Genomic DNA, 57,671 nt, shown 5'->3' with positions numbered 1-57,671 from the left:
AGCTTTGGACATCATACATAACTATATACTTCGCAAACCAATAGTTTGCAATACTTAATATTAGTGAAGCTAATAATTAGTTTTTCATGAGATTGTGATTGCCAACACATCTTTTTTTGTAGCGATCGTGTAGGCTCATATCTGCTGGGTAAAATTACTAAATAAATTTATGGTAATTCGAGCGCCAAGCAGCAGCATCCTTAATTCTGCTGTGCTTTTAAACTTGCTTACAATTCGGTTATTTGATTTTTGAGCAATTATTAAATAACTGAACGATAAGCTTGGTTGCTAGAGAGCATTCCATGATTACATTCAGTGTGTAGCAAGGGGTGAATGCCTGAATGACTGACACGAATACCTCAAAGTTTTATGGGGAAAAGATTTTGTCGATATGCTATCCGAGTATTTTTGGGACTTATATCAGCGATTTAAACCCTAATGCTGTCATCTTGTCATCAGTCAATTGCCATGTAGGCATCTAGATTTGATCGAGATGTGTCAGGCATTTGAGCAGTTAGGAATTAGCCAAACTATCGTAGCGGCAGTTAAATCATGACTGACGTAGCTATATACAAATCAGCGATACCAACCATAGAGCTACTGCTAAGGCAATTTTAAGAAAAGAAAAAAGCATGAGTACAACACGCAAAATTCGTTTAGGTGCATTCATTCAAGCTACCGGACACCATGTCTCTGCTTGGCGACATCCCGATACACAAGCAGATGCTGGACTGAATTTTGAGCATTATAAAGAAATTACCCAAACTGCTGAACGCGGCTTATTCGATGCAGTTTTCTTGGCAGATAGTCCAGGAGTCTGGGGCGGCGCTCCAGAAACTCAGCATCGCAATGGTAAAATTGCCCATTTTGAGCCTGTCACCCTCTTCTCGGCCTTATCCTCTGTAACCCAAAACATCGGCTTCATTTCCACCGCTTCGACCACTTATGAAGAACCCTACACCCTGGCACGTAAGTTTGCTTCCCTAGACTACTTGAGTAAAGGCCGGGCCGGGTGGAACGTAGTTACAACAGGCAATGAGAATGCTGCACTTAATTTCGGACTTGAGCATCATCCAGAACACAGCCAGCGTTATGAACGCGCTGAAGAGTTTGTGGAAGTGGTGAAAGGTCTATGGGATAGTTGGGAAGACGATGCTTTCATCCGTGACAAAGAATCTGGTGTCTATTTCGACCCTGATAAACTGCATACATTGAACCACAAGGGTAAATATTTTTCTGTAAAAGGCCCTTTAAACGTTGGTCGTCCGCCGCAAGGTTATCCGGTGATTGTTCAGGCTGGAGCCTCCGAATCAGGACGCGACTTGGCTGCACAGACTGCCGAAGTGATTTTCACGGCCAATCAAACCCTAGCTGATGCCCAAGAATTTTATGCTGATGTCAAAGGTAGGCTAGCACAATATGGGCGATCGCCAGACGATCTAAAAATTATGCCTGGTGCTTTCCCAATCATTGGCCGTACTGAATCAGAAGCTCAAGAGAAGTACGAATTTCTGCAATCGTTAATCCATCCCGATGTCGCTTGGGGGATTTTAAATAACTATTACAAGGGTGTGGATTTGTCGAAATATTCTTTAGATGATGTGGCTCCCGAACTACCCAGCGACACCAACACTAACAAAAGTCGTCTCAAACTAGTCAAAGATTTAGCGACTCGTGGCAGTCTTACGCTGCGTCAGTTGTATCTCTCTCTTGCTACTGCACGAGGTCATCGCACCATACTTGGTACTCCCGAAACCATTGCTGACCAACTAGAAGAATGGTTCAACAACGGTGCAGCAGATGGCTTTAATATCATGCCGCCAATCCTTCCCACAGGATTAGATGAATTCGTTAACCTAGTCGTTCCCGTCCTCCAAAAACGCGGACTCTTCCGTACTGAATACGAAGGCAGTACTTTGCGCGAAAATCTGGGATTGCGTCGTCCGACGAATCGTTTTGTCGCTAAACAACTAGATGAAAGATTGGTGTTGGCGTAAATGACTTTTCATATCTGCACTGTGTTTATAGTGCTGTAGGATAAATGAATTTTTCACGGATGCTTAAGCCATACCTTTTAAAGCGTACCTTCTGTAGATCGCCGCCTTACAGAAAATCGTAGAGAGACGCGATTGTGGAGTGGAGAGTGGAGACGCGATAAATCGCCGTCTCTACAAGAAATGTATTTGTCAATAGCAGCATTGGATGCTGAAAAACTTTGTAATTTTTGTGCCGTAGGTAAGGAAAAAAACATGACTGAATATAGCCGATTGAAGACCTCACGCTCTGCTGCAATCAGAGCAACCCTTGATTATCCAGTAATCGACACCGACGTTCATACCAATGATTTCACGCCAGCTTTTGAGGATTACATCGCTAAGTACGGCGGTGTGAAACTTGTAGATGAGTTACGCAAGACTGAAGCCTCCCGTCTTAACTCTAAGAGCAACGGTAAAGACTGGTATCAACAAACTCCTGAAGAACGTCAATATAACCGCACAATCCGATCGCCTTGGTGGGCTAGAGTTACTAAAAACACATTGGATCTCGCTACTTACACCCTTCCCGGATTGCTCTATGAGCGTCAGGCGGAACAAGGATCGGACTATTCGGTGCTGTTTCCCAACAATGTTTTGGCACCGGCTGGAGCGAGTGCAGAGAATCGTCAAGCACTGCAACGCGCGGTCAATCACTATCATGCTGATATCTACCGGAAATATAGCGATCGCCTGACACCGGTAGCTGGTATTCCCTTAACTACTCCCCAAGAAGGCATTGAGGAGCTAGAGTTTGCAGTAAAAACACTTGGTTTAAAAGTGATTAATATCACTGGCGGGGTGAAACGGCCGATTAAAGCGATCGCTGATAAATATCCAGCCGATAAATTCCCCGAAATCGCCAAGTATGCTTCTTATATCGACTTCTACGGACTAGATAGTGAATACGACTACGATCCTTTCTGGGCAAAGGTCGTGGAACTGGGCGTACCTGTCACCACCCATTACGGCAGTCAGGGTTGGACTGGCCGCTCTTCCATCAGTAATTACATGAACAACCATATCGGTCACTTCGCCGATGGTTCGGAAGCATTTGCGAAGGCGTTGTTCTTCGGCGGTGTTACTAAGCGTTTTCCACAGTTGCGTGTAGCGATGCTGGAAGGTGGTGCAGATTGGGGTGCGCGTGTCTACATTCATTTGGTAGATCGGTTCTCGAAGCGCAATATCAAGGCACTGGAAAACTACAATCCAGCGTTGACAAATGCCGATGAGTTGTTTGAAATATTTGAGCGCTACGGTGCAGAAGTTACTCAAGGGCATTCCCTCGATAAGGATGAATTGACCAAGACTGTACTAGGAGCTTCATTCAGCCGTCATAGCCGTGCGCCAATTGGTAGCGAATTGGATGATTTTGCAGCAGCAGGCATTGAAACAATTGAAGACATCCGCGATCGCTGGGTGAACAGTTTCTTCTTTGGTTCCGAGTCCGACGATCGCACGATCGCTACGGCATTCAACGACAAAGCCAATCCCTTGGGAGTCAAAATCAACGCCATCTATTCCTCCGATGTTGGTCACTGGGATGTGCCAGACTTAACTTCCCCCTTGGCTGAAAGCTGGGATCTCGTACAAGAAGGCGTTATTTCCGAAGCCGACTTCAAATCCTATGTATTCGCTAATCCCTACAAGTTTTACACCCAAGCTAACCCCGATTTCTTCAAGGGTACAGCGATCGAATCCAAGGTGAATAACACCGAATTTAAACAAGTGGACAAGAGCCTAGTAGTGGCATAAAGAGTGCTGAGTTTCGAGTGCTGAGTACTTCTTAATTCACTCAGGACTTAGCACTGAGTAGTGTAAAAGGCGAGATGAGGGAGCAGAAGAGAAGTCGCAGTAATGTTTTTCTCCTCTGCACCTCGGTCACTGAGCGTAGCCGAAGTGCTGCCTCTTATACCCAATCCCCAAATCAAATTAGGAGTCAACAATGCCTGTCGAACAACGCTCTCACGACACCAACAATGGTTCCTTGCCTTATCTTTTCTCGCCTGTTTCTGACAATGCCAAGCAACCTGCACCCTTAGTAATTTTTCTGCACGGAGGACGCGATCGCGGGACGGATTTGAATGTGCTACTGAAATGGGGTCTACCTCGTTTCGTGGATTTATCCAACTCGTTACCTTATATCTTTGCTGCACCCCAAATTCCGGCTGAACAGACTTGGGCAGATCGAGCAGATGATGTGCTTACTTTGCTTGATGAACTGATTGTTTCTCAGCCTGTCGATCCAGCGCGGGTGATATTGGCTGGATTCAGCTTAGGCTCGGCGGGTATCTGGCATATCGCTGCTTTACATCCCGATCGCTTCGCAGGTTTAGTACCTGTTTCTGGACGTGTACCAAAAACATTAGCAGAAAGCGAACTAGCTGCACTCAAAGACATTCCCGTTCAGATATTCCAAGGTGGACAGGACAAAAATCTGCCGATTGAGGATACAGAGAATTTTGTTGAGCGCTTACGCAAAGTCGGGGGGAAAGTTGATTTGACAGTGCTACCGGAAGGCGATCATTTTATTGCAGATGAAGTATACGGCGATCCGAAGTTACAACAATGGCTAATTTCCCAGAACCGTCGTGAAATTTCTGTAGTCGCTTGAAGTAAAATGTTCAAAAACTAACTTGCAATATTCTGTGAGGTAGGCAGCGTCCTGCCTGCCTAACATAACAATATATTAATATCTTCTAGAATCATGAACATAATGCTTCTTCTCAAGTCAAAACCGAACTTTTTCGGCAAAATTCAGTTGACTTATGTCAGATTCTCGCAAAGAAATCAGAATTTGTTTTATCGGTGAATCCTTTGTCAATGGCACAGGCGATCCAGAGTTTTTGGGTTGGACAGGTAGAGTGTGCCGCAATGCTGAGTTAAGAGGATACGCTATCACCCATTACAACTTGGGGGTGCGGGCAGAGACAAGTCGGTATCTCAAACAACGTTGGTACTCAGAAGTCTCCTATCGTCTCCCCAGAGAATCCGATGGTCGAGTAGTGTTTTCTTTTGGGGCAAACGATTCAGGATGGGCGGGTAAACAGCAAGGAATCGAACTTTCTGAATCGATCGCAAATGCTCGCACTATCTTAAGCCAAGCAAAGCAACTCTATCCGATCTTGATGGTTAGTCCGCCACCTTGTGGTGATGTCGATCAAGAAAAAAGAAATCAAATTCTTGCAAATCTCTCAGAGGAATTCGCATTGGTTTGCGATCAACTAGATGTTCCGTATCTCGATGTGTTTTCTAGTTTGGTGAAGTCACCAATCTGGCTAGCAGAAGCAAAAGCTAATGATGGCGCTCACCCAAAAGCAGATGGTTATGCAGAATTTGCTGCGATCGTCCAAAACTGGGAAGGTTGGTTAAATTGGTTCACGCCTTAAAAATACCGACTATCCTATTGGCTAATTATGGCTTAGTCGATGTGTCAGGGTTTTAGTTTTGCGTTAGCGTACCCCTCCGGGGAAGCAAGCTACGCGTAGCGTCTCGTAGAGAATCGGGGCGGAACGCACGTCGCATTCTATTTAAAAATTTTCACATTTTCTCAATCAACAACATTTTTATGACCTTATCAACTACTAATCTCGGTAAAACTGGATTGACCGTTTCGCGTCTTTGTCTCGGCACTATGACCTTTGGTTTGCAGACCGACGAAGAAACTTCCAGGCAGATCCTCGACACCGCCGCCGATGGTGGTATCAACTTTTTAGATACAGCCGACGTTTATCCCCTCGGCGGCGGGCTTGCTACTGCTGGACGCACTGAAGAAATCGTTGGGCGCTGGCTGAAAGGCAAACGCGAACATTTTATCTTAGCTACCAAGTGCGTTGGTCGAGTTGGTCCTGCACCTTGGGATCAAGGGGCTTCCCGGAAACATATTTTGGATGCGATCGATGCTTCCCTGCGACGCTTGGGAACCGATTATATCGACCTGTATCAGTTGCACTCCGACGATGCTTCAACTCCCCTTGATGAGACTTTGGAAGCGCTCGATGCAGTGGTTCGTGCTGGCAAAGTGCGCTACATCGGGGTTTCCAACTTCTTAGCCTACCGACTAGCCCGCGCCTTGGGTCGTGCTGAGACGCGCAATTTAACCAAGTTCATCTCAATTCAGCCCCGTTACAACCTGTTATTCCGCGAAATTGAGCGAGAACTATTGCCCCTGGCGAAAGAAGAAGGATTGGGTGTAATTTCCTACAATCCTTTGGCAGGTGGTCTACTTACAGGTAAACACAATTTTACTCAAGGCCCCACATCAGGTACGCGTTTCACGCTAGGTGCTGCCGCAGAACGTTATCAAGAGCGTTACTGGCGCGATCGCGAGTTCAATACTGTCGAAGATTTACGCACAGTAGCGGATCTCGCTGGATTTTCTCTCACCACTCTAGCAGTGGCTTGGGTTTTGTCTAATCCCATTATCACTGCCCCCATCATTGGCGCTAGCCGTCCAGAACAACTTGCTGACAACCTCAAGGCGCTAGAACTAAAACTTGACGACAATTTGAAACAAAAGTTAGACGACCTAACCGCCGAATACCGGAGGGGAGATTCTCTTCGTTAGTTTCTATTGATAAAAAATGATTTTCATGATTATGAATTACGTTAGCGCAGCACTAGCGATGTAGGAGCATCATTACGAATTGGTATTAGAGGTTTGCAAACCGGAACTTTCATGACAAAAAAGACCAGACAATCCAAATCCTTTCAACGTGCTCCTGATGCACCAGATTTGCCATCAACTCCATTCAGGTTCATTTGCTATTTTGTTAACCAGTTTCGCTGGTGGTATGTGTTAATGGTGATCCTGGAGGTAATACACGCAACCTGTGGCATCATGCTGCCTTATGCTATTGGTGAGATCATTCGGGGCGTGACGCGATCGACGGGCGACAGTAAGCCCATTTTTGATGCCATGAAGCAACCCTTGATGTTGTTCATCGGCTTGAGTGTGGGTGAAGTGGTATTTGGGCGCTCGGCTGGACTCTTGCAGACGATTCTCCATCCCATCCACCGACAGCACATTGTGCGATCGCTATATGCCTACTTACAACACCATTCACATCGCTACCTGAGCAGCAGTTTTTCCGGGGCATTGGCACATCGGATTAGCGAAACTTCTCTGGGTGTTACCCAGACAATGCAAATGATGATTACTGAATTTATGCCAGTAATTGTTGTGTATTCCGTCGCCACGACGATACTGTATCGCGCCTATCCTCCACTAGCTGCACTCGTGGGAATATGGGCAGTTCTCTTCATCAGTATTTCGTTCTGGCTGGCAACTCGCTGCCGATTTTACTCCCGGAAAGCCGCAGCCGCCAGAAGTGAGACAACTGGGATCATCGTAGATACAGTCACAAATCTCACTAGTAGCCGACTATTTGCTCGCTTTGGTTTTGAACGACGCTATTTGAATGAGCAATTAAGGCACGAACTCAAACACGTGAGAGAGTCCAACTGGTACTCGGAGCGCATTCGCTGGTTTCAGTTCATCTCAGCAGCCATTCTGAAAATCAGCACCCTGTATTACTCGCTCTCTCTTTGGAGTCAAGGAAAGATCGCCACTGCTGACTTTGTTGTAGCAACTAGCTTATCACTGTTGATCATCAGTGAAGCCCGGAATTTGAGCCGCCGCTTTCTGGAATTTTTTGAACATGTGGGGAATGTCGCCAATGGTGTTTTCACCATCGTTCAACCGCACGAGTTGGTTGATCGCGAGAAAGCGATCGCTCACTCAATCACCCAAGGTAAGATTGAGTTTCGGCGGGTGAATTTCAACTACACAGATGAGAAGAAAGTTTTCAACAACCTTTCTGTCACCATCCAAGCGGGACAGCGTGTCGGATTGGTGGGCTTATCTGGCTCTGGAAAATCCACCTTTGTCAATCTGATTCTGCGTTTGTTCGACCCACAATCTGGACAGATTATCATTGATGGGGTCGATATTCGAGACATGACTCAGGATGCGCTACACGCTCAGATCAGCTTAATTCCCCAAGATCCGTCTCTGTTTCATCGCACTTTGCTAGAAAATATTCGTTATGGTCGCTTGGATGCAACCGATGAAGAAGTAATAGAGGCTTCGCGAAAGGCTCATGCTCACGATTTCATCGTCCAAAGCAAGGATGGTTATAATTCTCTGGTGGGCGAACGTGGTGTCAAGTTGTCTGGAGGGCAGAGACAGCGCATTGTAATCGCGCGGGTAATCCTCAAAGATGCGCCGATCCTGATTTTAGATGAAGCCACCTCTAGCCTCGATTCAATTACCGAAAAAGCAATCCAGGATACCCTCGACTTAGCAATGAATGGGAAAACGGTCATCGTGGTAGCTCATCGATTATCTACCATCGTCCATTTAGACCGGATTTTGGTGTTCGACAAAGGTCGGATTATCGAAGATGGTTCCCACGCCAAACTGCTGGCACTCGGCGGCGCTTACTACAGATTATGGAAAATGCAAGCAGGTGGATTTCTACCGGAAAATCTGGACGAGATTCGCACTGGCACAGATAACATCGAAGAGGAAATGATCGCTTGACATTTGCCGCTACTTGAGGTTTATTTGCAAATTCAATTCAAGAATTGTCCGGCAAAGAGTCCAGAAAACTAAAGTAATGTAATTGAAGTAGGGTGTGTTATCGCATAGCGTAACGCACCCTACGTATATTTAAAAAATTAAATATGAGTTCTATATCATAAGTGCTGCATCGATCGCTACTATTGTTATTCTCTACATCCTCAAAATCGGCTTGAATGTCTATTGTAAGTATACCGATGCAGGTGACGGGGGAACTTTTCCACCAGGGAAATAAAATACAGATGCGATCGCTTCCTTAAGAGGAGCAACGCGAAAAAGTGAGATTATCGTGAAATGAGCAGGGGAGCAAAGAGAAATTTTGAGTAATTTTTACGACTGGTATAGGCATCAATACACTTATTTATTTCTCTCCCCATCTCAAAACCCCAAAACGCGATCGCTTTATAATTGAATTACTGTCTTAGTCACAGCCTCAGTTGAGAGTAAGAAAGACAAATTCTAAACATACAGTATTTTGCATCTAAATGAAGTACATTCTTACCCCCCTTAATCCCCCCTTTACAAGGGGGGAAAAATCTAGTTCCCTCCCCTTGGAAAGGGGAGGGTTAGGGAGGGGTATTTTTGTACTTCATTAAATTGCAATCTAATCTGCTCTATATTTGCAATAAAAGAGGTCTAAAAATGAAAAGTGAACAGGAACGCGAACAATTAATTAAAGAGATTAACATCCTGTTAAATCAAGCTTATGATAGTACTTTAGATGAGATTTACGCACTACTTCAAACAATCGAAGAAGAAGAAGAAGAAGAAGATTTAAAGGCCTACGATAAAGCGAAAAAAGAAGCTGATATTGATAATTCATTGTCATGGGAAGAAGCTAAAAAAGAACTAAAAACAGGAATCCAAAAGGAAGTTGCGTGAGTTATAAAGTTGAAATACTGAGGGGTGCATTGAAGCAACTTAAAAAAATACCGTCAGAACTTCAAGAACGTATACAAATTAAAATTGATGATTTAGCTACAGAACCACGTCCGAATGGGGTCAAAAAGCTAAAAGGGAAAGAAAATGCTTACAGAATTAGAATAGGTGACTATCGCGTTATCTATGATATTTTCGACGATCTTCTAGTGGTGAATGTTGTGGAAGTCGGACATCGTAAAAATATTTATAAAGATGAAAGTTGAGAAGCAAGAAAAACTTAGAGCGATCGCACCTCCACAAAACCCAATCGCACCTCCCCACAAACCCAAAACGCGTAGATGCAACGCGGCTTGTCGTTAGACATCGCACCTCCACAAACCAAACAAGCAAACGCGATCGCCCTTACCCACAAAACCCAAAATGCGATTGATTACTCCTCACTATTGATTATTGTCTCCTTTAATTCCTCCACTGTTGTCCCTAATATCTTCGTTACTTCCCTCAATAAATCCTCATCCTGAGTAGTTTGATAAAAACAGGCAAGATTATGCAACGAAATACCCAAACCATGCTCGTCATTAAACTCAGTTGTAATTACCAAATCTTGTAGGTAATTGGCTTTTGCTTCCTCTAACTCTCCTAATTCTTCTGCTACTTTCCCAAGCTGATAGTAAGTGCTAGCACTGGAATAGCGATCGCCAAATTCGATTTCGATTTCCAGGGTTTGTTGATAATAATCCTGTGCCTGGTGGAACTCTCGCATATTCAGAGAGACATTACCTAAATAAAACAAGGAATTGGCGACAGCAGGACGATTTTTCTGCTCTTTGGCAATATCTAAAGCTTGTTGATGATAGCTGTTTGCACTTTCAAACTGTCGTTGCTGCTGATAGCTTTTACCTAACTGATTGATAACTTCGATTTCTAAGGAATAATCAGGAAATTTCTTGGTAATTTCGCAAGCTTTTTCTAAATACTCTCTAGCTTGGATTGGTTTGTGCTGACTTAAATATGCTTTGCCCAATTCATTTAAAATATTACAGCAATTGCGGTGATTTTCTGGGCTGGGTATTTCTCCAGTTGGGTTATATTCCATCAACAAGCTATGTAATAAATCGATACGTTCTTGTTGTTCTGGTGTTGGTAAGCGATCTATATTGGTGTCTGTATTCAGAGTATTGGCAATTGCCCTATCTCTAGTCAATTCTGTGGTTTTAAAGCGAAATAAACCTGATTTCCAAGCCCAAAAATCAGGTGCAAATTTTGCTAACCGCGAAATTGCATAATCTGGCAAGATAAATAAAAGCGGATGAGGTACGGTTTTTCGATAAGAATCGCGGACGAAGTTTAAATCCTGTAAAACTGGGGGATAATCTCCAAAAACACCAATCGATTTTTCTAAATTCCGAATTAATAAAACAAGTTTTTTATTTGTTTCTTTAGTAATTTTGGCTAATTGCTCCACCAATTCATCCCGCAGAAATCGTAAATTCCCATCAGGAAAATCTAAAACAACAAATTGGATTTCTTGGCATTGAGGATTCTGTTGTAATCCAGCAATTAATAGGTCTATATCAGGTGTAAAGTTAATTTCAATAAACTTGGCGCGGACAGCATCAATTTTCGCTAATTACTGCTGTAAGTCAACCTGGTAGAGAAACAGAAAGTGCGATCGCAATCAGCTGAGAAAGATTAAATTTACGTTAACAGTGCTGTTGTTTTTTGAAGAGTGACAACAGCAAACACACCATTCCCATTACTATCAACGACACTGAAGAAGCAGATTCTGGGACAGGCTGAGGGTTTTGCACAGGCTGATAATTGATGAAATTTCCTTGAATTGGACTGAGTGATGCCAAAAGTTGCTCAATATCGCTAGATATATCAGTATCATTACCAACACTTTTAGAAGAGATGAGGCGGTTAAACGTTTGGCTACTCGATTCATCAAAATCTCCTGTGAACCCAAGAAAATTTTGACCTATTTTACCTATAAGAGAGTCAATCAGATTGTTAACATCAGTTTTTATCCCTAATGGGGATAACTTTAAACTGCTGAGATTATTGACGTTTCCAATCTTTGTGTTATCAGTATTCGCTAACCAATTACCATTACCAATAATTTCATTTCCACTGGTAAAAACCCAGTTACCATTACCAATAATTGTGTTATTAGTACCAAAATCCCAATTGCCGTTTCCAATGGTTGCGTTGTCACTGCCGAAGTGCCAATTTCCATTACCTAGTGTTGCATTATTACTGCCGTTGTCCCAATCCCAGTTGCCATTACCAAGGGTTGTGTTACTCTTTCCAAATAGCCAATTGCCATTACCGATAGTTGCATTGTCATTATTAAAGTTCCAGTTACCATTACCAATGGTTGCACTGTTACTGCCATTATCCGAGTTAAAATTACCAATAGTCGCGTTATTACTACCAAAGTTCTTATTACCTTTCCCAACCGGTGCGTTGCTCTGATTAAAGGTTTGGCTACCTGAATTAGATGTATTGCCAGTGTTACTAAAAGGTATATTGTTACCAAGAACTTCTTTCAACGGATCGAAAGGCGATTGTTGAAGCAGACTTCCAGCACCTGCGATCGGATTGCTGTTACCTGCAAAGGGATTGGTAGACCCACCTATAATAGGATTACTGTCACCTGCAAACGGATTGGTAGTCCCACCTGCAATCGGATTACTGTTACCTGCAAAAGGGTTGTTAGCGCCACCTGGAATGGGAAAACCACTGCCTGCAAACGGGTTACTACCTCCTGCTAATGTGTTATCAATACCCTTGAAATAGTTATCACCCAGAACTAACTTTAATCGCTCAAAGATTAATTTCTGAAGCCCACTGCCACCATCACCTGCAAACGGGTTAATACCGCCACCTGGAATCGGATTGCTACCGTTACCTAATAACAGATTGCTACCACCCATCAACAGGCTGTCCTTAGCAGCAGACAAACTGTTATTGGCAGCAAAGGAATTACCGTTATATAGATTGCTAGCGCCACCTGCATTTAAGTGATTAACTCCACCATTAATGGGATTGACAGCAGACGCTTCCATTGGCACTAATTCTCCTATTTTTAGTTAAAAAATTATGGAGTCTTCAGTACTTCTTATACCAATTATGAATTTGCTAAATCCAAAATATTTCTAAAATAAAGGCTTTAATAATCTTACCGTCAAACTAACAGAAGATATTGCCTAAACCTTTACCTGAGAAGAGTTTCGGGCGTAAAATAGCAAACTAGTACAATAAGGCAGAAGACACATCAGCGATAATACACGCTTTTCTGGTTTATCGAATAATATGTTTATTTGTGCCAAGCTGTACTAGCATACTATGTACTGAAGAACTCATCATTGTTCTCTTCTATTTATCTACTGATTTTCGCAAGGATTCTATTAAGCGAAGGGGTTTTGTCCACTAGTAGGAAATGGCGAGGTTTGTCCACCAGTTGGAAATGGCGAGGTTTGTCCATCAGTAGGAAATGGCGAGGTTTGTCCACCAGTTGGAAATGGCGAGGTTTGTCCACCAGTTGGAAATGGCGAGGTTTGTCCACCACCCACTTCCTTGTCAAGCTTTGAGTTAACTAGCTTGTCAATAGTAGCCCTCAAAGTGAACCCGTCCGGTATTTCAGTTGTGCTAATACCATAGGTCTGGCTGCTACTACCAGTCAAAGGGTCGTAGCCACTACCTTGGTTTCCGCCGCCTGTGGATGAGCTACCACCAACTGTGGATGAGCTACCACCAACTGTAGATGGGCTACCACCAACTGTAGATGGGTTTACACCGCCTGCAAAGATATTCCAGAAGTTGTCGCCAGCGAAAGGATTACCACCATAGGCTAAATCAGGCTGACTGCCACCAGCAGCACCACCCCCAGCAGCAGCACCACCACCAAATGGGCTACCGCCACTTTCTCCATTACCAACACCACTAAATAGATTGGCGAGGTCTTTATCACTAAGAACTTCTGTCAAGCGACCAAAGGGTGATTGTCCGAGCGGATTGTTCCCACTAGTAGAGGAGTTACTGCTACTGCTATTACTCAAATCTTCTGCCATTAGGATTAATCCTCTTATTGTTTTGATGACAATTTTGCTAGTTCGCAACATAAAATAGACAAAAATTAAGTGCGCTTTATAACTTTATTGTTGTCTTTTTGTTAGCAGAACTAGTTGGTAGCTATTAGATTATTTAGTTATCTTTGGTTACGTGTAGATAATCTATTTTTAATCACTGCTACTTACAATTACAATGTATAGGATTTGATTTTGAAGTACAATGAAAAATATTTTGATAAATATATCAAAATTGTAGATATTTTTAGACATTGATTTCAAAAATAAAGTGATATCTTTGTCTAATAAAATTAAATTTAGATTAAAGATTATATTGCAATGAACAATCTTTTGATAAATTTGCCAAATTTTGAGATATTTAATTAATTTGCGTTTAACCGGGGTTCTATTACTTTTATCCGACGTAATACCGCAAAACTGATAACAATAAATAGCACGTTTCCTAGCACTCCGCCATACGTTGCATCGTATTAGCACCGTTACGAAGTGCAGCGAAAAAAGGTTCAGGTGCAGGGATTACTTCAGATAAATCAGCAAATTCAATCCCGGAATTGTACGCGAAAGTGTCCACAAAACCAGCGTAATGTAAATTAAACCCAAACTCCATTGATACCAAGCAAGTGCAGAGATAATACCGGGTAAATGTTCGTCTCGCAGGCGAATGTCGTTAAATCCTAATTTAACTAGGTTGTTGAGGCTAAAATCATAGTAGTTAAGCCAGTTCCAACGGCGATCGCACAACAAGGGCATATATCGTTCACGAAACGTCTGATTCCTTGGTATCACTGGCAAACGTCCAATCAATAATCGTAACTGGCGAAATGTGCCGTCTTCTGTAAAGTAAGAAACGTTCATTAAGTCATGATAACGACCTTGTTGGTAAAGTCGGATTAATAAAGCCATTGGGACGGGGACAATAATTATCAAAAGACATCCCAATGTCAGCCAAGGTTGTTCAGCATTCCGAAAGATCGCTAGTAAGCTGAAGAATTCTAAAACACTAAAACTGACTAATATCGAAATGGTTTCGTAAGATGTGGGAATAATTGGTACGGGATGCAGCCGACGATAGCGATCTACTAGCCAAAATAGTAAACCGAAATAAGCGATCGCTAATCCTCCCACACCAAAAACTAACCAAAAATTTGTCCCATAGCCACTCAACAATAACAATACACTCAACGCCAACCAACTCCAAGCTTGCAGCAACCACCCAACTATAGAAAGGGTTTCGCCAACAATTAAGCGATCGCTTAGTTGGGTATATTTTTCTAAATCGATGTCTGCTATGGTGAGTAACTCACTACTGTTACGAAAGGATTTTACCAAACGACGCTGGGCGATCGCTTGGGCTTGAGTTGCAGAAAAACCCAGGCTAATCAAACTTGCAACAGTTGCACTATTAATATTTGTAGCCGTCAAACGATGCCCAAACTCGATTAATCGCAGTCGTTGTTTTGTATATTCCAGTTCATTAGCATCCGCAACTTGCTGTTGCTGACGGAAATTTTGCCCCAAATTCCGCAAGACGTTTTGATTACCTTGCAATGTTGGGATGCAGAACATCTGACCAATCTGACCGGGATTACCTAAAATTTTCGCTTGGTTGGAGTTAAAAGTTAAGCCAGGTACGCTTAAACAAGCCTCTTTAGCAAACCTGGCATCACTAAAATCTGCTTGGTTAAGAATATTCGCACCTTGCAAATTTACTAATTGGTTAAACTCCGCTTCTCGGAAGCTTACACCTTGCTCAAAAGTCGCTTCTGTTAAAAGGAGAAACTGATTAAAACCTGCTTTAGTAAACTGGGCTTGATTGGCAAAATCCACTTCCGAAAAATCAGCATTTCCTTGCCATTGGACACTACTGAATTTAGCCAACTGTTTAAAAGTTGCTTGGTTAAAGTTGGCAGTTGTCTCAAAGATACTACCTTGAAAATCAGCCAGTTCCCGAAATTTAATTTTTTTAAAGTTAGCTTTTTCAAAAAATATACTGCCCTGAAAATTGCTTGGTTGCTGGAAGTTAGCACTGGTGAAACTAACGGGACGAGCAAATCTGGTTTCAGTCCAGTTAGTGGGTTGGAGAAAAGTTGCACCTTGGGCATCAACAGATTGAAGAAAAAATGTATTGGAGAACTTCACTTCGCCGTTGAAACGAGTTTGCACCAGTGTTAAGACACCACGAAAGACGGCGATTTCACTGGCTGGGGTTGACTCTGTTCCCAGAAGCGATCGACAATCTTTGGAGTTGGGTAAAGCGATTGCGAGTGACTCTAGACAAACGAAGCGCAAACGTTCTAGTTTTTCTTGTTCGGTAGCGGTGAAAATAGGTGCGATCGCTTTTGCATACAGTAGTGTTCTTAAACCCAAATCGCTACCGACAAAATCCCCCAGAATTAAAGCATAGCTGAGGTCTAAACCTAGAGGTTTTGTTCCAAGTTCTTTTCGCAGCAGTTGGTAAAAAGCATCACGAAAGCTGGCGTTTTCTGGGCGTAAATCGATCGCCATTTTTTGCAAATCTACGGTCAAATTTCCTTCGCGGAGTATTGGTGTGCGTAGTCGTTCTTGTAATAATTCTAGGGTTAAGGGTGTGCGTTCTGGTTGTGTTTGTGCTGCCGAAGCTGGTAGGGGGAGGAGGAGAAGTAAAACGCAAAGGAACGCTAAGGGAAGCGCAGAGGTACGCAGAGAAACTCCTTTGTGTACCTTTGCGTTTAACCTCTGCGTGCCTACCCTGCGGGAAGGCGTTCGCGTAGCGTCTCGTAGAGAAGCGCCTATGCGTTTAAAAAATAAATTATGCAAATTGTTCGATCATTCGTCACTAATCAGCAGAACAATTTTACCTGCCACAGACCCGCTTTCAATTAATTGGTGGGCTTTAGCTGCTTCTTTTAAGGGAAATTTGTGACTCACATGGATTTTTAATTTGCCTTCATCGAACCAGGTGGCACATTGTTCGAGAATTTCTGCATGATGGTGGAGACTATCTTGCAATCCTAGCAAGGCTGGTGTCAGCATTAATTCTAAACCAATGCGGAGGTTGCGAGTTCTAGCAGTTTTCCAAACAGTATTGGCATCTGGTTCGAGAATGGTAACAATATCGCCATAGACTCGCACTGCGGGGAAGGTTTTGTGAAAGGTTTCGCCGCCTACGGTATCAAAAGCTAAGTCTACGCCTTCGCCGCCAGTCCAATCTAATACCGCTTGCACAAAGTCTGTTTGTTTGTAAAAAATTACATTATCGGCACCGAGTTTTTTGACGAAATTAGCTTTTTCCTCAGAACCCACTGTGGTGGAAACAGTAGCACCTTTGAGTTTCGCCAATTGAATTGCTACATGACCGACACCACCAGCACCCGCATGAATCAAAACCCGATCTCCAGGTTCTAATCGTCCCCGTTCATATAACGCTTCCCAGGCGGTGATTAATACTAAAGGCGCTGCTGCTGCTTCGGCAAAGGAGATGGAAGCGGGTTTACGTGCCACAAACCGTTCATCCACAACGGTATATTCAGCGTAATTTCCTTGGTGTGCGCCCAAGCCACCATAGCAAAAATATACTTCATCACCTGCGCGAAAACGCTGAACACCAGCACCCACTGCTTCAACAATACCTGCACCATCACATCCTAAAATTGTCGGCGTGCGATCGGGGTAGAAACTGCCTCGACTCCGAAGTTTAGTGTCAATGGGGTTAATGCCAGCCGCCACCAAACGCACTAAAAGTTCAGTATTCCTGACAGGAACAGCAGGGTTTGGCACATCCTGTACTTGCAGAACTTCGGGACTGCCAGCTGCTGTCATCAAGACTGCTTTCACAATTCTTTCCTCCTGGCTTTAGATGCACGTTCTTATGCAACTTTAGCGTAAGAGGGTAGATACAGAGCTATGTTTGAGGGAAAACTGCGATTTTTGGCGACAAGGCGCGATCGCCCTACATCTACATTCAACAAAAAACTGGCTACTGAAGTTTTGAAGATTATCGATTATTCCTTAATAACTGCTAGATTCAATATATATTCTCACGTAAGTAATATTTGTTTATTCTTCACTCATAATTGAGCCATTTTGTAAAGTCGCCAAACTCCTACTTCACGATGGTGACAGCCTGATGAACAGATCGGGTAAATTAAGATAAGTAAAGAAAACGCTTTGAACTAAATGGCAGCTCTAAGCTTACAAGAAATTTCTACTCAGTTAGAAAGTCCGAATTTACGCGATCGCATGGTAGCCCTTGCTAATCTGCGTCACGTTGCGGCTGAGGATGCAGTCCCTTTGATTAAAAAGGTACTAGACGACGAATCTTTGCAACTGCGATCAATGGCAATATTTGCTCTGGGAATCAAGCCAACGCCAGAATGTTATTCTATTTTGGTAAAAATTCTCGAAAATGACCCTGATTATGGTATACGTGCTGATGCCGCTGGTGCTTTAGGATATTTGGGTGATGCCAGAGCCTTTGAGGTGCTTTCACGAGCATTTTATGAAGATACTGATTGGCTAGTACGTTTTAGTGCAGCTGTTTCTCTAGGTAATATTAAAGACCCCCGCGCCCGTCAAATTCTTCTTCAGGCATTGGATAGCAAAGAAGTAGTGTTACAACAAGCTGCAATCTCTGCACTGGGAGAAATTCAAGATATCGAGTCTGTAGATAAGATCCTACGCTTTGCCGAATCAGATGATTGGTTAGTCAGGCAGCGTTTGGCAGAAGCCTTGGGAAATCTTCCCACTCCCAAGAGTGTCTCAGCTTTAAAATACCTGGAAAAAGACAATCATTTCAACGTTGCTGAGGCAGCCAGAATTGGCCTCAAGAAGCTTGAGGAAATAGGCAATCAAGCTTAATATTAAAGCCTCCTGTTACCTTTTAATAATAATTAAGTGGGAATTTTAGCATTTTGATGCAGGGTAATTTCATTCATGAATATTGAAGAGTTTTTTCAGTTAAGTACTGGTAAATGGTTTTCTCATCGTACTAGTCAACATTTGGCTTTTAACCAATCGGAACATAGCAAGTCAGATATTATCATTGAGGCGCTGGCAGTCGATCATCCAGAAGCAGTCAAGCTGTGTCAAAGTTACAACATTAATCCTAGTTCTGCTTCCTGTGCTACCAAAATTACCTGGAACGGCACAATGGATAAGGATCAAGCAAAACATAGTGGTTCAACTGTGTTAGTTTCGGTACCTGATGCGGATAATCCGGCCCAAGGCAGGTTACTCCGAGAAATAGTTGATGCCAATAAAACTCCAGTTGCCGGACGCTATAAATTTGACAGTGATGGTGCTTTGATCCTAACTACAGAGGATGAAACCATCTTCTCAGAGGAACGGCTGTGGTTTGCTAGCCCCAATTTGCGAATGCGGGTAAATGTCCTCAAGAGTTTTGGTGGATTTAGTATCACTTCCTTCACTTCTGAGATTCGTATGGGTGGCTTTCCCCCAGCCGAGAAGGCTTCTGAGGTGGCTAATTCAGTATCTAGTTAAATTCGATCGCAAAATAATTCCCCCCGTTTCTGGCTACGGTGTACACACGAGTCAAATTACCCCCCTTAATCCCCCCTTATAAAGGGGGGAAAAAAGAAATCCAGTTCCCTCCCCAATGCATCGGGGAGGGTTAGGGTGGGGTAAAACCCTAGTTAATCAGCTATTTCAGACTTGTGTGTACACTGTAGCCGTTTCTGGGGGGGAATTAAGTAGAGATGGGTTAGGGTTAGGGAAAGTTTTTGTTAAGCCTGTAATACCTTAAACCACTTATTCAAAACTGTGCTGATGGTTTTCTTAATCTGATGGTTACGACTCCACTTTTGGAATGCCATTTCATACTCTTCACCTTTAATTTGAAAGGTATTCCAGACATCAAGCGCTACAGGCAATCCGCAGAATAGTAAAATGTACAGCGACCAAGAAATTCCGCCACCTGTGATTAAATCAAGCAGTATAAAAAAGCCATTGACAATTGCATATTTGCTTAGGCGTTTCTGAAATCTTCTGATGCGGTAGGCGTCAAAAGCTTTTCGTTGTTGGAGTTGCCCCTGTTGTGCTACCCAATCGCGTTCTGCTAATTTTAAAGACTCAGGTGAAATTTCTAACTCAGCAGCAATTTCTAATATATGCTCATAAGAAAATTCTGTGTCTTTATCATCTGCTTGACGAGCGATCGCTAAGTGCAGAATTTGTTGGACATCTTCTTGGCTATACGAGCGGATGCTTTGAGGTTCAAACGCCGTCATAATTCTTTCTCTTATATTACTTTTAATAGAAATTTGCTGCCCGATAGATTTTAAGCAGCTACGCCAGTACTATTTCCATTATTCTTAGATTAACAAATCTAGATGCTGTCCGGCATCGAAATGTATGGGATTTTTAACTTTGGGTATAGGGTAAAGAAGGCAGAGGGGCAGAGGGGCAGAGGGGCAGACGGGAAAAATTTACTGCAACTTCTCCCTTGCTCCCCTGCTCCCTTGCTCCCCACCAATATAAAGACTCTCCAAACATCCAAGATATTATCAAATGCAGCAGAGCATAATTAATAACGAAATAACAAGCATTAACAAGGATGTAAATCAATGGTTGAAGAAAATGGATCGATTCGTACCCTATCGGTTGATATTGGCGGTAGTGGCGTTAAGGCTATGGTTTTGGATATTACGGGGCATCCTGTAACCGAAAGAGCGCGTTTAGATACACCGCAACCTGCAACACCGGAGGTAGTAATTAATGCAATTGTAGTTTTAGCTGCCGCTCAAGGTGAATTTCATCGCGTTTCGGTCGGTTTTCCTGGTGTGGTGAGGTGTGGAGTCACGGAAACAGCGGTAAACTTACATCCAGATTGGATCGGATTTGATTTGGAAACAGCATTATTAAAACACTTAAACAAGCCTGTACGGGTGATTAATGATGCAGATATGCAGGGATTTGGTGCGATCGCAGGTAAGGGTGTCGAATTGGTGATTACTCTGGGTACGGGGTTTGGTTCGGCTTTATTTGTGGATGGTAAGCTGGTACCAAATATGGAAATGGGGCATCATCCGTTTCGCAAAGGAGAGACTTTTGAGCAGCAATTGGGGCGTGCAGAGTTAGAAAAAATTGGTGAGAAAAGATGGAATAGGCGTTTAGAAAAAGCGATCGCATCTTTGCAACATCTGTTTAATTATGACTACCTTTACATTGGCGGTGGTGAAGCTGTGAGAGTGAATTTCCAGCTACCGTTAAATGTCAAACTCATCCCCAATATCACTGGTTTATTAGGCGGTATTGCTTTGTGGCGAGATGAAAAAAGGTAAAAAGTTTTTCAATATCCACAACTGAGAGTACTAAGCAATATCTAAGGGCGGCCTACGCCTACACACTTTTTGAGTAAGGTGCATTCTTTCTCAAAGTTTCAAAATGATATAAAAATTAACACAGATTAGACAAGAGAATTGCACAAACATTATGTTCAGTGCCCCTGTGTAATTTTGTCATGTAGTATCTAAACTTTAACTCAAATTCCATACCGTGCAACAAGGTTGTGCGGTTTCATTCTTTTGATGTGAAAGTGTGCGCTTTTCGAGAATAGCTTGAAAGAACGACATAAGTTGTGATTGATAAAAAGTTTATAACTCCCTGTAAAATAGAAAAAAGCATTTGAAATTAAGAGCTTTTAATCAATAGTTAAAAAACTGCCTTGATGAATCCAGTAGTATTTTTACTGGCAGTATAAACATGATAAAAGCAACATCAGTATCCCAAGCACGAGCTAAATATAACTAGGTAAATTTGTTTGATGGCATTCCCGCGATCGTATAGTATGTTATTGTCTAAACCATTGATTTAGATAGTATGTCTGATAACTTGATGGCTTGATTAATGATATTAATCTGATTAAATGGAATCGGGGGTGAGCAAATATGAACATAAAAATATTACCTGGAAAAATTAGTACATGACTTTTTTATTTAGCAGTATGTACTATCCCGGACAGCAACTGTTGGTTAAAAGAAATATTGGTTGAAGTAAAATAAACGAAAATGAATGAAATTGGCCTGATGATGACGGGCGTGTTAACAATAAGACAAGCATCTGGGACTAATTTGTCACAGCAGCAATTATTTCAGATGGAAAATTACGTAAACCAGTCAAAACAGAGTCAGTTAGAGATAGCTGCTAAAGTTACGCCACCTGAATTTATGCAGACAGATGAGATTTCCCAAGCTTCTCTCTCAGCGCTGAAATTAGAAAAAGAACACATACTTCAGAAAATTAGCAAAAAGAATCTGGGACTAGTTTCTTCTAACTTAGGTAAGCCTAAGAAGTCTTTTCAGTCTGAAGGTAAAGTCCGTACAAAGGCTACAGGAAGGTTCCAGAAGTTTAGTAGCCAACCTCTACCGACTCTTTATTTTGGTAGTTCTGGTATTGCTGTCAGAGCCTTACAACAGTTATTAGTGACTAACGGTTATGCTGTGAGAGTAGATGGGATTTTTGGCGCACTAACAGAGACTGCTGTCAAAGCCTTTCAAAACCAGCAAAATTTAGGTGTAGATGGAGTAGTTGGTCAACGAACTTGGAGTGCGTTGACAATTTAGTTATTTGTTTATTGTCCTTAGTCATTTGTCTTTAGTCTTTAGCTAATGACAAATGACAAATGACAAATGACAAATGACAAACTAACGGTGTTTATGCTGCTCTAATAGCTGTTGCGCTCTTGGCTTGTAAATTAAATAGAACAAAGCCTCGATATAGCGCAATAAATCTTCCCGATTTTCCTTTGAGGTAAAGTTCCAGAAGCCATAAATTCGCGCTAATGATAATAGCTTGCTAGTGTGAATTTTCCAAGTATATGTGCTGTAAACTCGGTCAATTCCTCGCTGGGCAATTTCATTCCAATAGTTAGGATTTTGCTCGCATTTAGTGATGAATTCCAAAATTTTTGTGGCTGTTTCCTCTAAATTTGTTGGGTTAATCAAAAAGCCATTCACCTTATCTTGAATAATCTCTAATGGTCCACCAAACTGGGTGGCGAAAGTCGGTAGTCCTGAAACCATCGCCTCTAAAATTGTCAAACCAAAAGCTTCAAATAAAGCTGGTTGTACAAAAATTCCCTGATGATCGGCAATGACTCGGTAAATTTCACCAGAATCAGTTTTAGTAAGGCGCACACCCAGCCAACGAATCTTCCCGTGGAGATTGTACTGATCAATTATTTGGTAGAGTTTGATAATTTCGTCGCGTTCTTCGTTGTCGCCTGATTCTTCGACGCGTAATTTTCCCGCTACCAAAATTAAGTTGCAATGCTCTTGTAATTCTTTACTTTGACCATAACATTCAGCTAAACCTGTGAGGTTTTTGATGTGATCGAGACGCGCCATTGAGAAGAGAGGGCGCTTGTTAGGATCGTCGAGTTTGCCAAAGATTTGTGTGGGATCTTCTAGAGTAAAGAGGGTTTCTGCAAGGCGTTGGCGATCGCTCTCTACTCGATCTTTATTTCGGGTGTAGGGGAAGTAATTATTTTCGTTTACTCCCGGCGGTACAACATTAAATTTGGGACTAAATAATTCAATGCCATTAGTAACATGATACAACTCCGGCATGGTAAAGCACTTATAAGATTCGTACTGTCCCACACTATCTGGTGTCCCGACAATTTCTTGGTAGGTGCTGCTAATCACAAAATTGGCAGCATTCATGGCAATCAAATCAGCAGTGAATTGCAAAGAAAAATGATATTTATCCTCCAATTCTTGCCAGTAAAGGTTACTGAACAAGTATTTAGATTTTTCTAAAGCATGGGCAACGTTGCATTGAGTAACTTTCAAACGCCGCGCCAGCAAGAATGCTATTAAGTTCCCATCAGTATAGTTTCCAACTATTAAGTCAGGTGTGCCGTGAAATTCTGCCCGTAGTTCTCTTTCGGAATCAATGGCGAAAGTTTCTAGATAAGGCCAAAACTCAAACCGAGAAATCCAGTTTTGAGTCATGTTAGGGTTAAATTCCCGTAAAGGCACTCGCAAAATCCAGGCATTTTCGGTACCGTGGACTTTTTCTAGCCGTTGATTACAAAGGGTACCATCACTATTGGGAATCAAGCGGGTGAGAATAATTACCTTTGGCTCGACATTCAATTTCTCTAAACCCGCAAGCAGGACATCTTCTTGTAGCTGCTTTTCTAGGCTCTTTGCCTGGTCGAGAACGTAAACTACTTGACCCCCAGTATCGGGACGCCCTAAAACTCCCTCTTGCCCAAACCAACCGTGGGCTGACACCAAGACGATTCTAAAAATCATCGGGATGCGAGAAATGAATGCTTCTAGGGTTTGAGGATCGGCAGAATCAATCAATTCATCAAGAATATTTAGGGTTTCCTGCACTCGCGCTGCGGTGTTACCCCAACCCGGCTCAAAACCCATTGACTGCAATTGGAAGCGGAATTGTTCGTAGGGTTCATCTGCGGGGCGATTATTAACAAAACTGATAGCTTTCTTAACTTGCTCAGAAAGTTGCTGCTGTGATTGAATGCGATCGTTAAGTAGCAGTTGCACACCGTTGTAGTGGTGCAGCCGCAAGAAATTCAATAAGCTGTCCAGCAATTGTTTGGAATCTTGAAAGATTTGGCTGGATAGATAGCGGTTGAGAAATTGTACCCCTTTACCAATATTTTTGGGGTCGCGGATGACTGGAGTGTAGTCATAAAACGGACCGAAGTCCAATTCTAGCAGGTCGCCCTCGTTGGGATGATATTTGTTCACCAAGCGATCGCGCAGATCCAACAAATCTTGCACCGTCATCGGCTCAATGCTTAAGTCTGATGTCAACCAATAAACTTCTTGGCTGGCAATCTTAGAACGGATGATGAAACAGAAGTTTGAGTCCTCCTGAATTATTTCCTGAGTATAGTAAATGAGTTTGCCTAACTCCGAGGAAGTGTAAAAGCCTTCAGGTTTCTGGGATTTGGAGCAATACTCACTATATACATTGAGTATGTCGTTCCGTAGCAAGTACTTCTTTTCTTGTTGGCGTAATTCACTAATAAAGGAACGTAAATCACTTTTTTCTTCACTATCTAAGACTGCTTGAAGCAATTCAGACATAGCAACTCCACTAAATGACGATGTTTGCATTGTTAACTTTCTAGGCGAGACAAATAAGCCCCACCTTTTGTTAGACATATATAAACACGAAACAACACAGATAAATTATATTTACCTGTGTACCTACAAGTATCAACTTTTCAGCAGGCACTTAAATCATGTTCTACTTTACTTAAAGTATCTATGACTCAGTATTTTTGGATCTCACTAAAGGAATACAATTTTTATTTCTTTTGATAGATGTTAGTAAATAACTGCATAATAAGATTTGGGGCACAAATTATCACGCCCTCAATTGCTTCATGCGATCTTTACTATATCATTTATTTGCGTATATATATTGAATATTGATTATCAGCACATACAGCATAATTCAGAATTCATTAATCAGAATAGGCTGCGCTAACAGAAGTACAAGAGGCTTTGATATTTAGCTTGTATAGTTCACTAACTTGAAATATGCTGTATGTAAGGTAAATAATTTCAAAAATCAAATATAATTCCTATATTGTGTTAATTTGGGAAATAAATAATAGTCTTGCCATAATCTCTTTTTAAATACTTGAAATAAAAGCTAATAGTTTTGCTGAAGTTTAACTATTTAGTTCAACTTAAATGAATTAAAATCAATTTTTGTTTAAAAACAGACTAATATTGATTTGCCATAGTTATAATTTAGGCAAAAGTTGTTTAAATTTGGTCAATTTATATGGCTACCAATACAGAGAAGTTAACAGCTTCTGACCACAGTATAGGCAACATTCTGATTATGTCTTTACTTGCCTTCTGTGGGCTGACTTTGATCATTCTTCTAGGCATTTTTTAACAGTTAAATGTGCGTTCAAAAACTTCTGACACTCAAATTCCCGACTTCTCCAAGAAATCGGGAATCTTAATATCAGTAGCTCATGCTCCAGAGAAGTATGAACATCTGCTTAGTCTGATAGCGTAGTAACAGGTACTCTATCCTTAGCCAGTCTCGTAGAGAAGTAGCTAAAAAGTAGATTTGCTTATATACATCAAATTTTGGATAAGATAAAGTAATGAATCATTATAGATTTGTAACCCTTCCAAGTCTATGAACTCGTAGACAACAGATCATTGCTAAAGTAATGGTTATGAATGTTCACAACCACAACCGATCTTTATATAGGAATATATACATAAATATGAGATTATATAGGGCGAACGATGGGAATCGAACCCACGAATGGTGGTACCACAAACCACTGCCTTAACCACTTGGCTACGCTCGCCATTCAACAATTTGAATTATAGCAATAATTTGGCAATCGATCAAGAGTTTTTGTTCAAGGAACGGACTTAGTTGATTTAGAGTCTCTGGAATCTAACGATTACAATGAATTTTACTTGGCAAATATGAAACCATTGACCATCATCGCGTATACTGGAGCAGCAGTAGGCCTCGCCGCCTTGGGTGTGACAATGGCGAAAACCAATCCCGGTCAAGTTGAATATGAAGAATATGCAGTTCAACGCCTGACAAAATACTTAAAAACCGATGTATGTAAAAAAACTACGAATATTATAGAAAATTTAATCCGTTTTAATTGTGATAAGTTGGTTGACTCAGCTAACCCGCAAATCCAAGAAATTATTGCCAGAACTACAGAAAGGCAAGATTTCCTTATTTTTAGTGTTTACCGTACAGATTTAAAAATAAATTCTTGGATACCTTCATATAAATTTGAAACAGTAGGAGCTTTTGATCAATTTTATACTTACACTGCCGAAGAACAATAAGGTAAGCAACAGGGGAAGAATATACAGCAGAATTCAGGAGTCAGAATCGGCTGCGCTAACAGAAGAAAAACAAGCTTTATACCTAGTTTTGGAACGATTAGTTGTGTCCTTTACAACTTCAAATGCGCTGTAAAAGTGATTAAGAATACTTCTGTTTAGTAATTGATAATAGTTTCAATAATTACCAGATTACTTATGAACCCCGGCTTAATCTTAAGTAAGATATAGTAACTGATACTTCAAGCTTTGCCGATGTCATCTGCCTATCTGCTATTATCTCATGGAAGTCGCGATCGCCGCCCAGAAATTGCTATGCAGCAACTAGCTAGTCTGATATGTCAGAAATTGTCAAGCGAACATTTGGTTGGCATCGCTGCTTTAGAAATGAGTCCTCAACCTTTACACGAGCAGATTCAACAATTTGCTAAAAACGCTTTTGGCGATTGCCCACAGTCTCAAAATGAGAATCGCCTCAAAATTGTACCGCTATTTCTGCTGCCGGGAGTGCATGTGATGACAGACATTCCTGCCGAAGTAGCACTCGCACAACAGGCTACTGGTCAAGATACAATCGTTGAGTTGCAACCATATTTAGGTTCTCATCCTAATGTAGAGAAATTGTTGGCAAAGCAAATAGCTGCTATCAAAGCAGAAGCATGGATTCTCTTAGCTCATGGTAGCCGTCGCCCAGGTTCGCAAAAAACTGTGGAAGCAATGGCGGCGAGTTTGGGAGCCGTGACTGCTTATTGGGCTGGACCTCCTAGTTTAGAATCACGGGTGAAAGAGTTGGTAACTGCTGGTTATCGGGAAATAGCAATCTTGCCATACTTTTTATTCGCTGGTGGAATAACCGATGCGATCGCCACCTCAATAGAGGATCTAAAATTACAATTTTCTGCGGTGAATTTCCAATTGGCGGAGCCACTGGGAGCAAGTGCAGAATTAGCCGAGCTAATTTGGGATTTAACACAGAGATGAACCGCACAGAAAAACAGGAGAACAAGTATTTGGGAAAGGTTTATTTAGTAGGTGCGGGGCCAGGAGATCCAGGATTAATTACCTTGAAGGCGAAAGGTTTGTTGGAATGTGCAGATGTAGTCATCTATGATGCCTTGGTGAGTCTGGCAATTCTGGCAATGATTAATCCTCAAGCCGAGCAAATTAATGCTGGTAAACGTGCGGGGAGACATTCGTTATTGCAGTCAGAAACAACTCAATTGCTGATTGATAAAGCGCAAGATCATGCAATTGTAGTGCGGCTCAAGGGTGGCGATCCGTTTATTTTTGGTCGCGGTGGCGAAGAGATGGAAGAATTAGTCAAAGTTGGAATATCAACGGAAGTAGTGCCAGGTATCACTTCGGGAATTGCAGCGGCAGCATACTCAGGTATTCCTTTGACGCATCGGCTCTATAGTTCATCAGTGACATTTGTAACTGGTCATGAAGCGGTGGGTAAGTATAGACCGGAAGTGAATTGGAGTGCGATCGCTCACGGTTCCGAAACCATTGTAATTTATATGGGAATTCACAATCTGCCTTATATTGTGGAAGAATTAAGTACTGCTGGGTTGAATTTAGAAACGCCGATTGCTTTAGTGCGCTGGGGTACGCGACCAGAACAAGAAGAATTGATAGGGACATTGGAAACAATTGTCGAGCAAGTAGAGGAAACTGGATTTAGTGCGCCTGCGATCGCAGTTATTGGGCAAGTCGTGAAGATGCACAGTATTTTGTCTGGCTGTCGTCCAGTTTGATAGTTGGCGCAAAGCTTGTTGTTTCGTATTCTCCGATAACCCTAGTGTATGATCGATAAGGTTATTCGGTTCTGGTGGGAGTCAGCTACCAGAGGTAACGGGGAAAGTTCGGTGCAAATCCGGCGCTGTCCCGCAACTGTGAACCAATGTGAGATTCAGGAAATAAATCGAAAATCTCAAATTGAGTGAGTCAGGATGCCCGCCGAAATAGATTTATTAGTTTCACATATCTGCGAGGTACAGATGACTACCACTGTAAATATTTCCCCAACCAGTCCAATGGATGTTGCTGAACATACTTTATTTGTTTGCAAAACCTGTGCCAGTGTTTGGCAAAATGGAAAACGCTTAGGTGAAAGTGGTGGTGAAAAACTTTTACACCAACTTCAGCAGCTGGCACAAGATTGGGAGTTACGAGATCGATTCCCGATTCAGGAAGTTGAATGCATGAGTGCTTGTAATCGTTCTTGTGTAGTCGCCTTTGCTGCTAAAGGCAAATTAACATATTTATTTGGTGATTTAGCCGTTGATGGTAGTGCCTCTGCGGTACTGGAATGTGCTAGTCAATACTATGCTAAAGCAGATGGTTTACTGCCTTGGTCAGAGCGTCCAGAAGCAATGAAGAAGGGCATTCTGGCAAAAATTCCACCGTTATCTATCTAAATAATGCGCGTTTTGATTTTGGGTGGGACGGGTGATGCAGCAGAACTAGCTGCCAAAGTGACGACTATCCAAGGGTTAGAAGTAATCACCTCTCTAGCTGGACGCACCCGCGAACCGTCAGTACCACTGGGCGATTTGCGGGTTGGAGGCTTCGGCGGTGCGGCTGGATTGGCTAACTATCTGCGAGTCATGCAAATCGACTTGTTAATTGATGCAACCCATCCTTTTGCGACTCAAATTTCCTTCAATGCAGCAGATGCGGCAACGGAAGTTGGAGTCCCCCGTCTGATGTTAATCCGTCCGCCTTGGGAAAAAGAAAGTGGCGATCGCTGGATTGAAGTTGACAGCGTTGCAGCCGCAGCAAAAACCCTGCAAAATCAGGCACAGCGGGTATTTTTGACAGTTGGTAGGCAAGAACTCGCCGCCTTTGCTCGCCTAGAGAAAATTTGGTTTTTGATGCGGATGATTGACCCTCCTGGCGATGATGCTTTAGTACCGCAGGGGATGGTATTGTGCGATCGCGGGCCTTTTACCCTCAATAATGAGAGACAAATTCTGATTGAGAATAATATTGATACCATCGTCAGTAAAAATAGCGGTGGCGATGCCACAAAGCCCAAGATTATTGCCGCGCGAGAACTAGGCGTGAAAGTTGTGATGGTAAATCGTCCAGCCATACCGCCAGGAGAGCAGGTTAGCAATGTTGATGCTGTTTTGGTATGGCTATGCGTAGGCGTAGCCCGCCGTAGGCATCGCTGCTAAATAATATAGGCAAGATTGATAATACGATCTTTCCTAATTTCCGTATAATACACGGGAACGATCGCAGTAACGACTTCCATGAAAAATCTAGTTTTATCTGCAATAGCCCTCGCCACCACATCTGGATTAGTTTTCGGGACAATGCCAGCCGCTTCTGCTTTAAGTTGGAGTTGGAATTATTCTGGTACTGGCGTAGCCGCAAATGGTACTTTCACCACTAATGACACCCCAAACGATTTGGGTTTTTACTTAATTACTGGAATTACTGGTAAGCGAAATGGTGAAACAATTACTGGTTTGCAATCCGCCGGGACTCCAATACCAGGAAACGAACCTTTTAATGTTGATAATTTAATTAGTCTTAATACTCAGCAGTTAACAGGTGATGGTTTTGGGTATTCCACTTCGGGAGGAAACTATTCTAGTCCATTTTTCGCGAGTTTTTTGCCGACACCAAGTTATTTAGAGGTTTTTACTGCGCCGCCAATCACACCAGGTTTTGAAAATTTGGGATTGGAAGATAGTGAGTTACCCATTAGTTTTTCTGCAACCATAATTACTGTCTCTGAACCTACTTCTATCCTTAGCCTACTCATTCTTGGTACTCTTGTTGGCGCACCTTCATTACTCAAACGCCACAATCTATCCAAATTGACTCAGAAGAAGCTCGAAAAAGTTTCCTAAAACCATCAATAACAATTCAAAATTGTACCCTTGCAGGAAAGCAAGCTACGCGTAGCGTCTTGTAAAAAAGAGAGTTTCAGATGGGAATTTAAAGCCCGATTGTAGCTTGCCTTTTGTAAAGTAACTTTAGCTAAGTACAGTTTTGCGGAAAAGCGTAGCGTTTTTAATGCAAGCCAATGCATTCACAATGCAAGCCGATGCATTCACAATGCAAGCCGACGTATTAACAATACAAGCCGATGCATTGGCATTGTAGGGTATTGCCAAATTTAATTCGCTATGAATTTATAAAATGCTGTAAGTAGGTGGATCTAAATAAATATAAGATAGTTCGTCATTGCGAACCAAGTGAAGCAATCGCAAAGACTGAGATTGCCACGTTTCACTTCGTTCCGCTCGCAATGACATCTTATATTTAATTGCGTCTGCTTACTTACTAAATGTTGACGTTCGGTCTTAAACCCTTAAATTTATGAGAAAACTTGCGATCTCTCTAGAGGCTCTCTGAGACACACAGATTAAAGTAATATAGCAACGGTGGTATCATTGCATCAAAATGATCCCGTAATTTTGTCTAGATATATAATTCTATCGCCCTGCGGACGGTAGATTATTTCTAAAAGGAGTTTGCTGCAATGTCCACAAAACCAACTACTCGACTAATTTTAGAGACTTTACTCCCCCATCTCAAAGTAGCAGCAGCCTATGCCAATGTTCTTCAACCAAAAATTGCTGCACTTCCCGCCAAAGAACAAGGAAACAACTTTTTTAGTGCTGCACTTACTGATGCAGATGTGGCTATTCAAAATCTGGTAGAAGTAGTATTATTAGGAACTTTCCCAGATATTCGCTTTTATGGTGAAGAATATGAAAGTTCTAATAACACCAAGTATTTTCGTGCTACCGAACTCGGTTCAGAAGGTGATTATTTAGTCACACTTGACCCGATTGATGGCACGAAGTTTTATATGGATGGACATTCTAATTACCAAATTATTCTCAGTATTCTAAATGCGGATGAGTTTGAAGCAGTAATTGCCATTTCTCCTGCCCAAAACATTTATTTTTACGCTCTTAGAGGTGAAGGTGCTTTTAAAGGCACGTTGGACATGAACTTAGAAGCCTGTGCCCCGTTAGATATAACATCCGCCAAACCTTCTATTTTATTGGGATGGGGAATGAATTCCATCGCACATTTATTAAAAGATCGATATAAAGTAATCGATATAGCAACTGATTACTCTAGTGATATTCAAATTCCCAATCTCAATGGTATTCTCAGTGGCGACTTGAGTGGAGCAGTCATTAAATCGGGCAAATTTCTTGATAGTGCTGCACTCGCTTTTATTGCAAAAGAGGCTGGCTGGATTGTAACTACTCTGGACGGTTCCACTTTACCGCCACTGCATACTTGTCAAAACTATAGTTTGCCTGGATTGATCGTAGCTGCTTCAAAATCTGTTCATCAAGACTTGTTAGAAGCGATGCAAAGCTTTAGGAGTGCTGAGTGCTGAGTATTGTGAATCTTCCCACTCTAAACTGCTACGGTAGGCAAACCGTGGATTTACCCCCCTTAATCCCCCGATGCATTGGGGGGAAATATCCGGTTCCCGGTTCTCCCCCTTGCCAAGGAGGAGTTAGAGGGGGTGAGAAGGACTTGTGTATACACCGTAGCTCTAAGCTGGAGAATTCACTACTGGATACCGTTTTCCACAAATCATATTTTTTGGCTAAATGAAAATCTGTATTGTTGGCGCGGGTGCGATTGGTGGATATTTAGGGGCGAAATTGGCACTGGCAGGTGAAGCAGTGACACTAATCGCGCGTGGTTCTCATTTGGAGGCAATTCAAAAAAAGGGGCTGAAGTTACTCATGGCAGACGGTTCCAGCCAAATTGCTACTCCGGCTTTGGCAACTAGCGATATTCAAGAAGCGGGGCCACAGGATGTAGTAATTTTAACTGTGAAGGCTCACAGTGTGCCCGCGATCGCACCTCTTCTCCCTGCACTCTACAATCCTCACACAATGGTAATGACAGCCCAAAATGGCGTTCCTTGGTGGTACTTTCGTCAACATGGCGGTGAGTATGAAGGTACACGGATTCAATCTGTTGACCCAGATGGGATTATTGAAGCTAGTATCGGTGCTGAACGTGCTATTGGTTGTGTGGTTTACCCGGCAACAGAGATAATTGAACCAGGTGTAATTAAACATATTGAAGGCGATCGCTTTACTCTTGGTGAAATCGATGGTAGTAAAAGCGATCGCATCCAATTATTGGCACAGACTTTAAAACAGGCAGGATTTAAAGCACCAATCCGCAATCAAATTCGCACGGAAATTTGGATCAAGTTGTGGGGGAATGTAGCGTTTAATCCCATCAGTGCCTTAACTGGTGCGACTCTAGAGGATATTTGCCGTTATCCCCTCACCCGTGAACTAGCGCGACAAATGATGACAGAAACTCAAGCGATCGCAGAAAATTTAGGTATCAAGTTTGGCATCACTTTAGAACAGCGAATTAATGGCGCAGAAAATGTCGGTGCCCATAAAACCTCAATGCTACAAGATATTGAAGCCGGACGCCCCACCGAGATAGACGCCATTGTTGGCGCGGTGGCAGAATTGGGACAACTTACTCAAATTCCTACGCCTTATATTGATGCTATTTATGCCAGCGTTAAGTTGCTGGAGGCGACTAAAGTAAGAATTTGACGAACCACAGAGACGCAGAGAACACAGAGTGAGGAGGAATAGAGAGGATTTTTGCGTCAGTTGTGGGATATTTCTTTATTTGGAATTCTCTTAAGGTGCGGAATGTAAATTATAGAATTATCAAGTCTATGAAGAAAAAAAAAGCATGGCAATTAACAATACTGGTTATAGCAGTAATAGGAATCAGCATCATTACAGGACATAATAATCCTCTAAAAGCTGCTTCACCTTTAGGGAAAGACACGCTGACGATGATTACTTCCCCAGATTATCCTCCTTATGAGTTTTATGATACGAAAGGAGGCGATCGCCAAATTGTTGGCTTTGATATAGATATTGCCAAAACCCTTGCTGAAAAACTAGGGTTTAAACTTCAAATAATGGAATCCGATTTTAATGGGTTAATTCCTGCACTCCAAGCAAATCGCGCTGACTTTGTAATGGCTGGGATGACTCCGACTCCAGAACGTCAGAAAAATATTGATTTTTCCATTATTTATTACGAAGCTAAAGATACAATTGTCGCTCCTAAAGGTAGCAACCTGAAACAACCCCAAGACTTATCAGGAAAAAAGCTTGGGGTACAACTAGGAACGATACAAGAACAAAATGCTCAGAAAATTGCTAAAAAAGTTGCAGGTATTCAGCTAAAGCAACTCAACAAAGTGCCGGAAGTAGTTCAAGAAATCAAATCTGGGCGAATTGATGCCGCAATTGTTGAGGATACCGTCGCTAAGGGATTTGCTCAAGCTAATCCAGATTTAGAATTTAATACTATTCCGTCAGAGGAAGCAAGTGGATCTGCGATCGCTTTTCCCAAAGGTTCTTCTTTTGTAGAACCGTTTAACAAAGTCCTTCAACAAATGAAGGACGATGGCACATTGGCTAAACTAGTAACCAAGTGGTTTTCACAGAATACTGCCGCCAATCCTGCATCCTCAACTCCTGCTAAAGGCGGATTGAATCTCGACTTCACCAGAATTCTTCCAGATATTCCTTTTATTCTGCGGGGAATCCCTTTAACTTTGTTGTTCACGCTATTATCTGTAACCTTGGGGTTAATTTGGGGAACAATTCTGTCTCTATTAAAAATTCTCGGCATCAAACCGCTTACCTGGGTTGCTAACGCCTACACCTCTGTTTTTCGAGGTACACCTTTGCTATTACAGTTGGCATTAGTTTACTACGCAACGCCACAGCTTACAGGCTATGACATTTCCGCATTGGAGGCTGGGGTGCTAACTTTTACCCTGAATTCTGGCGCTTATATGTCGGAAACCATCAGGGGTGGGATTCAGGCGGTGGATAAAGGGCAAAGTGAAGCGGCGATGTCTATGGGTGTTCCTTATTGGTTGATGATGTGGGATGTGATTTTGCCCCAAGCATTGAAGAATATTCTTCCAGCATTGGTAAATGAAACTATCGGATTGCTTAAAGATTCCGCGCTGGTGTCAACGATTGGGGTGGTGGAAATATTACGCAGTGCCCAAATTGTTGGTGCAAACAAATATATTTATTTTGAACCACTGCTATTTGCAGGGTTAATCTACTATGTTTTGGTAATGGGTATGACCTTGGGTGCATCCGCTTTAGAAAGGAGGTTACGGGAAAGTGAATAATGTAGTAATTCGCACGGAATTCTTATGTAAATCCTTTGGCAAACTTGACGTACTCAAAGATATTTCCACTGAGTTTTACCAAGGGGAAGTGGTTGCCATATTAGGGCCTTCTGGTTCAGGTAAGTCTACCTTTTTGCGATGCATAAACTTGCTAGAACAACCCACCAAAGGAAGAATCTATTTTCACGAGCAAGAAATTACCAATCCCAAGGCAAACATCGCTAAAGTACGGCAGCATTTGATGATGGTATTTCAACATTTTAATTTGTTTCCCCACATGAATGTGCTGCAAAATGTCACCTACGCACCCATCAAGGTGAAAGGAATAAACAAGCAAAAAGCAGAAGAACATGGCTTAGAATTGCTTGCTAAGGTAGGTTTAGAGTCAAAAGTGTCTGTTTACCCATCCAAATTATCTGGGGGACAGAAACAGCGAGTAGCGATCGCTCGGGCATTAGCAATGGAACCAGAGATGATTTTGTTTGATGAACCCACCTCTGCACTAGATCCCGAAATGGTCAAAGATGTGCTGGAAGTGATGAAAGCTTTAGCCCTATCCGGAATGACAATGGCGATCGTTACTCATGAAATGGGGTTTGCAAGAGTTGTTGCCAATCGGATTATGTTCCTCGACCAGGGTAGTTTAGCAGAAGATGCTACTCCTGGTGAGTTTTTCCAAAATCCTCAGTGCGATCGCGCCAAGCAGTTCTTAGAAAAAATGCTTTAGAACAATTGAATTTTGCCGCTTTTTTTGTATTCCTGAACTAGCCCTTTCAAGGTGACTCGTAAAATAAGATTGTTTTTTCTCAGTGCTCTCTGCGCCTCTGCGGTTTAAAAGTGATTTATTTAACCGCAGAGGCGCAGAGTAAAGAGCTTAAAGAGGAATTGTATTGACCAAAATTTTTATCCACCTTGAAAGGGCTAATTTTAAAAACCACATCTTTTTCGTAAAGGCACAATTTGGGATAATTTATTTTTTGGAGGCAATAACCTGAAATGGCAATGAATGCGTTCCTCTGAAACGGGATTATCCCTACTTTCTCAAACGAAAACGCACCGGCATTCTATCAGGCGGATAAATCAAAAGGTTCTGCTGTAAATGTTCCAGCGATGATCGACCGTTGACCAACTCCCAGTCAAAGTAGTAAAGCAGTAGTGCCAGCATCATCGTTCCTTCCAGCATTGACAAATGCTCTCCCAAGCAACGATGAGAACCTGAGCCAAAGTCTATCATTGGAACTACACTACTTTCCTTACCCTTCTCTAACCAACGCTCTGGCAGAAATTCATCGGGATGAGAATAGACTTCAGGATCTCGTCCAGCAGCAAGCATTGACCAAAATATTTTCGTGCCACGAGGAATAACCGTACCCTCAATAACAGTGTCACGTTGAGCCTCCAATGAAGTCGAGCCTGAAGCGACTGAATAAAGGCGCAAAGTTTCCTTGAAAATAGCGCGGATGTAATTCAATTCCTTAAGGCTTTCTCCATTAATACTGCCTTGACTTTCCCAAGCTTTGTCAACAACGGCCTGGGCCTGCTGAAAAACCCTTGGATTTAAGGCCAACTCTCCTATTGCAAAAGATAAAGTATGAGCCGTGGTATCAGTACCAGCGATTAAAAGTTCAATAACTTCTGCTACTAGTGTTTCCCGATTGTATTTTGGTTCTTTGGCAGCTATTTTCACTAACATTGATTCCTGGAACAAAGGACTTACTTGTGGTAAATCGGTCTGATTTGGTTCTCTCATCTGTAAAGCTAAGTCTACACGGGGAGTAATAAACTCCTCTAAATATCGCCTTGCTGCCCAATAATCTCGTGAGTTCTTAGTTGGCAAATATTTCATCCATATCTTCTCGCCAGTAGCTACCCGTAGGAACCGATAGCCAACAATAGACATCGCCTCGTACACCTTGAGGACATCAAGGGGTTGTCCTTCATGACTAGCAATGTTTCTATCCACAGGAATGCCCAGTACAAGAGAGGAAATTACCCTCATTGTTAGTTCTACAAACAGAGGATCTACCTGAACTTCTGGTGAGGCATTTGACTGAATTTTCTCAATTACTTGTTCGCAGGCTTGGCTAATAATTTCCACATATTTGGAGAGACCGCTAGAACTGAATTCAGGGTTCCAAGCCTTACGTCTATACTGCCACTCACTTCCATTTTGACCTAAAAGAATGGGCCCACTAATGTCGTTCCAAGCTTTGCTAGCTCGTTGTGACCTAATTAGGCTACCGTCTCTCATCCCATTGATAATAGTGTCTTCGATAACTTTTGGCTTACTCAAAACGAGAACTGGCTGGCCAGTCCAGTAAACATACATTGGTCCTAGCTGCTGGCTCCAATCAAACAATAATTGGAAGAATTTCTTCTCTTTGACTGCTGCTAATACTTGAGGAATATTTCCTAATAGCCAGTGTCTCTTAGGAGAAGGAAGGAACTGTAGAGATTTGTAAGTGTTTTTTTGTTTCCACCACCGCCAACCTAATATTCCTGCTGTGCTAGTAATGCCTAAAGCTGTAATTAAATATGGAAATGAGTCAGAAAAAGCAATTTGAGCAGCAATATCTTGGAACATAAATCTGCCTTTGCCTAACAAAAACTTAGATTATTCAGATACTACCCTATTGTTTCCAGATTGGTTTACCGAGATTCTCAGTTGAGTGGTTTCTAAAGAAAATCTAAAGTTAGCAAATAGCGATCGCCTGAAAACAGGATAATGCAGCTGAACAGGTTAATCCTTTAATCCTTCCCATTCAACCTAGAATTATGGCATCTACACCGAAAATCCTCGCCTTTGCTGGCAGCACCCGGATTGATTCTTACAACAAAAAATTGGTAAAAATCGCTGCGGCTGGCGCTAAGGCAGCAGGCGCAGAAGTAACTTATATAGACCTCCGCGATTTGCCTTTACCTCTGTATGATGAAGACTTGGAAGCTCAAGAAGGACTACCTGCCAACGCCCGTACTTTCAAGGATTTGCTGATTTCTCATCAAGGATTGCTGATTGCTTCGCCGGAATATAACAGTTCACTCACAGCAGTTTTGAAAAATGCCATTGACTGGGCATCCCGTCCATATCAAAATGAAGCACCGTTGGCTTTGACTGCTTTTGGAGGGAAGGTTGCTAGTATTATGAGCGCTTCCCCAGGCGCTCTTGGTGGTTTGCGGGGGTTAGTTCACCTGCGTTCTATTTTGGGAAACATCAAAGTTTTAGTACTTCCCGACCAGATAGCAGTATCCAAAGCTTATGAAGCCTTTAATGCTGATGGCACGTTAAAAGATCCGAAACAGCAACAATCTATTGAACGGTTAGGCGATGGCTTAACAAAGATATTGCTGAAGCTCAATTAAACTCTTCAGGTGTTCAGTAAATAACGAACACCTCTACAGCAGAATTCAGAATTCAGGAGTCAGAATTTAGAAGTAAAACAAGCTTTATACCTAATAGAGATTTTGATGAATTGCAATCTCTGATTCAAACCAGACGCGCCCATAGCTACCACCAAGAGGTTTCAATCCCTAATAGGGATTTTGATGAATTGCAATTGTCATGATACTATGTCCTGTGCTGCAAAGCCTGTTTCAATCCCTAATAGGGATTTTGATGAATTGCAATATTTTGCCTTGCGGTTTGCCCCTTGTATTTTTCGTTTCAATCCCTAATAGGGATTTTAATGAATTGCAATTTATAGTGTCAATTTGTCTAGGTACTGTTAGTGTTTCAATCCCTAATAGGGATTTTAATGAATTGCAATCTGTAGCTCAAGGTGAAGCCGCCGCCGCTCTTGCGTTTCAATCCCTAATAGGGATTTTAATGAATTGCAATATAGCATTAGCGAGCCAGGTATAACCCATCTTAAGTTTCAATCCCTAATAGGGATTTTAATGAATTGCAATTCCATCAGGAAAACACCTGCCAGCAGAAGAAGTAAAGTTTCAATCCCTAATAGGGATTTTAATGAATTGCAATAGACAGGCTAACGAGCTAATAGAGGCAGAGGGAATGTTTCAATCCCTAATAGGGATTTTAATGAATTGCAATTTTATCCACACTTTGAGAATCGCGGTAAGTCATCGAGTTTCAATCCCTAATAGGGATTTTAATGAATTGCAATTGCGGGAGGCTGAAAGTCAAGCTATATTTAGTTTTTAAGGTACGGTTGCGCGATTCAAGGGCAATCATAGCATTAGAGAATTCGTTTGGAAAGAGCGCCAGGAAAATTTAAAGCCTGAAATCGCATTTTGATAAGCATTTCAGAGATTGCGCGGATGAGGATTAGGCGACTAATGGCTTAAAAGGCTTACTGGAGTTGGGATATAAGCACTTTTTTATGGCTGTGAAATTTCTATACCTACCCTTCCGCGCATTTGAGATGCAGGAACCTAGCTAGAAGGAGACTCAGCAAAGAAAATTGTTTCGTCCCGTGGCTGTTCTCCGCCAATGCGTTCGACTTTTCGCTGACAACAGCCACAGAGAAAATAAAAGCGAACGCTGTCTGTGTCCGGTTTAATCAATTTAGCTAAACGCGATCGCAGTTTAGCATACTGAGTGGAAGTGATATTGCACTCAAACACACTCAGTTGCATCCATTGTCCGTAAGACTTGAGAACCGAATGGATTTTAGTCCGACGCTTATCTTCTGGAATGTCGTAGCTGACAACAATATAATACATGGGTTAATGGGGAGTTATTTAAGAACTAAAGGGGGATATTTATCGATTTCGTTCATGAGGTACTTACTTAATAACCTCGCTTGAATTTCAAAGGATTCTTGGTAGGTACATTTGTTTCCCATGACTGGATGTTTGAAATTCGATTGTTTCTTTTGTTCGTAGGCGCGAAGAAATGTATGCAATCCCTCTTTGGTTAAAGACACAGCACCACTGAGCGGTTCGGTGGTAAAGTCAGTTAAGGTTAGCGATCGCTTGTTAATCAGCGACAAAACTACAGCATCCACTATTAAAGGACGAAACTCTTCCATCAAGTCCAACGCTAGGGAAGGTCTACCATAACGCTCGACATGTAAGTATCCTAGATAAGGATCGAAGCCAACAATATTTAAAGCACTTTGCACATCATGACGTAGTAATGAATACCCAAAGCTCAGTAGGGCATTAACTGGATCGGTTGGTGGGCGGCGGCGTCTGGCTTCAAATCGAAATTCTGAGGTTTTGATTAGTTGTTGAAAGCAACCAAAATAGGCTGCACTACCAGCACCTTCTAAGCCTCTGAGGGAATCAATACTGTTCGTTTTTTCGATTGGTGCGATCGCGTTTTCCAATCGAGTGATGTTATTATTTAAATCAACATCAGGATGTTCTCGCTGAGTGCGAAGTAAGCTATGGCGGTAATTTTTTAATTTACCCCGCACAAATCCCCTAACTAAATGGATTGCTGGTTCTGATTCTCCCACAGCTTGCCATTGGGCTTTACGAACAAAGATATTTTTAGTAGCTTCTGGTTCTAAACGCCCTAAATATCGTCCGTTTTGTGTGAGAAATGTTAAACAAATGTGACGTTCTAAAAGTTCACTGACGACGGCGGGAGAAATAGTAGCCCGTCCTAGTACTACAATTCCCTCTATTTTAATTAAAGGGATATCTAAGATTGTTTTTTGTTCGGCTTTAACGGTGAGGCGTTCGTCAACTTTACCGATAAAAGCATCGGCTTGTGTTACGTAAAGTGTTCCCATTTTTGATTATTCCTAGTAATAATTGGAGATTGAGTGAATAGATTTGTCGGGTATAATTAAATACGGGTTGGCAAGGGTTGTTGGTGTAGATAATTGGTCTTTTAAGACGCGATAAATCGCGTCTCTACATGATGGTTTTGGGGTATGATTTAATTTAATTCTTGGTAACTTTTGACTTTATCAGTTGCTTTGGGCAAACATTGCGAATAAAGACTACATCCTTGGCAGCGTTTGCTGTAAACTGGTTTTGGCATTGCTCCTGTTTCTAGGAGATTTGTGACAGATTCAATAGTAGCGATCGCACTTTGCCGTAACCCTTGATTAATTTCTACTAATTGCCGTTGATGGGAGTGGGCATAATAGATATATCCAGTGTTAACTGCTTGTCCCATCATCTCTTCTAAACATAAGGCTTGGGCACAAACTTGCAACTCATCGTTATCCCATTCGCCTTTGCGTCCCCGTTTGTATTCCACTGGGTAAATTTGACCAGATTCTGCTTCAATTAAATCAGATTTACCGATGAGTTTATATTGCTCCGACTTCAGCCAAATTGCCCGAACTTGCCAAGTTTCTCCTCGCTGTATATCGCTTGTCGTGTGGACGCGATCGTGTAAAGTAGTACCTTCAATTGTGTATTGATTATCAGTAAATTCCCCTGCACAAAACATCCGCCAACAGCGATGCGGACAATAGGCATATTGATTCAATGCCGCAATGGAAATATATTCGGTTTGATTCATAACTTAGGTGGTTTTTAAATGATTATTGAAATTATGGAGAATACAGCCGCCGCGTCATTCCCATACCCATTGTTGTTTTTCTGCCGACACCAGTATATAAAGCAAAGTCAGCTAAAGCGTTAATCTGCTTAATTTGTATTGGTTCAACTGCCCCTAAAATCTTATAGGTAACTTCGCCAAGGATGCCAATAAATTTGCTGCGAGAATCAGCTAATATTTCTGTGTGAATATTGACAAATGAGGGAAATATTGACTCGATCGCAATCTGAGGAAATTCTATGCCACTGTATTTATTCCACCGCGAAAGTAGGGAATTGAAAACAGATTCTCTAGTAGGAAGGGTACTGTCATACTGCCCTTGACGGAAGGCGGTAGGCGTGGAGAAGCTAAGGTTAATGGAAGAATTGCGATCGCTAGCTTCTTCGTATAATTGAGCATAAGTACTGGCATTTGCCCAAGGTTGAATAGATTGGGGTGTGCCTTGAATGCTGGTAATATACAAGTCAGCCGGGCCAAGATGCCAAGGGCGATTGGGATTAAGATTTAGCCAAAGTTGGGTAAGTTTGCCAAATAGAGTGTCATCTAATAAAGAGATGCGCCACCAACAAGGAGTTCCGGCGGGAATGGGTTGTTGATGTGAGTATTGCAATTTAGATCCCCCCTTACCCCCCTTCAAAAGGGGGGGATTAATTTGTAAGGGAGAGAGGGTGAAAGCTTTATCTGCGGTGGAATCGTGCAAGCGATCGCCTAATGTGCTATCTACAGAACTAACAAGGGTTAAAAATAGGGCGTGGAGATGTCTACCTGTAAGATATTGTGGTGGAATAGGCGATTGAGGTAGCAAATTCAACACTAAACTATGAGGCATACTTTCTCTTTTTGGTTGTAGACTGAGTGCTTCTTGACTCTACAGTAAACTCAGGGATTTCCTGGAGTTCAGCATCACTCAAACTATACTGTTCACAAACGAGACTTAGGCGATTTCCTGGGGTTTTGACAGCGTTAACAGAATGGGTTAAATCACCTTGAAAATAAACTAAAGTATTGAATTGGGGTTTAATTTGCCCAAGTTGGCGTTTGTGCGATCGCAGTACCAATTCTCCCCCTTCCATATCCGCAGGTACGCGCACATAAAGGACACTGACAACCGCAGGCGGTTCAACAGTTTTGCTGTAGGAACGTAAGGAGCGATCGATATGCGGATCGACGCGAGAGCCTTCTTTTAGCTGTAAAGGATTGAGGTAAAAAGCATTACAATTCGGCTGGAGCGCCAAATCTAGGTAAGGCTTGAAGTAGGGAAACTGCTGTTCTACTTTTGCTAATCCAGAACGCTGAAATACTACAGAAAATCCTTTAGTGGCGACAAAATCGCGGTTGAGGTTGTTGATAGCAAAGTAAGGACAAGCTTGGATTTCTCCCCACAAGTTGTTTAGGTAGTCGCTGGGGAAGGCGTTGGTTTGTTGTTGATAGTGTTTCACGATGAGTGTGGGAAGCGTACAGAACTAACAGGGGCTAAAAATTGTAACGTAATTTGTGACTGGACGCTAGAACCTGCGAAAAAGAAAAAACGTGGTAAAGGTTTCAGGAAGTGATTAATTCCGAAAACGATATTCTATCCGAACTGGGATTTTTAAGTTTTGAATGCCATCAAATTGATAGTATTGACCTCGCATTTGGACATTCTGAATTAAGCTAACTGGAGGCATATTCACAACATCATAGCTAATCACTTGATTAGTGAACATCACATCTAATGGATTTAATGGATGTGTACAAGTGAATATACCCTCAGCAATTTTCGGTTTCGGTAATGGTTCAACGGTAACTTCAGCCTTGCTCATCCATTTACCCAAGCGAATCCACTTTGGTAGTTTGAGTTCTTTTTGAGATATGACAAAAAACTCAAATCTACTTTCTAGTGCTATTTCTTTTGCTCTGCCAAAACTAGGGATATTTTTCTGTGTTTTCTCCATTTCAACGTGGTAGTTATTGTTAGCATACTTCCAGGTGTTGAGGATAGAAGAATGATTGAGCGATCGCGCCGGAGTTACATAAATTTCCTGTTGATTGAGTGGCGTTAGATGCGCCTCATATTTTGGCACTTGTTCAGGACAAAAATAGCGATAATAATGTTCTTCAGCAACGGTAGTAGAGTAGATTTGGCTATCAACTAAACCCAGTGCATAACAAAGAGCGTAATTGTGAATTATTGGCTCTGTTTCATACAATCGCCCGATTTCACGAGTTGCGAAATAAAGGCTATCATGTAGTTCTATTTGACAGCGATAAATAAACACCATTACTCTTTCCCCGCTTTCGCAGCCGTTTTCTTCTTGCTGATATGCTTCTTGGCATAATCTTTAGCTTCTGCATCAGCTTTTTGTAAAATTGCCTGAATTCCTTTCTCACTTACTGTTAAAGTTTTGACTTCATTAATTAGGGATATAAAAGCATCACCAATCAAATCTGTGTGAACAATAAACTCATCAGCCATTAACGCCTCAATAGCATTTTTTGCAGCAGTGATTACATCATCTTCATCTAGTGGATCGGGAGCATTTAAAGTATTGTTAGATTTCATTTGGTCATATATTGCCTGAGTCCAACGCAGGTTACTGGTGATTTCTCCATCCGCAAATACAACACCAATTAACTCGTTTCTGACGCGACCTGTACGGGTGGTTTGCGCTCCATAATGACGAGTTCGCAGAATGTTATTAAAAACGTAAAGGAAGCTAGCTTCAGTGGGGTCTTTCAACGTGACAATACTAGGAAAGAAAACTTGTGGTCTAATGTGATCTTGTTGATTAATTCGACTGGTAACTTCACCAGGTTTAGAACCATTTTCACCCTTGGAAGCCATCGTACCATTTTCATAAGGAGCGTTGAGGGTGAATGTTTCGTGTGATTCATCAAAAGCTGTAATTGAAAATGCCGTATCTACTACAACTTTCGATTTTTCAGAGCCAGAGTCACCAATAGCGAAACCGTAAATGATGCAATCAGGATTATCCATTGCAAAATTCACGTTGTATTCGCATTCTTCAGCAGTCATCAAGCCATAATTACGCAGCAATTCCCGACCGACTAAACGCTCTGGGGTGGACTGTTTGCGCTTGAACATTGACAAACGGCTAATTGTGGTTTTGTCTTTAACTCCTGCTCTTACCCGTGCTTTATTCAGTTCTGCATCTGTCTGGAATAGTGGATAAGATTCAGTAATGCGAATAGTTAAGAAATGAACATATTTACCCATTGGTTTGTAAGGAATCTCAGTTTGAAAGAATTTAGGTTCAACAGTTTTTAAAATTGCCATGATTTTCTCCAGAAAATTGTTTACTACTTGTTTACTTCTAGAAGAAGAACTTATTCCGGTTCATTAACATCGTCTATTACAGGAATATTTTCATTTCTTCCTGCATTTTCTTTGTCATCTTCAAGGCGATAAAGAAATTCACAGGTATCTCGAATTAAGTTGAGTTGACGACCGGCTAAACGAGCGCGATCGCCTGCAAATGCGTTATCAAATATCTCCACTACAAAATACTTGGCAAAATCTAGAACAGCTTGCCGTTCTTCTTCTCGTTTGCTCATGATCCAACGTCCTTCAGCAGTAGAAGAATGAACGCGATCCATGAGTTTAAAAACTTCTGCTGCAACAGCCACAACTAATGTTTCTCCCTGAAACACACTTGACTCAGCTTTGAGTATAGTTTCAGCCGCAATATCAACTGGTTTCAACACAGCATTAGATTTAGGATTATAACGCTTATTAGCTCGGTAAAATCTGCGGTATAAATCTGTTAATTTCTTAGGATGATTCAAGCTTGATGCTTCTCCCACAATTAATTGCTCCATATTAGTGTCATATTTCACATAAGGGTCAAAACAAGGATAAAAATGATAAGCATAAAGCCGGATTTTTTCAATTCGTGCTGTTTCTGATCCTTGGTTACGCACCCAGCGATTGAGATAAGAAAAGACGTACAACGGACTGGTTTCAAAATCTTTAGCCAGTTCAGTAAATCTTCCCCAGTTGGCATCGTAACCAGACTTACCCTGTCGCGCATTCACATCTAAATGAATGGCGTAAGCGGCGGTAAGTACATTTAAAGGTGCTGGGTATTGGATGCCGTTTTCGTTCCAGCCTTCGAGGATGTAGTCAAGACGGAAGCGATCGCGCCTTACTAAAGCACGGAAAGCATGAGGCGCACTATCAAGGAAAACGCTTTCCTCAAATTCAGCCCCATCGTTAAAAGGTGGAATTGGTGACTCTGAAACCACAGTTTTAACATCTAAAATCATCGGGAAAGCAAACGCTAACCAAGTTGGCATTACCCAAGATTCTGTATCGGTGCTGTCTCTTCCTGGCGGGAGTGCCATGAAGTAAAATGTTAAAGGCTGGTCTTCAGGATAGGAAAGCTTAAAGGTGCGATCCTTGTCACGCTGGAGGTTTTCATCAATTAAGAAACTATCTACACTTTGGTAGCGATCGCGCCCCAAATCCGCCTGTAAATCCTTACTGATAAAATGATTGCGGACGCTGGTATCAAAGCGAGTTTGAGCAATACCATTGTAAGCTTTCTGCAAAAACTTGTTAGTCTCTGGAGTAAAGTAATAAGTAGGATAAAAGTAGAGATAGCGATATTTCCCATCTTCAAATCGCTTACCTACAGCTTGAGTTTGATTCATCAAGATTTGCCTGAGCATCATTTCCACACCTGCAATACTGGAGATATTGCGTTTAGCGTTAGAACCTCCTAACATTTGCTTGTTTGTATAAACTTGTGGCGTAAATAAAACTGCTGATTCCATTTGCTCAGTAACAGTGTAAGCAGAATGAGAAATTGAGCAGATTAATTGTTTCCCTCGCCCTGCTTTTTTTGCAGCATTGTAATTATCTAACTCATTTATAAATGTTTCAACTTGCGTTTTAACAGATGGCTCTTGATTAGTACCTGGTAACATCACAACTCGTTTTACCCAAAGCCTTAAATCATCCCAACCATCAGGCAATTCATACTGAGAAATTATCGGAGAAATTAAGGTTGTCAAATAGTCAATGACTTGCTGACAAGGTTTGCGTACATCTTCAATTCCTGGATGATGTTCTAAATATTTAGCTGCGAGATAATACCATTCATAAGGTACTCCTCCAGTATTCCCCTTTAACTTGTTTTCTTTGAGACTTTCGTTAATGCGTTGAATTTCTCTAATTTGGGGTAAACATTCTGCTAAATTCCAAAATTCTGCAACTTTATGAGTTAAATCAAAATCGGGAACTGCTGGCAGCTTTTTATCTTTTTTACGAGCAGAATCAACGCGATTAACTGTTTCTTCCCAAATCTTCCGGCTAACTAAATCACCAAATTCTGCTATTTGGTCAATACGGATATCGTCTTCAAATTTGAAGTCATAATCAGCAGATAAAACATTTTGTTGCTGAAACTTATTCAGATTTTCGCTGCGACTTTTAGCGACAGAGCCTTTATTAGGGTTTAAGATGCGTAATGTAGCATCTAAGGCTACTTTCATCAAGCCTATGTCATCAAAAAATAAGTTGTAATATTCGGCATATTTCATGCCTTTGCCATCTCTACCAAATCCTGTTTGTCTGAGGCGTAATTGACCTGCACAAAGTGATTTAATACTGTTAACTACACGGTCTGGTAAATCTTCCGGCGAGATAGCTGGAGCATTACGCGAAGCCAAGTAAATCACGCCTGTTGGCAGATATAACAAAGGCTCATAGTAGGTATCCTCATCAGTATTGAGACTAGTATGAGCCTGAATTAAAGCATTATTCACCACATTAGTTAAAACACCACGATTCTCAGCAATGCTGTGATAGGTAAATTTTAATTGCCCATTACTGAGGCTGTGGATGATTTCTTTGAGTCTAGGATGTTCTGCATCTTGGGGATGTTTAACAATTGAGGCGAGAGAATCAGCCAAACAAGTTAAATCAGATAAACTGCGAAGCGTGCGGTCTTTGAGAAGAGGATTCAATCCAAACTCAGAAAAATTCCAGTTAGTATCCCAGCGACGTTGAGCATTATAAGCCATGCACAACAAATCATCTAGATACTCTCGATAAGCTTCAGGATTTTCTGGATTTATAAATTTATCTAGTCTTAACTGGTGAACTTTTTTATCAATAATTTCACGATGTTCTGCTAAGGGTAACTTGCGGCAGTTTTCAGGTATATCAGGAAACTTTTCAAAATCATGTAAAATAAATCCAGCAATTACTAATCTACGTTCTCGCTCTTTCACCACTCGCTGCACTGTGGTATTGAGCTTTTCTAAACGTTTCTCAATTAAATTTGCTGGGAATAATCCATTGAGTAAGTGAGTATTCAGTGATTGATCGGCAGCGTTATCTCGTCTAACTTTAATTTTCCCTTCTGCTTCTCGCTGCTGGTCAATTTCATCAAAAAACTTACCGCCTTTCGCCGTTACACCAATGGCTATCCGCAACAGATTTGGTAAAACATACTCACCAAAGTCTGCCATTACCTTATCATCTGGATTTTGAGATTGAATTGCTTCTCGTAATAACTTGAGTGTTAGTAACTCACCTTCAGTTTCAATAGTGCGGTCTGAATAATCTCCATCAAAACCAAAATCACCTGATAACCAATCATCATTAGACATTTTCAAACTCCAGTTTTTTACTCTACGCCTTCTAGCAACTTGGCAACTTGCTCTGGAGCCGGAAGCTGATTTTTTAATTCTTGAGGCAATGTTGAAACCACTTGATAAGTTCCTACACCAATTGGTTTATTAGATTCCCTCAATGCATATTCAACAATCGTTCTCTGCTTAGACTTGCAAAGAATAATTCCAATGGAAGGATTTTCATCAGGTAGCTTTACTGTGTCATCTAAAACAGCTAAATAAAACTGCATCTTGCCTACATATTCAGGTAAAAAATTACCAATTTTCAGTTCTATCGCTACCAAACACTTTAAGCGGCGATGATATAGTAAAATATCTATAAAATATTCCTCTTCATCAATTTGTAGCCGATATTGACTACCTATAAAAGCAAATATCCCACCCATTTCTTGCAAGAATGGTTCAACTCTTGTTAAAATTGCCTGTTCTAGCTGGCGTTCACTGTGTTCATCTGCTAGTTCCAAGAAATCAAAAGTATATTCATTTTTGACAGCTAGTTTTAATTGGTTACGGATTTCTGCTGGAACAGTTTTATCAAAGTTAGTCTGATTCAACAGAGTCTTTTCATAGGTTTGATTTTCAATTTGGTGAATCAAAACATTCTTTGTCCAGCCAAATTTACGAGTCATTCTGATATAAAATTCCCGTTCTAGGTCATCTTTGCACTTCTCTACAATGACCAGATTGTGACTCCATCCAATTTCTCGCACCATTAATGCGAGTTTTTCATTGTTGACATAAGATTCATAAAAAAGCCTCATCTGCCAGAGGTTAGCAGCAGAAAATCCGCTAATTCCTGGAAACTCTGCTTGTAAGTCTTTTGCTAACTGTTCTACTACGGATTTTCCCCAGCTAGCGCCCTGTTGTTGAGTAACAATTATCTGTCCAATGTCCCAGTAGAGGTTAATCATTTCCCGATTAACTGCTTTTAGTGCTTCATACTGGGCTGAACGAATACGCTGTTTTATTTCCATTAGTAGATGTCTGTAATTGTCTGAAACCGGGTTACTCATAGCGGAAAAGTTTCAACTTATTCATCACCAACTAGCCGACGCGCATAGTAGAGCAAACAGGCTTGTACATCTTCTCGTTCTAACCAGGGATAACTTTCTAGCAAGGTTTCGATAGTATCTCCCGCCGCCAACATTCCCAAAATATGTTCAACAGCTAGGCAACGACCTCGAATAATTGGTTTACCACCAAAGATTTTAGGGTTGATTGTGATTCTTTCTAAAAGTTTTTGTTCGTTCATGGGTTATGTCAGATAAGGAATTTTTTTTCTTTGCCAATTATATTTTTACGCTAAGAAAAGAAGGAAGCATTCATAAAATCAACTGCTTTAAGATTTTGATGTATTCCAGACTTGTACCCAGCTAAATAAGTCAGCACTTGATGGCGGTTACGTTCACCCACTATCTGTTATTCTCAGATCAAGACGGAGACTCACTATACAAATAACGTGAGATTACTAATCCCTATCAGGGATTGAAATAAATACGTCTGAACTTACTGGCGTAAGCTCTTTCTCCGTTACACTAACCAAAATCCCTATCAGGGATTGAAACCTCAAGCAACCCATATCTCATCTCCTTTACTTTTAAACGTGTAAGCAAGCGTATCCAGCAGCAGCGCAGAGTGACCAAAACCGATCGCATAGGGCGCAGTAGCATCATGAAAGCTATACTGATCGCTGATGCCATAAATCTGAAAATTCATCGGTAGCCTTAGCCGCATCCGCACTTCAGCAAGAGGACGGCGAATCACGTAACAAACCAAACCTTCCTTTTTTAGGCGTTTGTTAATTTCCCCAACCCAATAGTTGTCAGGTTGCCAAATTTCCACACCAGTCAAAACCTGAACTTTCCAAGCGTCAGCAATTGGCTGTAAGTCGCCAGAGTAGGTAAACTTCCAGTTCAGCCGTTCCTCTCGGTAGGAACGCAACTTCATAAATGCCAGACAATGAGCAAATCTACCTTTAGCAATGGGTTGTCCCGTGCGTTCTGCGGTTTCTTTGAGTGTCCGTATAAATGCCGCTTCCGTCCACATTTTAATTTCTAAATTGCCCAAAATACCCGGTAAATCGTAGGTTTTAAACCTATCTGCTTCGTTTTCTTCCGTTAAGTCGTATAAACCACATTGCAAAGGACTTGAACCTCGAAAACTAGCAGCATCCTCAGCAATAGGATTTCCTGATTTACCAGAAAGAGCTTGCCAATCTTTCGCCCATCCTGAAACACATCCAGCCGCAGACTTCAGACTAGTTTCAAATACTTGTTCACAGGCTTCTTGAAACTTGTCTCGGCTTTGTGCATACTGTTGTTTAATTGTGCGATCGCTCAACTGATAAAATAGCCAAAATGATTGCACAGCCCCCCAACGACGATAATAACCACGAAAATCGTTGATTTGTCGATAATTCTCAGTAATTGTATTGTGAAAAGAGGGGCGATCGCAAATACTATTCATTTCTAACGGTGGAGTATCACCCTTAAACAATCGCTCTACCAAAAAGTTAGGAACTAGAGAAAAAGCTGTGAAATTTTCAAACTTAATTTTTTGACCATCTTTCTCATATTCGTCATGCCTTCCTAAGCGTCCTAAACGTTGGATAAAGTTACCTGCATCGGATGATTCAAAAATTAGAAAATTGATTTTGAAATCAACCCCAACATCGATCGTGCTAGTACCAATAACCAAATCAGCAGAAAGACTTCGCTCTTTTTCTCCTTTTCCTGATAGCCCTGTATTCTCTCCAACTTTCAATCCGTAAGGCTGTAATATTTCCCGAAAAAATTGCGTGAGGCGTTTGACTGCTGCAATTGAGTTAAGGATGATTGCACCTTTACTTCCTAGATACTGCTGAAACTGAGCCAAAATTAAATCACTATTTTCTTTTAGCCAGGTTTCTGAAGCTTTAAACGATGGTTCCAAAGGAATCAAATTCAGCGTAATTGTCCGTGCTACCTGCCGCCAGCCTTGTGTTTGCAACTGCTGCCCCTCTTCTTGTGTATCGGGAAACTGATATTTATTTTGTTTTAGAGGATCGATTTCTTTACAACGAAATCCTGCTTTTTCTAATCGCCCAATTAAGTTTGTATCTGGTGTGGCTGAGAGAAACAGAAATTTCTTACGGCGATTTGTACAGCGAATTAACAGCATTGTGTTAATCACGCTAGCAATTTGTGGAGCAGCAAAAACATGAAATTCATCAAAAATGAATAAGTCAAAATCTTTATCAATTCTGCCCCATAGTTTATCAGGACTATCGCCACGAATTATATAAGCACCTCGATGTAGGTAGTGAAAAATATCAGGGTTAGTTAATAATGCTTCTCTCTGGTTAGTGAGAGTTGCGATCGCAGCCCCTTTTTTTAATCCTTCATTTTCTGCATAAATCTCTAAATCAGCCCCACTGAGTCGCACTACACGCGGCTGATTTTCTGGCTGGAATTTTTCTACATATCCTCTAATCTGCGTTTCTTGATCGCGGGCGAGTTCATTGGTTGGGTAAAGTCCGATCGCAGAAAATTCTCCCTGAAGGACTTCAAGGTAAGCCGCTAGACTTTTACCATCGCCAGTCATCGCAGTATTGAACACGACATCAATATTTGGATCGCGCAACGCTTCTAAAGTTGCGGCTTGATGCCAAGAAAGCAACCAATCTTTAGGTAATTTCACCCCGTCAGGTGTTGGGACGGTTTGCGAGTAAACAGGCTTGAGAGTAATTTTGTATGCTTCCGTCATTTGTCTTTTCTCTCCACCTCAATATCCTGATATTCTTGAATACTTCCTTGTCGAATTATCCATAATTTACCAGTCACATCTGCTGCTTCAAGTCCAGCAATTAGAGTTTATGTAACTGTACGATAATCTTCAAAAGCAGGACGAGATGGTAAACGAATGACTATAATTCCTGTATAGTGAGAAGGATTATATTTAAGACGATTTCCGAATCCTCTATCTATCGTTACTAAACATCTATTCTCGCTACGACAAATATCAATTAATTCCTCATCATGAGTTGAAATTAAACCTTGTTCTCGAACAGTGGCAACATCATGTCCTGCAAGACGCAATAATGTAGCTACTCGCAGACTACCAAGATTTTCATCAAGTTTAATATTCACTTTTTTGATTCCTTTTGCAATCCTAAAGGAATTTCTACATAGCTATCTCTTGTCATCTCCGCAGCGTATGCAATACAGGCTAGGATATCTTCTCCTTCCAAGCCGGGATATTCTTCTAAAATTGTCTCTATTTTTTCTCCACTTGCAAGAAGGTCGAGAATTAAACTAACCCAAATACGATGACCTTTAATACAAGGTTTACCGAAACAAATATTTGGATCAATGGAAATTCGAGATAGTAAATCGTTCTTAGTCATTGAAACTTCTCCAAATTTGTTGTAATTCTTTTCAATGAATCCTCTTCTCCTAATTCTATATTCGGATATACACTTAAATAGTGTCCGTAACTGGTTGTTAAAAACTATATTGGCACGCAAAATAGAAGTTGACAAGAGAAAATATGTACAAAGTATACGGACAATCTTAATGAGTCGAAAAGGTCAATCTATTACACTGTCGATATCAGAACATGATAAAGCCGAGCTAGAAGCGATCGCTCGTGAATTCGGTATGATGTGGGGAGAAGAGCAGCCTAACATCTCTAAGTTAATTAAAGCGATCGCTCAACGTAAGTTACTCATCGGTAACAATAACGATTGGAAAGAACCACGCATCAGGGCATTACATAGATGTATCAATGCGTTGACAGACATTGGGCAAATTGAACAAGCCCAAATCATTGCAAACTTACTTCTCGAACGCAGCGAACTATCATTACCGTTGCGGGGCGAAATCGAACGTTTCTTAGAGAATTTGCCCCCACCTTGGCGCTTAGAGATAGACCGCTATATCTTGCGCGAACAGCCCTTTCAGCTTTCCTATCAAGATGCAACTGGACGTTTATTAAACTTTACGGTTCGCCACGCCAAAGTAGCACCCCACGAAAAGCGACAATATCTTGATTGCTGGTGTGAGGAAACAGAAGGAAACTTTGATATCCCAGAACTGGTTCACAACTGGAGTTTGCGATTAGACCGAATTACGGATGCGGCGGTGACTTCACTTACTGGTGAATGGCGTACTAATTTGGATGAGATAAAAGTAGAAATGCACTTATTAGCAAATTTGGCTTTTGCTTATCAAGCTAAACCAGAAGATGATATCCATGAATGGCTACCAGATAAACCAAAAGTTCGACGAGTGATTAGGCGAGTATCTAGTACATTTTGGTTTATGCGGGAAGTTATGCAGTATGCGCCAGATTGTGTAGTGATATTACCAGAGAATGTGCGCGATCGCCTCAAACAAAAACTCCTCACTCTATGCAATTTATATGATATTGAAACCACAGAGTAAATTATACTAAAGGATATAGTTGCATTAAGGGCAAGAGACAAATATTAACTACTATTAACTACACATCTCCTTTAAGACAGGATAGAAGCAATAGTTGATGGTAGTTGATATTTAGTAGGGTTATAAAAAAAATCTTGTCTTTTCGCACTGCCTACTCCCTATCTTAACTAAGGTTTATAAAGCTTAAAATTGCTATAACTTAAGTTTGCTGACTCATAAGTTTTACTTTTACAATACTTCTGAGTAAGTTTTGAGCAACGATCACCTTTTCGTATGCTTAAAAATTACAAAGTGGCACAAGAATCATTATCTGATACCTTTTTATTCACAAAGCGCAATTATTTATTTTGATGAAATCCCAATGATGCAAGCAGCAACATTTTGCCAAATTGGTTGAGTATATGGTAGATTATTGATTATTTGTTCTAGCTTTTCAGGGTTCAGTAAAATCTTGTGAAATTCTTTATCTTCTTTTAAGTCGTTTAAACTAACTATTTGTCTTTTGTATTTTATGTCTTGGCGTTTCTCAAATAAATAAGGATTAAGTATATCAAGCCATTGCTGTGAAAAAAGATAATAATTGATACTATACTCTGAGTCTATTGAAGTTGGTTTAAATAGCTCAAGTACTTCTTCATATAGACTCTTTTTAGAGGCATTTTTAGTGATCTGTAATTGTCTTTCAATTATAAACTGTACAACTTCTAATGCTCTTCTTCTCTTATTTGGTAAGAGTTTAATTTCATTATTTTTAAGAAGCTGAAGATATCGACTTAGAACTTGAGTTGTTGTGTCAGTCCACTTCTCTGGTTTAATTGATGTGTTCAATTTTGCTCTTAGTTCTCTACATATCTCTGGTAGCTCTGAATAGATACAATCTTTTGAATCAATAAAATACCATCTGGGTGGTGATGATTTCCCTGCTCTCGTTGCTATAAATAACCAACTTTCTTTAGATTCTAATATACTTATTTTGACTTTTACGCTTGCATTCACATCTTTAAAATATAAATAATCCTTTCTTTTGATAAGTGAATTTTCTCCTTCATATAAATCATGAACTGGTTTAAAGGCATCTTGTATCCCTTCCCAAATATAGTCTTCTTGCTCAAGTTTTTCCAAAACCTCTACAAAGTCTTCAGGACGTACAATTTCATCCATGTGTTTATCTAAAATTTGAGGAGGAATGTCAAAGTTTAATCCAATTAAACTCTCTGCGTCTAAAGAATTTTTAATTAATTTTTTATCTGTTTTCAACGCAAATTCATCAGAGTCAGATGGCCAAAAAACTTGGATTTTTTTATGAGGACTGTCTAATCTATCAATTCTACCAATACGTTGTTCAGCTATTCGGAGAACAGTTGGCATATCTAAAAATAATACAGCAGATGCCTGCTGTAAATTAACACCTTCTGACATACAGTCAGAAAGCAATCCCAAAATATTATTCTCTTTTGAACCTAGTTCAAATTTTTTTAATGCTGTATCTTTTGTTGTTGTCCCAGTCACTATACAAGTTTCGATATTTGTGTGATTGTCTGTAATCAGCTTTTTCAAATAATCTAGAGTTATTATAGTACTATCAAATGCAATAACTAAATTATGTTTTTCAAAAAGTTTAACTAGTTTATTGACTTTTGAATTTTCGCGTGCGGATGATATTTTTCTTACTAATTGTGCTATTTGTTTGTATATTTTAATTTCTTCATCACAAACTTTTTTATATTCTACTAAATTTGTTAGCCAGGATGGTAGCAAATCATCAGAAAGTTTATTGTCAGGAAGTTTTCTATTATAGGTTTCTAATTTTTCAATAATGTTTCCAGAGTGTATTTTAGAAGTTGTAAATTTAAATTCATCTAGAACTACCTTTGTTCCTTCTATAAGTTCTATTAAAGCTACTCTCGAAGACCTCAATCTTGCTTGTACAGCAAATATTGCTAGCGCATTTGCTGTATTTAACCTCATCTTAATATAAGCTTCCTCTCCAATTTCAAAATAATAGTCAGTCTTTTCTAACTTTTGTAAATATACAATTCCCTTTAACTGTTGAGCAAGATTATTAATTTCTAAAGCTATTGATTTGTCCTTTGTTGTTTCTTTAGTAGCATAAGTGTGACTCTCAGTTTTGGGATATCGACATAATCTTCCAAATTTATCTTTATACTTCTCTGGTTCTTGTTTAATTAAATTTTTAAATTGTTTTTTAGTTCTACGGACAATAATTTTTTTAATATAATTTCTTAAATTCTCTGTTTCTCTAGCATTCTTCAACAATCCACCTTTTTTCAGTCTTTTTAACTGATTTAGTTCATCATCATCTAAGTTATCGACATCAAGCATTTCTATCAAGCGTAATAAATCTCTGACTTGCTTGCTAATAGGCGTGGCGGTAGAAAGAATAATATAGTCAGCTTTATGCTTTGAAATATTATCACTTCGCTGAGATTTTGAATTTAAATAATTATGAGCTTCATCTATTGTTAAGATATTAGCTATTTGAATTTCTTTCAAAATATTTTTATGTCTAGAGTTATGAGAATGGCTTAATAATCCCATTGAAACCTGTGAACTCTGAGCAAAGCCTATATCAACAAATTCTTGATGTTAATTGTTTTGTACTATTGGCGGACATATTGTCAATATATATGATTTATTCATTCTGTCAGATTCCCACAACCAGTAGAATAGTAATAATTGAAGTGTACTGATGAGCTTAGTCTTACCAGAACCAGTCGGATCGGCAATCAAGACACAACCTTGAGTTTGTAATATATATAATGCTTGTCCTAAACCATATCTCTGTGCAGGCCACAAGCTAATATTATTTAATTTTTCATATAGTTGAGGAAATTCTTTGAACCAATTGCATTCTAGGATTTCTGCGAGCGCTCTCGCCAAAGCTTCTTCCCAAGACGTGAGTGACATTAATTTTTCTAATAAATCTATGATTTCATCTTTGTAGTCTTGCCCCAATTTATAATAATTTTCTGCAATCTCTTCCATTCCTTCGTACTGTTGTTTTTCAAAAATTATCATAGAGTTATTATCAACCCTGACATTAGCTTCTAACTGTTGAGATAAACCATTTTTGCTAAAGTTAGAAGAACCTGAAATTGCATATCTCTTGCCAATATAGAGTTTTGCATGAAAATTATCCAAAATTTTAAAATGGAGTTTACCAGTTCTAATATATTCAATAGTTTTAATAATGTTTCCGCCCTTCAATAAAGAATATCCACGTTCTAACCAGTAGTCTTTTATTTCTTTTTGTAAATCAACTATTTTCCAAAACTTTCTGGGGCGGTTATCAGGCTCCGAACCAAGAAGAATACGGACAGAATTAATTGTGGACATATCAACCTCAGTATTAAAAATATCTATGATATTTCCCAGCGAGCTAAATCCTGTGTTTATTAAATAATTTTCACTTGAATTAATATCTTTAATCACTTCTTGCTTAACATTTCTCTTTTCACTAGGAAGATTAAGAGGAAATAATGCATTAGGAGGCCATTTCATGTTAAAGTTTTCCTTCTCTAAATTAGGCTGTGATTCAGATTCATTACCGTTTGATTTTTGAGCCATTTTTATTTACTATTAATATTCGTGACAAAATTACAGGTCAATGGAGTAGTACCAAGCCCAAAAATCAATTTCTATTAATTATGAATCTTGGCTCTCGACCCTTAAATACTTTCAAAATCAGTAAACAAAATACTGATTTGGTACAATAGTACTATAAAAGTTGCATCATACAAAAAAATTAAAAAAATTAGTCACTCGCACATAAGATTAGTGTGAATGACCATCGCGCTCTCTAGAATTCTAATTTTTTAGAATGTCATGCTAGGTTATACGTACTCTATATACTGCTGGGCATTGACGCCAGCATTCCACCACAAGCAATTGCTTTTCTACATGCTTATGTTTTATTGTGGAGGAGCGATTCAGACTATTGGAACTTTGTAAAAAGGTGAAGTTCAACGCAAAATCTGGTCAATCATTCGGTTGGCTTGCGAACTATAACCGCCGCCAAATAAATTGAAGTGATTCAAAATGTGATACAGGTTATAGAGCGTTTTTCTGCGTTCATAGCCTGTATCTAACGGAAATATCTCGTTGTAACCTTTATAAAACGCTGCGGGGAAACCACCAAACAATTCTGTCATGGCGATATCAACTTCGTGATCGCCAAAATAAGTTGCTGGATCAAATATCACTGGTTCTCCCGACGCTGTACACCCAGCATTTCCGCCCCATAAATCGCCATGTACTAAAGAAGGTTGTACCTGATGATCCGCCAATAGTTCAGGGATAGCAGCCAGTAACTTGTCTTGCTGGGGAAAATTACCTCCCCGTCGCCTTGCCAACTGAAATTGATAACCCAAGCGATGTTTAATATAAAATTCCGTCCAGTCTGCTGTCCAAGTATTGATTTGGGGTGTGGTACTGACGTGCGACTCGTTTAACCTAAATGAGTAGAAATGCTCAAGGACGGTTAGCTTG

General features: G+C 40.8%; 50 protein-coding genes, 1 tRNA gene, 1 CRISPR repeat array and 1 riboswitch (1 of these 53 running past the window's edge). Of the genes, 26 read left to right on the top strand and 25 right to left on the bottom strand.

Going from position 1 to position 57,671, the window contains the following annotated elements; all coding sequences use genetic code 11:
- The 10 genes from HWQ43_RS05805 to HWQ43_RS05760 form a co-directional block, all read left to right on the top strand.
- A protein-coding gene (locus tag HWQ43_RS05805) for an FMN-binding negative transcriptional regulator (protein ID WP_292731162.1) crosses the window boundary here: on the top strand, nt 1–21 show its end. Its footprint begins 165 nt before the window's first position; only the last 21 of its 186 coding nucleotides appear in the window; its start codon lies off the left edge, out of view; it ends in the stop codon at nt 19–21.
- A 611-nt stretch (nt 22–632) separates the two neighbouring features.
- Complete coding sequence (locus tag HWQ43_RS05800) at nt 633–1,997, top strand: LLM class flavin-dependent oxidoreductase (protein WP_292731161.1); 1,365 nt, start codon at nt 633–635, stop codon at nt 1,995–1,997.
- A 252-nt stretch (nt 1,998–2,249) separates the two neighbouring features.
- Nucleotides 2,250–3,788: an amidohydrolase family protein gene (locus HWQ43_RS05795; RefSeq protein ID WP_292731159.1), complete on the top strand. Its 1,539-nt coding sequence runs from the start codon at nt 2,250–2,252 to the stop codon at nt 3,786–3,788.
- 190 nt (nt 3,789–3,978) lie between these two features.
- Nucleotides 3,979–4,647, top strand: coding sequence for a dienelactone hydrolase family protein (locus tag HWQ43_RS05790; protein WP_292731157.1), 669 nt, complete (start codon nt 3,979–3,981; stop codon nt 4,645–4,647).
- A gap of 154 nt (nt 4,648–4,801) precedes the next feature.
- On the top strand, nt 4,802–5,422 hold the full coding sequence (locus HWQ43_RS05785) for a GDSL-type esterase/lipase family protein (protein ID WP_292731155.1): 621 nt from the start codon (nt 4,802–4,804) through the stop codon (nt 5,420–5,422).
- Nucleotides 5,423–5,601: 179 nt separating this feature from the next.
- A complete protein-coding gene (locus HWQ43_RS05780) occupies nt 5,602–6,600 on the top strand; it encodes an aldo/keto reductase (RefSeq protein ID WP_292731153.1) in 999 nt (332 codons plus the stop codon).
- 111 nt (nt 6,601–6,711) lie between these two features.
- Nucleotides 6,712–8,577, top strand: a complete 1,866-nt coding sequence (locus tag HWQ43_RS05775) for an ABC transporter ATP-binding protein (protein WP_292731151.1) — start codon at nt 6,712–6,714, stop codon at nt 8,575–8,577.
- Nucleotides 8,578–9,258: 681 nt separating this feature from the next.
- A complete protein-coding gene (locus HWQ43_RS05770; protein ID WP_292731149.1) occupies nt 9,259–9,498 on the top strand; it encodes a hypothetical protein in 240 nt (79 codons plus the stop codon).
- Nucleotides 9,495–9,761: a type II toxin-antitoxin system RelE/ParE family toxin gene (locus HWQ43_RS05765; protein WP_292731147.1), complete on the top strand. Its 267-nt coding sequence runs from the start codon at nt 9,495–9,497 to the stop codon at nt 9,759–9,761. Before HWQ43_RS05770 ends, HWQ43_RS05765 begins: the two co-directional genes overlap by 4 nt.
- Nucleotides 9,758–9,928: a hypothetical protein gene (locus HWQ43_RS05760; RefSeq protein ID WP_292731145.1), complete on the top strand. Its 171-nt coding sequence runs from the start codon at nt 9,758–9,760 to the stop codon at nt 9,926–9,928. Before HWQ43_RS05765 ends, HWQ43_RS05760 begins: the two co-directional genes overlap by 4 nt.
- Here HWQ43_RS05760 and HWQ43_RS05755 read toward each other — a convergent pair whose 3' ends face one another.
- The 5 genes from HWQ43_RS05755 to HWQ43_RS05735 form a co-directional block, all read right to left on the bottom strand.
- Complete coding sequence (locus HWQ43_RS05755; protein WP_292731143.1) at nt 9,929–10,963, bottom strand: tetratricopeptide repeat protein; 1,035 nt, start codon at nt 10,961–10,963, stop codon at nt 9,929–9,931.
- 238 nt (nt 10,964–11,201) lie between these two features.
- Nucleotides 11,202–12,569, bottom strand: a complete 1,368-nt coding sequence (locus HWQ43_RS05750; protein WP_292731141.1) for a hypothetical protein — start codon at nt 12,567–12,569, stop codon at nt 11,202–11,204.
- 342 nt (nt 12,570–12,911) lie between these two features.
- Nucleotides 12,912–13,574, bottom strand: a complete 663-nt coding sequence (locus HWQ43_RS05745) for a hypothetical protein (RefSeq protein WP_292731139.1) — start codon at nt 13,572–13,574, stop codon at nt 12,912–12,914.
- A gap of 534 nt (nt 13,575–14,108) precedes the next feature.
- Nucleotides 14,109–16,097 (bottom strand): pentapeptide repeat-containing protein, encoded by a 1,989-nt coding sequence (locus tag HWQ43_RS05740; protein WP_292731172.1) that lies wholly within the window; start codon nt 16,095–16,097, stop codon nt 14,109–14,111.
- Nucleotides 16,098–16,397: 300 nt separating this feature from the next.
- Complete coding sequence (locus HWQ43_RS05735) at nt 16,398–17,405, bottom strand: zinc-dependent alcohol dehydrogenase family protein (protein ID WP_292731137.1); 1,008 nt, start codon at nt 17,403–17,405, stop codon at nt 16,398–16,400.
- A 342-nt stretch (nt 17,406–17,747) separates the two neighbouring features.
- On the opposite strand from HWQ43_RS05735, the gene HWQ43_RS05730 reads away from it, so the two are divergent.
- Both HWQ43_RS05730 and HWQ43_RS05725 read left to right on the top strand, forming a co-directional pair.
- Nucleotides 17,748–18,428, top strand: coding sequence for a HEAT repeat domain-containing protein (locus HWQ43_RS05730; RefSeq protein WP_099104155.1), 681 nt, complete (start codon nt 17,748–17,750; stop codon nt 18,426–18,428).
- A 75-nt stretch (nt 18,429–18,503) separates the two neighbouring features.
- A complete protein-coding gene (locus HWQ43_RS05725) occupies nt 18,504–19,070 on the top strand; it encodes a phycobiliprotein lyase (RefSeq protein ID WP_292731134.1) in 567 nt (188 codons plus the stop codon).
- Between the two features lie 242 nt (nt 19,071–19,312).
- Here HWQ43_RS05725 and HWQ43_RS05720 read toward each other — a convergent pair whose 3' ends face one another.
- The gene (locus tag HWQ43_RS05720; RefSeq protein WP_292731132.1) at nt 19,313–19,816 is read right to left on the bottom strand and encodes a 2TM domain-containing protein; all 504 of its coding nucleotides are present in this window, start codon (nt 19,814–19,816) and stop codon (nt 19,313–19,315) included.
- A 336-nt stretch (nt 19,817–20,152) separates the two neighbouring features.
- Here HWQ43_RS05720 and HWQ43_RS05715 point away from each other — a divergent pair, with 336 nt between their 5' ends.
- On the top strand, nt 20,153–20,869 hold the full coding sequence (locus HWQ43_RS05715) for an ROK family protein (protein ID WP_094347323.1): 717 nt from the start codon (nt 20,153–20,155) through the stop codon (nt 20,867–20,869).
- 726 nt (nt 20,870–21,595) lie between these two features.
- Complete coding sequence (locus HWQ43_RS05710; protein ID WP_292731129.1) at nt 21,596–22,150, top strand: peptidoglycan-binding domain-containing protein; 555 nt, start codon at nt 21,596–21,598, stop codon at nt 22,148–22,150.
- An 81-nt stretch (nt 22,151–22,231) separates the two neighbouring features.
- On the opposite strand, the gene HWQ43_RS05705 is transcribed toward HWQ43_RS05710, so the two are convergent.
- A complete protein-coding gene (locus HWQ43_RS05705) occupies nt 22,232–24,652 on the bottom strand; it encodes a sucrose synthase (RefSeq protein WP_292731127.1) in 2,421 nt (806 codons plus the stop codon).
- Between the two features lie 1,183 nt (nt 24,653–25,835).
- A tRNA-His gene (locus HWQ43_RS05700) sits at nt 25,836–25,908 on the bottom strand.
- 124 nt (nt 25,909–26,032) lie between these two features.
- Here HWQ43_RS05700 and HWQ43_RS05695 point away from each other — a divergent pair.
- The 10 genes from HWQ43_RS05695 (at nt 26,033) to HWQ43_RS05650 (ending at nt 35,340) form a co-directional block, all read left to right on the top strand.
- A complete protein-coding gene (locus tag HWQ43_RS05695) occupies nt 26,033–26,416 on the top strand; it encodes a DUF4359 domain-containing protein (protein ID WP_292731125.1) in 384 nt (127 codons plus the stop codon).
- A gap of 252 nt (nt 26,417–26,668) precedes the next feature.
- Nucleotides 26,669–27,394 (top strand): sirohydrochlorin chelatase, encoded by a 726-nt coding sequence (locus tag HWQ43_RS05690; RefSeq protein ID WP_292731123.1) that lies wholly within the window; start codon nt 26,669–26,671, stop codon nt 27,392–27,394.
- On the top strand, nt 27,391–28,170 hold the full coding sequence (cobA, locus tag HWQ43_RS05685) for a uroporphyrinogen-III C-methyltransferase (RefSeq protein ID WP_292731121.1): 780 nt from the start codon (nt 27,391–27,393) through the stop codon (nt 28,168–28,170). The genes HWQ43_RS05690 and cobA overlap by 4 nt, the downstream gene beginning before the upstream one ends.
- A 49-nt stretch (nt 28,171–28,219) precedes the next feature.
- Nucleotides 28,220–28,392: riboswitch (cobalamin riboswitch) on the top strand.
- Nucleotides 28,393–28,413: 21 nt separating this feature from the next.
- Nucleotides 28,414–28,833, top strand: a complete 420-nt coding sequence (locus HWQ43_RS05680; protein WP_292731170.1) for a DUF1636 domain-containing protein — start codon at nt 28,414–28,416, stop codon at nt 28,831–28,833.
- A 3-nt stretch (nt 28,834–28,836) separates the two neighbouring features.
- Entirely contained in the window at nt 28,837–29,595 is a 759-nt protein-coding gene (locus tag HWQ43_RS05675) for a cobalt-precorrin-6A reductase (protein WP_292731119.1), read from the top strand.
- 78 nt (nt 29,596–29,673) lie between these two features.
- On the top strand, nt 29,674–30,279 hold the full coding sequence (locus tag HWQ43_RS05670; RefSeq protein ID WP_292731117.1) for a PEP-CTERM sorting domain-containing protein: 606 nt from the start codon (nt 29,674–29,676) through the stop codon (nt 30,277–30,279).
- Nucleotides 30,280–30,914: 635 nt separating this feature from the next.
- Nucleotides 30,915–31,793, top strand: coding sequence for an inositol monophosphatase family protein (locus HWQ43_RS05665; protein WP_292731115.1), 879 nt, complete (start codon nt 30,915–30,917; stop codon nt 31,791–31,793).
- A 220-nt stretch (nt 31,794–32,013) separates the two neighbouring features.
- Nucleotides 32,014–32,994, top strand: a complete 981-nt coding sequence (locus tag HWQ43_RS05660; protein WP_292731113.1) for a 2-dehydropantoate 2-reductase — start codon at nt 32,014–32,016, stop codon at nt 32,992–32,994.
- A 128-nt stretch (nt 32,995–33,122) separates the two neighbouring features.
- Nucleotides 33,123–34,613 (top strand): ABC transporter permease subunit, encoded by a 1,491-nt coding sequence (locus HWQ43_RS05655; RefSeq protein WP_292731111.1) that lies wholly within the window; start codon nt 33,123–33,125, stop codon nt 34,611–34,613.
- Nucleotides 34,606–35,340, top strand: coding sequence for an amino acid ABC transporter ATP-binding protein (locus tag HWQ43_RS05650; protein ID WP_292731109.1), 735 nt, complete (start codon nt 34,606–34,608; stop codon nt 35,338–35,340). Before HWQ43_RS05655 ends, HWQ43_RS05650 begins: the two co-directional genes overlap by 8 nt.
- 306 nt (nt 35,341–35,646) lie before the next feature.
- Here the strand turns inward: HWQ43_RS05650 and HWQ43_RS05645 are convergent, their stop codons facing one another.
- A complete protein-coding gene (locus HWQ43_RS05645) occupies nt 35,647–37,197 on the bottom strand; it encodes a cytochrome P450 (RefSeq protein WP_292731106.1) in 1,551 nt (516 codons plus the stop codon).
- 191 nt (nt 37,198–37,388) lie between these two features.
- Here HWQ43_RS05645 and HWQ43_RS05640 point away from each other — a divergent pair, with 191 nt between their 5' ends.
- Complete coding sequence (locus HWQ43_RS05640; protein ID WP_292731104.1) at nt 37,389–37,973, top strand: NAD(P)H-dependent oxidoreductase; 585 nt, start codon at nt 37,389–37,391, stop codon at nt 37,971–37,973.
- Nucleotides 37,974–38,053: 80 nt separating this feature from the next.
- A CRISPR array of direct repeats spans nt 38,054–38,737; the repeat unit is 37 nt; unit sequence GTTTCAATCCCTAATAGGGATTTTAATGAATTGCAAT.
- A 268-nt stretch (nt 38,738–39,005) separates the two neighbouring features.
- On the opposite strand, the gene cas2 is transcribed toward HWQ43_RS05640, so the two are convergent.
- The 13 genes from cas2 to HWQ43_RS05575 all read right to left on the bottom strand — a co-directional run bounded on the left by cas2 (nt 39,006) and on the right by HWQ43_RS05575 (nt 52,123).
- The gene (gene cas2 / locus HWQ43_RS05635; protein ID WP_196525544.1) at nt 39,006–39,296 is read right to left on the bottom strand and encodes a CRISPR-associated endonuclease Cas2; all 291 of its coding nucleotides are present in this window, start codon (nt 39,294–39,296) and stop codon (nt 39,006–39,008) included.
- Nucleotides 39,297–39,310: 14 nt separating this feature from the next.
- Complete coding sequence (cas1d, locus tag HWQ43_RS05630) at nt 39,311–40,315, bottom strand: type I-D CRISPR-associated endonuclease Cas1d (protein ID WP_292731101.1); 1,005 nt, start codon at nt 40,313–40,315, stop codon at nt 39,311–39,313.
- Between the two features lie 149 nt (nt 40,316–40,464).
- On the bottom strand, nt 40,465–41,058 hold the full coding sequence (gene cas4 / locus HWQ43_RS05625) for a CRISPR-associated protein Cas4 (protein WP_292731098.1): 594 nt from the start codon (nt 41,056–41,058) through the stop codon (nt 40,465–40,467).
- 31 nt (nt 41,059–41,089) lie between these two features.
- Nucleotides 41,090–41,926 (bottom strand): CRISPR-associated endoribonuclease Cas6, encoded by an 837-nt coding sequence (gene cas6, locus HWQ43_RS05620; RefSeq protein ID WP_292731096.1) that lies wholly within the window; start codon nt 41,924–41,926, stop codon nt 41,090–41,092.
- Nucleotides 41,916–42,536, bottom strand: coding sequence for a 2OG-Fe(II) oxygenase (locus HWQ43_RS05615; protein WP_292731094.1), 621 nt, complete (start codon nt 42,534–42,536; stop codon nt 41,916–41,918). Before HWQ43_RS05615 ends, cas6 begins: the two co-directional genes overlap by 11 nt.
- A 114-nt stretch (nt 42,537–42,650) precedes the next feature.
- On the bottom strand, nt 42,651–43,358 hold the full coding sequence (gene cas5d, locus HWQ43_RS05610) for a type I-D CRISPR-associated protein Cas5/Csc1 (protein ID WP_292731092.1): 708 nt from the start codon (nt 43,356–43,358) through the stop codon (nt 42,651–42,653).
- On the bottom strand, nt 43,358–44,374 hold the full coding sequence (gene cas7d / locus HWQ43_RS05605; RefSeq protein ID WP_292731090.1) for a type I-D CRISPR-associated protein Cas7/Csc2: 1,017 nt from the start codon (nt 44,372–44,374) through the stop codon (nt 43,358–43,360). The genes cas5d and cas7d overlap by 1 nt, the downstream gene beginning before the upstream one ends.
- Nucleotides 44,375–44,424: 50 nt before the next feature.
- Nucleotides 44,425–47,715 (bottom strand): type I-D CRISPR-associated protein Cas10d/Csc3, encoded by a 3,291-nt coding sequence (gene cas10d, locus HWQ43_RS05600; protein ID WP_292731088.1) that lies wholly within the window; start codon nt 47,713–47,715, stop codon nt 44,425–44,427.
- A 17-nt stretch (nt 47,716–47,732) separates the two neighbouring features.
- A complete protein-coding gene (locus HWQ43_RS05595) occupies nt 47,733–48,752 on the bottom strand; it encodes a PDDEXK nuclease domain-containing protein (RefSeq protein WP_292731086.1) in 1,020 nt (339 codons plus the stop codon).
- Nucleotides 48,753–48,769: 17 nt separating this feature from the next.
- Nucleotides 48,770–48,991: a DUF433 domain-containing protein gene (locus HWQ43_RS05590; protein ID WP_292731084.1), complete on the bottom strand. Its 222-nt coding sequence runs from the start codon at nt 48,989–48,991 to the stop codon at nt 48,770–48,772.
- Nucleotides 48,992–49,305: 314 nt separating this feature from the next.
- A complete protein-coding gene (cas3, locus tag HWQ43_RS05585) occupies nt 49,306–51,483 on the bottom strand; it encodes a type I-D CRISPR-associated helicase Cas3' (protein ID WP_292731082.1) in 2,178 nt (725 codons plus the stop codon).
- Nucleotides 51,484–51,590: 107 nt separating this feature from the next.
- Nucleotides 51,591–51,866 carry a DUF5615 family PIN-like protein gene (locus tag HWQ43_RS05580; RefSeq protein WP_366932790.1) on the bottom strand — a complete coding sequence of 92 codons (276 nt, stop codon included), beginning with the start codon at nt 51,864–51,866 and terminating at the stop codon, nt 51,591–51,593.
- A complete protein-coding gene (locus HWQ43_RS05575; protein WP_292731080.1) occupies nt 51,863–52,123 on the bottom strand; it encodes a DUF433 domain-containing protein in 261 nt (86 codons plus the stop codon). The genes HWQ43_RS05580 and HWQ43_RS05575 overlap by 4 nt, the downstream gene beginning before the upstream one ends.
- A gap of 169 nt (nt 52,124–52,292) precedes the next feature.
- Between HWQ43_RS05575 and HWQ43_RS05570 the strand changes: the two genes are divergently transcribed.
- Nucleotides 52,293–53,162: a WYL domain-containing protein gene (locus tag HWQ43_RS05570; protein WP_292731079.1), complete on the top strand. Its 870-nt coding sequence runs from the start codon at nt 52,293–52,295 to the stop codon at nt 53,160–53,162.
- Nucleotides 53,163–53,504: 342 nt separating this feature from the next.
- Here HWQ43_RS05570 and HWQ43_RS05565 read toward each other — a convergent pair whose 3' ends face one another.
- The 3 genes from HWQ43_RS05565 to HWQ43_RS05555 form a co-directional block, all read right to left on the bottom strand.
- Nucleotides 53,505–55,721: an SNF2-related protein gene (locus tag HWQ43_RS05565; RefSeq protein WP_292731077.1), complete on the bottom strand. Its 2,217-nt coding sequence runs from the start codon at nt 55,719–55,721 to the stop codon at nt 53,505–53,507.
- Between the two features lie 48 nt (nt 55,722–55,769).
- Nucleotides 55,770–56,750, bottom strand: coding sequence for a phospholipase D-like domain-containing protein (locus HWQ43_RS05560; protein ID WP_292731075.1), 981 nt, complete (start codon nt 56,748–56,750; stop codon nt 55,770–55,772).
- 395 nt (nt 56,751–57,145) lie between these two features.
- Nucleotides 57,146–57,671: fructosamine kinase family protein (locus tag HWQ43_RS05555; RefSeq protein ID WP_292731073.1), on the bottom strand; the 526-nt coding region annotated here is incomplete at its 5' end.

Origin of the sequence: Nostoc sp. JL31 (assembly GCF_017114965.1) — a bacterium.
Taxonomy (GTDB): domain Bacteria; phylum Cyanobacteriota; class Cyanobacteriia; order Cyanobacteriales; family Nostocaceae; genus Nostoc; species Nostoc punctiforme_A.
Note: the sequence above shows the minus strand (reverse complement) of the source record. Positions and strands in the feature narration are given on the sequence as shown.

Coding starts and splice junctions, on each gene's coding strand:
- cas5d (WP_292731092.1), bottom strand. CDS start 43,358: ATGGTGTTTATTTATCGCTGTCAAATAGAACTACATGATAGCCTTTAT.
- HWQ43_RS05565 (WP_292731077.1), bottom strand. CDS start 55,721: ATGGGATTATTAAGCCATTCTCATAACTCTAGACATAAAAATATTTTG.
- HWQ43_RS05780 (WP_292731153.1), top strand. CDS start 5,602: ATGACCTTATCAACTACTAATCTCGGTAAAACTGGATTGACCGTTTCG.
- HWQ43_RS05720 (WP_292731132.1), bottom strand. CDS start 19,816: ATGACGGCGTTTGAACCTCAAAGCATCCGCTCGTATAGCCAAGAAGAT.
- HWQ43_RS05785 (WP_292731155.1), top strand. CDS start 4,802: ATGTCAGATTCTCGCAAAGAAATCAGAATTTGTTTTATCGGTGAATCC.
- HWQ43_RS05570 (WP_292731079.1), top strand. CDS start 52,293: ATGAGTCGAAAAGGTCAATCTATTACACTGTCGATATCAGAACATGAT.
- HWQ43_RS05710 (WP_292731129.1), top strand. CDS start 21,596: ATGAATGAAATTGGCCTGATGATGACGGGCGTGTTAACAATAAGACAA.
- HWQ43_RS05595 (WP_292731086.1), bottom strand. CDS start 48,752: ATGAGTAACCCGGTTTCAGACAATTACAGACATCTACTAATGGAAATA.
- cas1d (WP_292731101.1), bottom strand. CDS start 40,315: ATGGGAACACTTTACGTAACACAAGCCGATGCTTTTATCGGTAAAGTT.
- HWQ43_RS05670 (WP_292731117.1), top strand. CDS start 29,674: ATGAAAAATCTAGTTTTATCTGCAATAGCCCTCGCCACCACATCTGGA.
- HWQ43_RS05695 (WP_292731125.1), top strand. CDS start 26,033: ATGAAACCATTGACCATCATCGCGTATACTGGAGCAGCAGTAGGCCTC.
- HWQ43_RS05675 (WP_292731119.1), top strand. CDS start 28,837: ATGCGCGTTTTGATTTTGGGTGGGACGGGTGATGCAGCAGAACTAGCT.
- HWQ43_RS05690 (WP_292731123.1), top strand. CDS start 26,669: ATGTCATCTGCCTATCTGCTATTATCTCATGGAAGTCGCGATCGCCGC.
- HWQ43_RS05680 (WP_292731170.1), top strand. CDS start 28,414: ATGACTACCACTGTAAATATTTCCCCAACCAGTCCAATGGATGTTGCT.
- HWQ43_RS05790 (WP_292731157.1), top strand. CDS start 3,979: ATGCCTGTCGAACAACGCTCTCACGACACCAACAATGGTTCCTTGCCT.
- HWQ43_RS05560 (WP_292731075.1), bottom strand. CDS start 56,750: ATGGCTCAAAAATCAAACGGTAATGAATCTGAATCACAGCCTAATTTA.
- HWQ43_RS05655 (WP_292731111.1), top strand. CDS start 33,123: ATGAAGAAAAAAAAAGCATGGCAATTAACAATACTGGTTATAGCAGTA.
- cas2 (WP_196525544.1), bottom strand. CDS start 39,296: ATGTATTATATTGTTGTCAGCTACGACATTCCAGAAGATAAGCGTCGG.
- HWQ43_RS05725 (WP_292731134.1), top strand. CDS start 18,504: ATGAATATTGAAGAGTTTTTTCAGTTAAGTACTGGTAAATGGTTTTCT.
- HWQ43_RS05750 (WP_292731141.1), bottom strand. CDS start 12,569: ATGGAAGCGTCTGCTGTCAATCCCATTAATGGTGGAGTTAATCACTTA.
- HWQ43_RS05660 (WP_292731113.1), top strand. CDS start 32,014: ATGAAAATCTGTATTGTTGGCGCGGGTGCGATTGGTGGATATTTAGGG.
- HWQ43_RS05575 (WP_292731080.1), bottom strand. CDS start 52,123: ATGACTAAGAACGATTTACTATCTCGAATTTCCATTGATCCAAATATT.
- HWQ43_RS05730 (WP_099104155.1), top strand. CDS start 17,748: ATGGCAGCTCTAAGCTTACAAGAAATTTCTACTCAGTTAGAAAGTCCG.
- HWQ43_RS05665 (WP_292731115.1), top strand. CDS start 30,915: ATGTCCACAAAACCAACTACTCGACTAATTTTAGAGACTTTACTCCCC.
- cas3 (WP_292731082.1), bottom strand. CDS start 51,483: ATGACGGAAGCATACAAAATTACTCTCAAGCCTGTTTACTCGCAAACC.
- cas6 (WP_292731096.1), bottom strand. CDS start 41,926: ATGCCTCATAGTTTAGTGTTGAATTTGCTACCTCAATCGCCTATTCCA.
- HWQ43_RS05800 (WP_292731161.1), top strand. CDS start 633: ATGAGTACAACACGCAAAATTCGTTTAGGTGCATTCATTCAAGCTACC.
- HWQ43_RS05590 (WP_292731084.1), bottom strand. CDS start 48,991: ATGAACGAACAAAAACTTTTAGAAAGAATCACAATCAACCCTAAAATC.
- HWQ43_RS05770 (WP_292731149.1), top strand. CDS start 9,259: ATGAAAAGTGAACAGGAACGCGAACAATTAATTAAAGAGATTAACATC.
- cobA (WP_292731121.1), top strand. CDS start 27,391: ATGAACCGCACAGAAAAACAGGAGAACAAGTATTTGGGAAAGGTTTAT.
- HWQ43_RS05715 (WP_094347323.1), top strand. CDS start 20,153: ATGGTTGAAGAAAATGGATCGATTCGTACCCTATCGGTTGATATTGGC.
- HWQ43_RS05740 (WP_292731172.1), bottom strand. CDS start 16,097: ATGGCGATCGATTTACGCCCAGAAAACGCCAGCTTTCGTGATGCTTTT.
- HWQ43_RS05795 (WP_292731159.1), top strand. CDS start 2,250: ATGACTGAATATAGCCGATTGAAGACCTCACGCTCTGCTGCAATCAGA.
- cas10d (WP_292731088.1), bottom strand. CDS start 47,715: ATGTCTAATGATGATTGGTTATCAGGTGATTTTGGTTTTGATGGAGAT.
- HWQ43_RS05645 (WP_292731106.1), bottom strand. CDS start 37,197: ATGTTCCAAGATATTGCTGCTCAAATTGCTTTTTCTGACTCATTTCCA.
- HWQ43_RS05705 (WP_292731127.1), bottom strand. CDS start 24,652: ATGTCTGAATTGCTTCAAGCAGTCTTAGATAGTGAAGAAAAAAGTGAT.
- HWQ43_RS05775 (WP_292731151.1), top strand. CDS start 6,712: ATGACAAAAAAGACCAGACAATCCAAATCCTTTCAACGTGCTCCTGAT.
- cas7d (WP_292731090.1), bottom strand. CDS start 44,374: ATGGCAATTTTAAAAACTGTTGAACCTAAATTCTTTCAAACTGAGATT.
- cas4 (WP_292731098.1), bottom strand. CDS start 41,058: ATGAATCAAACCGAATATATTTCCATTGCGGCATTGAATCAATATGCC.
- HWQ43_RS05745 (WP_292731139.1), bottom strand. CDS start 13,574: ATGGCAGAAGATTTGAGTAATAGCAGTAGCAGTAACTCCTCTACTAGT.
- HWQ43_RS05640 (WP_292731104.1), top strand. CDS start 37,389: ATGGCATCTACACCGAAAATCCTCGCCTTTGCTGGCAGCACCCGGATT.